The organism is Rhodococcus sp. AB351, assembly GCF_049538275.1.
GTDB lineage: Bacteria > Actinomycetota > Actinomycetes > Mycobacteriales > Mycobacteriaceae > Rhodococcus.
This window is the reverse complement of record NZ_JBMVFW010000002.1, coordinates 401,490-459,160: the sequence shown is the minus strand read 5'-3', so window position 1 is coordinate 459,160 and position 57,671 is coordinate 401,490. Positions and strand designations below refer to the sequence as shown.

51 protein-coding genes and 2 tRNA genes (2 of these 53 cut by a window edge) are annotated in these 57,671 nt (G+C 68.7%); 34 read left to right on the top strand and 19 right to left on the bottom strand.

The features are described 5' to 3' along the window. The 3 genes from ACPCXD_RS08195 to ACPCXD_RS08185 form a co-directional block, all read right to left on the bottom strand. A protein-coding gene (locus tag ACPCXD_RS08195; RefSeq protein ID WP_229567887.1) for a zinc-dependent alcohol dehydrogenase crosses the window boundary here: on the bottom strand, positions 1-672 show its 5' portion. 477 nt of this gene lie to the left of the window's left edge; 672 of the gene's 1,149 nt are visible here — the first part of the coding sequence; the start codon lies at positions 670-672; its stop codon lies beyond the left edge, outside the window. Positions 673-745: 73 nt separating this feature from the next. Then, a complete protein-coding gene (locus ACPCXD_RS08190; RefSeq protein WP_423659149.1) occupies positions 746-1,903 on the bottom strand; it encodes a carboxylate-amine ligase in 1,158 nt (385 codons plus the stop codon). 608 nt (positions 1,904-2,511) lie between these two features. Next, positions 2,512-2,585, bottom strand: a tRNA-Gly gene (locus ACPCXD_RS08185). A gap of 140 nt (positions 2,586-2,725) precedes the next feature. Between ACPCXD_RS08185 and ACPCXD_RS08180 the strand changes: the two genes are divergently transcribed. From ACPCXD_RS08180 to ACPCXD_RS08155, 6 genes are all read left to right on the top strand, one after another. Further along, a tRNA-Pro gene (locus ACPCXD_RS08180) sits at positions 2,726-2,802 on the top strand. A 73-nt stretch (positions 2,803-2,875) separates the two neighbouring features. Beyond that, on the top strand, positions 2,876-4,264 hold the full coding sequence (gene tig / locus ACPCXD_RS08175) for a trigger factor (RefSeq protein WP_419957098.1): 1,389 nt from the start codon (positions 2,876-2,878) through the stop codon (positions 4,262-4,264). A 142-nt stretch (positions 4,265-4,406) separates the two neighbouring features. Further along, positions 4,407-5,033, top strand: coding sequence for an ATP-dependent Clp protease proteolytic subunit (locus ACPCXD_RS08170; RefSeq protein WP_016691866.1), 627 nt, complete (start codon positions 4,407-4,409; stop codon positions 5,031-5,033). Positions 5,034-5,079: 46 nt separating this feature from the next. Continuing rightward, positions 5,080-5,742, top strand: a complete 663-nt coding sequence (locus ACPCXD_RS08165) for an ATP-dependent Clp protease proteolytic subunit (RefSeq protein WP_016691867.1) — start codon at positions 5,080-5,082, stop codon at positions 5,740-5,742. 230 nt (positions 5,743-5,972) lie between these two features. Further along, positions 5,973-7,250 carry an ATP-dependent Clp protease ATP-binding subunit ClpX gene (gene clpX, locus ACPCXD_RS08160; RefSeq protein ID WP_016691868.1) on the top strand — a complete coding sequence of 426 codons (1,278 nt, stop codon included), beginning with the start codon at positions 5,973-5,975 and terminating at the stop codon, positions 7,248-7,250. Positions 7,251-7,430: 180 nt separating this feature from the next. Then, complete coding sequence (locus ACPCXD_RS08155) at positions 7,431-9,023, top strand: acyl-CoA synthetase (protein ID WP_423659212.1); 1,593 nt, start codon at positions 7,431-7,433, stop codon at positions 9,021-9,023. Here the strand turns inward: ACPCXD_RS08155 and ACPCXD_RS08150 are convergent. Then, complete coding sequence (locus tag ACPCXD_RS08150; protein ID WP_064063323.1) at positions 9,020-9,289, bottom strand: hypothetical protein; 270 nt, start codon at positions 9,287-9,289, stop codon at positions 9,020-9,022. The genes ACPCXD_RS08155 and ACPCXD_RS08150 overlap by 4 nt on opposite strands. Before the next feature lie 112 nt (positions 9,290-9,401). On the opposite strand from ACPCXD_RS08150, the gene ACPCXD_RS08145 reads away from it, so the two are divergent. Then, positions 9,402-10,547, top strand: a complete 1,146-nt coding sequence (locus ACPCXD_RS08145) for a phosphotransferase family protein (protein ID WP_106200085.1) — start codon at positions 9,402-9,404, stop codon at positions 10,545-10,547. 4 nt (positions 10,548-10,551) lie between these two features. Further along, positions 10,552-11,652: an Rv3169 family protein gene (locus tag ACPCXD_RS08140; protein ID WP_064063325.1), complete on the top strand. Its 1,101-nt coding sequence runs from the start codon at positions 10,552-10,554 to the stop codon at positions 11,650-11,652. A gap of 75 nt (positions 11,653-11,727) precedes the next feature. Here ACPCXD_RS08140 and ACPCXD_RS08135 read toward each other — a convergent pair whose 3' ends face one another. Both ACPCXD_RS08135 and ACPCXD_RS08130 read right to left on the bottom strand, forming a co-directional pair. Continuing rightward, entirely contained in the window at positions 11,728-12,471 is a 744-nt protein-coding gene (locus ACPCXD_RS08135) for an SDR family NAD(P)-dependent oxidoreductase (RefSeq protein ID WP_106200081.1), read from the bottom strand. 33 nt (positions 12,472-12,504) lie between these two features. Next, complete coding sequence (locus ACPCXD_RS08130) at positions 12,505-13,425, bottom strand: 3-oxoacyl-ACP reductase (protein ID WP_016934638.1); 921 nt, start codon at positions 13,423-13,425, stop codon at positions 12,505-12,507. A 202-nt stretch (positions 13,426-13,627) separates the two neighbouring features. Here ACPCXD_RS08130 and ACPCXD_RS08125 point away from each other — a divergent pair, with 202 nt between their 5' ends. From ACPCXD_RS08125 to ACPCXD_RS08095, 7 genes are all read left to right on the top strand, one after another. Next, positions 13,628-14,245 (top strand): TetR/AcrR family transcriptional regulator, encoded by a 618-nt coding sequence (locus tag ACPCXD_RS08125; RefSeq protein WP_423659144.1) that lies wholly within the window; start codon positions 13,628-13,630, stop codon positions 14,243-14,245. Positions 14,246-14,362: 117 nt separating this feature from the next. After that, positions 14,363-15,526: a steroid 3-ketoacyl-CoA thiolase gene (locus ACPCXD_RS08120; RefSeq protein ID WP_423659142.1), complete on the top strand. Its 1,164-nt coding sequence runs from the start codon at positions 14,363-14,365 to the stop codon at positions 15,524-15,526. Positions 15,527-15,558: 32 nt separating this feature from the next. Further along, positions 15,559-17,748 carry an acyl-CoA dehydrogenase family protein gene (locus ACPCXD_RS08115; RefSeq protein WP_301848658.1) on the top strand — a complete coding sequence of 730 codons (2,190 nt, stop codon included), beginning with the start codon at positions 15,559-15,561 and terminating at the stop codon, positions 17,746-17,748. Between the two features lie 6 nt (positions 17,749-17,754). Further along, positions 17,755-18,624 (top strand): enoyl-CoA hydratase ChsH3, encoded by an 870-nt coding sequence (chsH3, locus tag ACPCXD_RS08110; protein WP_106200073.1) that lies wholly within the window; start codon positions 17,755-17,757, stop codon positions 18,622-18,624. Next, a complete protein-coding gene (locus tag ACPCXD_RS08105) occupies positions 18,621-19,277 on the top strand; it encodes a PaaI family thioesterase (RefSeq protein WP_106200071.1) in 657 nt (218 codons plus the stop codon). Before chsH3 ends, ACPCXD_RS08105 begins: the two co-directional genes overlap by 4 nt. Before the next feature lie 41 nt (positions 19,278-19,318). After that, the gene (locus ACPCXD_RS08100) at positions 19,319-20,107 is read left to right on the top strand and encodes an SDR family NAD(P)-dependent oxidoreductase (protein ID WP_106200070.1); all 789 of its coding nucleotides are present in this window, start codon (positions 19,319-19,321) and stop codon (positions 20,105-20,107) included. A gap of 18 nt (positions 20,108-20,125) precedes the next feature. Then, positions 20,126-21,310 (top strand): alpha/beta hydrolase family protein, encoded by a 1,185-nt coding sequence (locus ACPCXD_RS08095; protein ID WP_229567896.1) that lies wholly within the window; start codon positions 20,126-20,128, stop codon positions 21,308-21,310. A 9-nt stretch (positions 21,311-21,319) separates the two neighbouring features. On the opposite strand, the gene fdhD is transcribed toward ACPCXD_RS08095, so the two are convergent. After that, positions 21,320-22,150 carry a formate dehydrogenase accessory sulfurtransferase FdhD gene (fdhD, locus tag ACPCXD_RS08090; RefSeq protein ID WP_229567898.1) on the bottom strand — a complete coding sequence of 277 codons (831 nt, stop codon included), beginning with the start codon at positions 22,148-22,150 and terminating at the stop codon, positions 21,320-21,322. A 341-nt stretch (positions 22,151-22,491) separates the two neighbouring features. Here fdhD and ACPCXD_RS08085 point away from each other — a divergent pair, with 341 nt between their 5' ends. Beyond that, positions 22,492-23,709 carry a winged helix DNA-binding domain-containing protein gene (locus ACPCXD_RS08085; protein WP_423659139.1) on the top strand — a complete coding sequence of 406 codons (1,218 nt, stop codon included), beginning with the start codon at positions 22,492-22,494 and terminating at the stop codon, positions 23,707-23,709. Positions 23,710-23,718: 9 nt separating this feature from the next. Continuing rightward, positions 23,719-24,324 carry a GNAT family N-acetyltransferase gene (locus ACPCXD_RS08080; RefSeq protein ID WP_423659137.1) on the top strand — a complete coding sequence of 202 codons (606 nt, stop codon included), beginning with the start codon at positions 23,719-23,721 and terminating at the stop codon, positions 24,322-24,324. 22 nt (positions 24,325-24,346) lie between these two features. Here ACPCXD_RS08080 and thiD read toward each other — a convergent pair whose 3' ends face one another. After that, positions 24,347-25,138, bottom strand: coding sequence for a bifunctional hydroxymethylpyrimidine kinase/phosphomethylpyrimidine kinase (gene thiD / locus ACPCXD_RS08075; protein ID WP_423659135.1), 792 nt, complete (start codon positions 25,136-25,138; stop codon positions 24,347-24,349). Positions 25,139-25,262: 124 nt separating this feature from the next. Between thiD and ACPCXD_RS08070 the strand changes: the two genes are divergently transcribed. Further along, entirely contained in the window at positions 25,263-27,257 is a 1,995-nt protein-coding gene (locus ACPCXD_RS08070; protein WP_423659133.1) for a S9 family peptidase, read from the top strand. A gap of 32 nt (positions 27,258-27,289) precedes the next feature. Here the strand turns inward: ACPCXD_RS08070 and ACPCXD_RS08065 are convergent, their stop codons facing one another. Then, complete coding sequence (locus ACPCXD_RS08065) at positions 27,290-27,664, bottom strand: hypothetical protein (RefSeq protein WP_088897351.1); 375 nt, start codon at positions 27,662-27,664, stop codon at positions 27,290-27,292. Positions 27,665-27,820: 156 nt separating this feature from the next. Between ACPCXD_RS08065 and ACPCXD_RS08060 the strand changes: the two genes are divergently transcribed. The 9 genes from ACPCXD_RS08060 (at position 27,821) to proB (ending at position 40,088) form a co-directional block, all read left to right on the top strand. Next, positions 27,821-30,481 carry a valine--tRNA ligase gene (locus tag ACPCXD_RS08060; protein WP_160876544.1) on the top strand — a complete coding sequence of 887 codons (2,661 nt, stop codon included), beginning with the start codon at positions 27,821-27,823 and terminating at the stop codon, positions 30,479-30,481. Further along, complete coding sequence (gene folC, locus ACPCXD_RS08055; RefSeq protein WP_026061075.1) at positions 30,478-31,899, top strand: bifunctional tetrahydrofolate synthase/dihydrofolate synthase; 1,422 nt, start codon at positions 30,478-30,480, stop codon at positions 31,897-31,899. Before ACPCXD_RS08060 ends, folC begins: the two co-directional genes overlap by 4 nt. Beyond that, positions 31,896-32,300, top strand: coding sequence for a DUF4233 domain-containing protein (locus ACPCXD_RS08050; RefSeq protein ID WP_016691887.1), 405 nt, complete (start codon positions 31,896-31,898; stop codon positions 32,298-32,300). The genes folC and ACPCXD_RS08050 overlap by 4 nt, the downstream gene beginning before the upstream one ends. A 16-nt stretch (positions 32,301-32,316) precedes the next feature. Beyond that, positions 32,317-32,736: a nucleoside-diphosphate kinase gene (gene ndk, locus ACPCXD_RS08045; RefSeq protein ID WP_160876542.1), complete on the top strand. Its 420-nt coding sequence runs from the start codon at positions 32,317-32,319 to the stop codon at positions 32,734-32,736. 444 nt (positions 32,737-33,180) lie between these two features. Beyond that, positions 33,181-36,492 (top strand): translation initiation factor IF-2 N-terminal domain-containing protein, encoded by a 3,312-nt coding sequence (locus ACPCXD_RS08040; protein ID WP_423659129.1) that lies wholly within the window; start codon positions 33,181-33,183, stop codon positions 36,490-36,492. Between the two features lie 234 nt (positions 36,493-36,726). Further along, the gene (rplU, locus tag ACPCXD_RS08035) at positions 36,727-37,038 is read left to right on the top strand and encodes a 50S ribosomal protein L21 (protein WP_006551183.1); all 312 of its coding nucleotides are present in this window, start codon (positions 36,727-36,729) and stop codon (positions 37,036-37,038) included. Between the two features lie 36 nt (positions 37,039-37,074). Beyond that, positions 37,075-37,338: a 50S ribosomal protein L27 gene (gene rpmA / locus ACPCXD_RS08030; protein ID WP_006551184.1), complete on the top strand. Its 264-nt coding sequence runs from the start codon at positions 37,075-37,077 to the stop codon at positions 37,336-37,338. Positions 37,339-37,475: 137 nt separating this feature from the next. After that, a complete protein-coding gene (gene obgE, locus ACPCXD_RS08025) occupies positions 37,476-38,933 on the top strand; it encodes a GTPase ObgE (RefSeq protein ID WP_016691889.1) in 1,458 nt (485 codons plus the stop codon). A gap of 51 nt (positions 38,934-38,984) precedes the next feature. Next, positions 38,985-40,088 carry a glutamate 5-kinase gene (gene proB / locus ACPCXD_RS08020; RefSeq protein WP_016691890.1) on the top strand — a complete coding sequence of 368 codons (1,104 nt, stop codon included), beginning with the start codon at positions 38,985-38,987 and terminating at the stop codon, positions 40,086-40,088. Between the two features lie 32 nt (positions 40,089-40,120). Here the strand turns inward: proB and ACPCXD_RS08015 are convergent, their stop codons facing one another. Together ACPCXD_RS08015 and ACPCXD_RS08010 are read right to left on the bottom strand one after the other, a co-directional pair. Further along, positions 40,121-40,966, bottom strand: a complete 846-nt coding sequence (locus ACPCXD_RS08015) for an NAD-dependent protein deacetylase (protein WP_016691891.1) — start codon at positions 40,964-40,966, stop codon at positions 40,121-40,123. 5 nt (positions 40,967-40,971) lie between these two features. Beyond that, complete coding sequence (locus ACPCXD_RS08010; protein WP_026061077.1) at positions 40,972-42,510, bottom strand: ATP-dependent DNA ligase; 1,539 nt, start codon at positions 42,508-42,510, stop codon at positions 40,972-40,974. A gap of 136 nt (positions 42,511-42,646) precedes the next feature. On the opposite strand from ACPCXD_RS08010, the gene ligD reads away from it, so the two are divergent. Further along, the gene (ligD, locus tag ACPCXD_RS08005; protein WP_026061078.1) at positions 42,647-43,594 is read left to right on the top strand and encodes a non-homologous end-joining DNA ligase; all 948 of its coding nucleotides are present in this window, start codon (positions 42,647-42,649) and stop codon (positions 43,592-43,594) included. 38 nt (positions 43,595-43,632) lie between these two features. On the opposite strand, the gene ACPCXD_RS08000 is transcribed toward ligD, so the two are convergent. From ACPCXD_RS08000 to ACPCXD_RS07980, 5 genes are all read right to left on the bottom strand, one after another. Continuing rightward, entirely contained in the window at positions 43,633-44,568 is a 936-nt protein-coding gene (locus ACPCXD_RS08000; RefSeq protein WP_229567909.1) for a D-isomer specific 2-hydroxyacid dehydrogenase family protein, read from the bottom strand. Positions 44,569-44,617: 49 nt separating this feature from the next. Then, positions 44,618-45,016 (bottom strand): ectoine synthase, encoded by a 399-nt coding sequence (locus ACPCXD_RS07995; RefSeq protein ID WP_016691895.1) that lies wholly within the window; start codon positions 45,014-45,016, stop codon positions 44,618-44,620. A gap of 58 nt (positions 45,017-45,074) precedes the next feature. Beyond that, positions 45,075-46,364 carry a diaminobutyrate--2-oxoglutarate transaminase gene (gene ectB / locus ACPCXD_RS07990; RefSeq protein WP_016691896.1) on the bottom strand — a complete coding sequence of 430 codons (1,290 nt, stop codon included), beginning with the start codon at positions 46,362-46,364 and terminating at the stop codon, positions 45,075-45,077. Positions 46,365-46,425: 61 nt separating this feature from the next. Beyond that, the gene (gene ectA / locus ACPCXD_RS07985) at positions 46,426-46,932 is read right to left on the bottom strand and encodes a diaminobutyrate acetyltransferase (RefSeq protein WP_088897347.1); all 507 of its coding nucleotides are present in this window, start codon (positions 46,930-46,932) and stop codon (positions 46,426-46,428) included. 216 nt (positions 46,933-47,148) lie between these two features. Then, positions 47,149-49,263 carry a RecQ family ATP-dependent DNA helicase gene (locus ACPCXD_RS07980; protein WP_145691826.1) on the bottom strand — a complete coding sequence of 705 codons (2,115 nt, stop codon included), beginning with the start codon at positions 49,261-49,263 and terminating at the stop codon, positions 47,149-47,151. 350 nt (positions 49,264-49,613) lie between these two features. Here ACPCXD_RS07980 and scpC point away from each other — a divergent pair, with 350 nt between their 5' ends. Beyond that, positions 49,614-51,155: a succinyl-CoA:acetate CoA-transferase ScpC gene (gene scpC, locus ACPCXD_RS07975; RefSeq protein ID WP_016691899.1), complete on the top strand. Its 1,542-nt coding sequence runs from the start codon at positions 49,614-49,616 to the stop codon at positions 51,153-51,155. Between the two features lie 75 nt (positions 51,156-51,230). Here the strand turns inward: scpC and ACPCXD_RS07970 are convergent, their stop codons facing one another. Beyond that, entirely contained in the window at positions 51,231-51,845 is a 615-nt protein-coding gene (locus ACPCXD_RS07970) for a DUF3515 domain-containing protein (protein WP_145691825.1), read from the bottom strand. A 129-nt stretch (positions 51,846-51,974) separates the two neighbouring features. Between ACPCXD_RS07970 and ACPCXD_RS07965 the strand changes: the two genes are divergently transcribed. From ACPCXD_RS07965 to ACPCXD_RS07955, 3 genes are read left to right on the top strand one after another with little or no spacing between them, the layout of a single operon-like run. Beyond that, positions 51,975-52,913, top strand: coding sequence for a thiamine-phosphate kinase (locus tag ACPCXD_RS07965; protein ID WP_202400166.1), 939 nt, complete (start codon positions 51,975-51,977; stop codon positions 52,911-52,913). A gap of 45 nt (positions 52,914-52,958) precedes the next feature. Further along, positions 52,959-53,486: a gamma carbonic anhydrase family protein gene (locus tag ACPCXD_RS07960; protein ID WP_088897343.1), complete on the top strand. Its 528-nt coding sequence runs from the start codon at positions 52,959-52,961 to the stop codon at positions 53,484-53,486. Positions 53,487-53,489: 3 nt separating this feature from the next. Beyond that, positions 53,490-54,218: a uracil-DNA glycosylase gene (locus ACPCXD_RS07955; protein WP_145691823.1), complete on the top strand. Its 729-nt coding sequence runs from the start codon at positions 53,490-53,492 to the stop codon at positions 54,216-54,218. 22 nt (positions 54,219-54,240) lie between these two features. On the opposite strand, the gene ACPCXD_RS07950 is transcribed toward ACPCXD_RS07955, so the two are convergent. Together ACPCXD_RS07950 and rpmB are read right to left on the bottom strand one after the other, a co-directional pair. Continuing rightward, positions 54,241-55,056, bottom strand: a complete 816-nt coding sequence (locus ACPCXD_RS07950; RefSeq protein ID WP_088897341.1) for an enoyl-CoA hydratase/isomerase family protein — start codon at positions 55,054-55,056, stop codon at positions 54,241-54,243. A gap of 88 nt (positions 55,057-55,144) precedes the next feature. Further along, complete coding sequence (gene rpmB, locus ACPCXD_RS07945) at positions 55,145-55,336, bottom strand: 50S ribosomal protein L28 (protein ID WP_006551201.1); 192 nt, start codon at positions 55,334-55,336, stop codon at positions 55,145-55,147. Between the two features lie 233 nt (positions 55,337-55,569). Here rpmB and fakA point away from each other — a divergent pair, with 233 nt between their 5' ends. After that, a complete protein-coding gene (fakA, locus tag ACPCXD_RS07940; protein ID WP_016691905.1) occupies positions 55,570-57,258 on the top strand; it encodes a fatty acid kinase ATP-binding subunit FakA in 1,689 nt (562 codons plus the stop codon). 45 nt (positions 57,259-57,303) lie between these two features. Beyond that, positions 57,304-57,671, top strand: the 5' portion of a protein-coding gene (recG, locus tag ACPCXD_RS07935; protein ID WP_016691906.1) for an ATP-dependent DNA helicase RecG. Its footprint extends 1,924 nt past the window's final position; only the first 368 of its 2,292 coding nucleotides appear in the window; it begins with the start codon at positions 57,304-57,306; its stop codon lies off the right edge, out of view.

The following is a 57,671-nucleotide window of genomic DNA, read 5'->3' as shown; positions in this document are numbered from 1 at the left end:
GGCGTGTGCGAAGGTGCGGGCCTTCTCCAGCCGGTACTCGAGATGGTCGATCACGATGACCCGGCCGGCCCCCATGAACCAGGCGGACTTCGCCGCGTACAGGCCCACCGGGCCGGCGCCGAAGACCACGACCGTGTCGCCCTCGACGATGTCGCCCAGTTGGGCACCGAAGTAGCCGGTCGCCAGGGCGTCGGTGAGCATCAGAGCGTCCTCGCCGTCCATCCAGTCGGGCACGACGGTGGGACCGACGTCGGCGAACGGCACCCGCACGAACTCGGCCTGGCCACCGTCGTAGCCGCCGCAGGTGTGCGAGTAGCCGTAGATGCCACCGACCGCGGTGGCGTTGGGGTTGACGTTGTGGCAGTTCGAATACAGGCCGCGCGCGCAGAAGAAGCACGACCCGCAGAAGACGTTGAACGGGACCATGACGCGGTCGCCGGGTTTCAGGCTCTGCACCGACGGACCGACCTCGTGGACCACCCCGACGAACTCGTGGCCGAAGGTCGTACCGACGCGGGTGTCGGGCATCATCCCGTGGTAGAGGTGCAGGTCGGAACCGCAGATCGCCGCCAACTCGACGCGCACGATGGCGTCGTTGGGATGCTCGATCCGGGGAATGTCCTTCTCTTCGACGCGGACCCGATACGGGCCGCGATAGACCATCGCGCGCATACGTGCTCCCTCGTCGTGGCTCGTGTGGTCGCGAATACCCGAGGGAAGGACCTCCACACGGCAGGTCGCGGGATCAGAGCGCCGGAACGTCCGGGGCGGGGTGGGCGCCGCCGGACAGGGGAGGAGTCTGCGGTCCGTCGACGAACGCGCGGTGCAGTGCGTCGACGACGTCGGCGACGGCGTGACGGCGGGCGAACGCGCGTCGCTGCAGCATCGCCCCGGTGCCGCGGGCGAGGATCGTCTCCCACATCGCCGCCGCGCACCGGTGGTCGCCGGTCGCCTCGAGTTGTGGGCGGATGTATCGGAGGAAAGCGCGGAACGACTGTTGCGCGGTGGCGGGCCGTCCGGTGAACACGTCGACGGCACGTCCGGTCGGCCCCTCGCGAGCAGCGCACAGGTACGCGGCGTGGACGACCTCGTCGGCGACCGGAGGAGCAGTGATGCCCGCCCGGACCTCTCGTTCGGCGGTGGCGACGAGCGCGCGGACGAGCATCGCCAGGAGAACAGTCTCGTCGACCGTCGCCGGCACGTCGCTCACCCGGATCTCGACGGTAGGCAGATGCGCCGAGGGACGCACGTCCCAATAGACCATGCCCGGATCGAGGATGTTGCCGCTCTCGATCATCATGGCGACGATCGCGTCGTAGTGCTCCGCCGACGTGAACCGCGGGGGAGGACCCGCGCACGGCCAGCGGGAGGCCATGATCGCCCGCCAACTGGCGTACCCGGTGTCGCGGCCCCGATGGATGGGCGAGTTGGCCGTCGCGGCCAGCAGGGTGGGCAACCACACCCGGACGTGATTGCACACCAGGACGGCGGTTTCGCGGTCCGCAACACCGACGTGGACGTGGCAGCCGCAGACCTCCTGCTCCTCGACGAGACGTCCGTACCGCTCGGCCATCGTCCGGTAGCGCGGCACATCCGTCACGGACGCGAGCTGTTGGAGCGTGGGCGACACACCCGACGCGAGCAGACCCACGTGCGCCTCCCGCGCGGCCGCGGCTGCGCTGGTCCGGCCCTCGACGACACGCGCACGCAACTCGGCCGAGCTGCGGCAGACCGGTGTGTTCACCTCGACCTGGATGCGTTTGAGCTCGTAGTCCATGTCGAGTCCGAGCCGGGCGGCTGCGGCCACGACGAGGTCGTTGCTCGCGGTGAGCCGTTCGGAGGTCGGGTCGACGAGGAAGAACTCCTCCTCGACGCCGACGGTCGGAGCGGAGGTCGGGGGCATGTCCGGAGTCGGTCTGTGGCGCCGAGGCATCGTTGCCTCCCTGCATAGCGAGGCGCCGTCGGTACAGCCGGCGCCGTCGGTGACGCCGGCGCCTTCTCGACCGACCGCTGACCTACGGGGGTGAGACGACGATACTCGGATTTCACACCGGAGAACGGCATTCGATGGGGGAGAGGGACCGACCGGAGTCGTTCCCGACTCCGGCCGGCCGGAGGTGGGGCGAGGCCGGTCCCTCGACACCCCCCCTGCGGTGTCATCCGACGACGCCCCACCCGTTCGCGGTCGCGTCCACGGGAGGGACGCGACGAGGAATCACGACGCGGTGGTTCGTGCGGTCGTCGGAATGCGGATGGGCGGGCCGGACGAGACGGGGCCGGACGAGAAGGGCGAGGACCGAGGCCGACGCGAGTCGAACCGAAGTGGACTGCAGCCGAGGTCGCATTCGGACGACCTGTGGTGGGGCTGCTTCTCAACCTCGACGGCATGATGACACCCCTCGGGACCATGTGTCCAGGAATGTGCATGTCACCTGCCGGAAACCGGACGTCGGCGACGGTCCGGAACGACGAAGCCCGCCGGTGCTGTGTGCACCCGGCGGGCTTCCTCCGTGGAGGGGATGACGGGAATCGAACCCGCGTAGCCAGTTTGGAAGACTGGGGCTCTACCATTGAGCTACATCCCCGTTGCGGCTGCGGCGCCGGTGTCGACCGGTGCTGCGGCTTGCGAGATGTGACTGTACCGGACCTCGCTTTGGATTTCATAATCGGGGGGCCGTAGGATTCTGCGATGGGTCCCGCGGGTCGGATGCGGTGCCTTCACGACCGGGATGTGGCGCAGCTTGGTAGCGCATCCGCTTTGGGAGCGGAGGGTCGCAGGTTCGAATCCTGTCATCCCGACCAGATCGAACAGCGTCAGCGCGCTCAGTAGTGACACGAACGACCGACAAGAGAGCACGACAGAAGGAGCATGTCCGTGAAGAGCACCGTCGAGCAGCTGAGCCCGACGCGAGTCCGTATCAATGTTGAGGTGCCCTTCGAGGAGCTCCAGCCTGATTTCGACCGCGCTTTCAAGGCCCTCGCCGGCCAGGTCCGCATCCCGGGCTTCCGCCCCGGTAAGGCTCCTCGCAAGATCCTCGAGGCCCGCGTCGGCCGCGGCGCCGTTCTGGACCAGGTCATCAACGAGGCCATCCAGAGCCGCTACAGCGAAGCCGTGACCGCGAACGACGTCAAGGTCATCAGCCAGCCCGAGATCGACGTCACCAAGCTCGAGGACAACGTCGAGCTGGCGTTCACCGCCGAGGTCGACGTCCGTCCCGAGATCACCCTCCCCGATTTCTCCGAGATCGCCGTCACCGTCGATCCCGTCGAGATCACCGACGAGGACATCGCCGAGCAGCTGCTGTCGCTGCGTCAGCGCTTCGGCACCCTCACGGGCGTCGAGCGTCCGGTGCAGGACGGCGACTTCGTCTCCATCGACCTCTCCGCGACGGTCGACGGCAACGAGGTTCCCGAGGCCGCCACCGAGGGCCTGTCGCACGAGGTCGGCTCCGGCCAGCTCATCGACGGACTCGACGAGGCGATCATCGGTCTGTCCGCCGGCGAGTCGAAGGAGTTCACCTCCACGCTGGTCGCCGGTGAGTACGCCGGTAAGGAAGCCGTCGTCACCGTCAAGGTCAACACCGTCAAGCAGCGCGAGCTGCCCGAGGCCGACGACGAGTTCGCGCAGCTCGCGAGCGAGTTCGACACCATCGGCGAGCTCGAGGCCGACCTCCGCGAGCGCGTCCAGCGCGTCAAGCAGGTCGAGCAGGCCGGCCAGATCCGCGACAAGGTCCTCGAAGTTCTCCTCGAGACCGTCGAGATCCCGGTCCCCGAGGCCGCCGTCCAGGCCGAGGTCGACAGCGCGCTGCACGACGCGATCCACGAGCTCGATCACGACGAGACCAAGCTGAACGAGCTGCTCGAGGCCCAGGGTACGAGCCGCGAGGAGTTCGACAAGGAAGCACGCGAGTCCGCCGAGCGTTCGGTGAAGACCCAGCTGCTCCTCGACGCGATCGCCGAGGCGGAGAACACCACGGTCGAGCAGCAGGAGCTGACCGAGCGCATCTTCTTCCAGGCGCAGCGCTACGGCATCCCGCCGGAGCAGTTCATCCAGCAGATCAGCCAGGCCAACCAGCTCGGCGCCGTCTTCGCCGACGTCCGCCGCGGCAAGGCGCTCGGCACCGTCGTCGATCGCGCCACCGTGACCGACACCACGGGTGCGACCGTCGACACCAGCGAGCTGTTCGGCACCAAGAACGACGACGACGACGCCGAGGGCGAGAACGCCGAGGCGGAGACCACCGAGGACTCGGCTTCCGAGTAGTCGGACGACCCATGGAGATTCGAAACCCCAGGGGCACGAATTTCCGCTTTCAGCGAAGAGGGGCGGCACCGGGCATCCGGTGCCGCCCCGTTTCGTTAGTGTCAGTGTCAGCAACCCACGATCGACGAGAAGGCAGGTACCCGTGACTCCTCAGAATCCGGCGACATCCATCGGTCCCGCGATGACCTCGGCCACCGCTGGGCTGAACCTCAGCGACTCGGTGTACGAACGCCTGCTCCGCGAGCGCATCATCTTCCTGGGCACCCAGGTCGACGACGACATCGCGAACAAGCTGTGCGCGCAGATCCTTCTGCTGTCGGCCGAGGACCCCACCCGCGACATCTCCCTGTACATCAACTCGCCGGGCGGTTCGGTCACCGCCGGTATGGCGATCTACGACACGATGAAGTTCGTCGAGTGCGATGTCGCGACCTTCGCGATGGGCCTTGCCGCCTCGATGGGTCAGTTCCTGCTCTCCGCCGGCACCAAGGGCAAGCGTTACGCACTCCCGCACGCGCGGATCATGATGCACCAGCCGTCCGCAGGCATCGGTGGTACGGCGAGCGACATCGCGATCATGGCGGAGCAGTTCGCACACACCAAGCGCGAGATGGCCGAGCTCATCGCGGAGCACACGGGCCAGTCGGTGGAGCAGATCACCAAGGACTCCGACCGCGACCGCTGGTTCACGGCGCAGCAGGCGCTCGAATACGGCTTCGTCGACCACGTCGTCTCCCGGGCGCAGCAGGCCGGCGGCACCGCCAACTAGGTCCCGGCCCGATCTGCCCTCACACCACCGAATTCTTGGAGAAGCGATGACCAACATGTTCGATCCGCGTCAGCTCGGCGGCGCCGCTCCTGCCTCGCCCGCGAGCCGCTACATCCTCCCGTCGTTCATCGAGCACTCGAGCTACGGCGTCAAGGAATCCAACCCGTACAACAAGCTGTTCGAAGAGCGCATCATCTTCCTCGGCGTCCAGGTCGACGACGCGTCCGCCAACGACGTGATGGCCCAGCTGCTGGTGCTCGAGTCGCTCGATCCCGACCGCGACATCACCATGTACATCAACTCGCCGGGTGGTTCGTTCACCTCGCTCATGGCGATCTACGACACCATGCAGTACGTCCGCGCCGACATCACCACGGTGTGCCTCGGCCAGGCGGCGTCCGCCGCGGCCGTCCTGCTCGCCGCCGGCACCCCGGGCAAGCGTCTGGCGCTGCCCAACGCTCGCGTGCTCATCCACCAGCCCGCGACGGGTGGCATCCAGGGTCAGGTCTCCGACCTCGAGATCCAGGCCGCCGAGATCGAGCGCATGCGTACCCTCATGGAGAACACGCTCTCGAAGCACACCGGCAAGGATCCCGAGCAGATCCGCAAGGACACCGATCGGGACAAGATCCTCACGGCGGAGCAGGCCGTCGAATACGGTCTGATCGACCGGGTCCTCGAGTACCGCAAGCTCTCGGCCCAGAAGTAGAACGTCGCAGGCGGTTCCGGAAGGCACGGTGCCTTCCGGAACCGCCGACGCCGGGACTGTGATCGCCGACACATGTTGTGCTGTACAAATATGACCGGAAACGCGCAGAACCGGTCGACCTGCGCGCCGACATCCGGGTACGGTCGATCAAAGGGCCCGCTCCCCGGGACCGCCCCGTGTGGTGGTTGCGGGACCGGTTGCACGCACACGAGGAAGTAGGGACCTGACTGATGGCACGTATCGGTGACGGCGGAGATCTGCTCAAGTGCTCCTTCTGCGGAAAGAGCCAGAAGCAGGTCAAGAAGCTCATTGCGGGCCCCGGTGTCTACATCTGCGACGAGTGCATCGATCTCTGCAACGAGATCATCGAGGAGGAGCTGGCCGAGACCAGCGAGGTCAAGCTCGACGAGCTGCCCAAGCCCGCCGAGATCCGCGACTTCCTCGACAATTACGTGATCGGCCAGGATGCCGCCAAGCGCACGCTGGCCGTCGCGGTCTACAACCACTACAAGCGCATCCAGGCCGGCGACAAGGGCCGCGACTCCCGCGGTGAGACGGTCGAACTCGCGAAGTCCAACATCCTGCTCCTCGGTCCCACCGGCTGCGGCAAGACCTATCTCGCGCAGACGCTCGCGAAGATGCTCAACGTGCCGTTCGCCATCGCCGACGCCACGGCACTGACGGAGGCCGGCTACGTCGGCGAGGACGTCGAGAACATCCTCCTCAAGCTCATCCAGGCCGCCGACTACGACGTCAAGCGCGCCGAGACCGGCATCATCTACATCGACGAGGTCGACAAGATCGCCCGCAAGAGCGAGAACCCGTCGATCACCCGCGACGTGTCGGGCGAGGGTGTGCAGCAGGCGCTGTTGAAGATCCTCGAAGGCACCCAGGCATCCGTCCCGCCGCAGGGTGGCCGCAAGCATCCGCACCAGGAATTCATCCAGATCGACACCACGAACGTGCTGTTCATCGTGGCGGGTGCGTTCGCGGGTCTCGAGAAGATCGTCTCCGACCGCGTCGGCAAGCGCGGCATCGGCTTCGGCGCCGAGGTGCGGTCGAAGGCAGAGATCGACACCACCGACCACTTCGCCGACGTCATGCCCGAGGACCTCATCAAGTTCGGTCTGATCCCCGAGTTCATCGGCCGCCTGCCGATCCTCGCGTCGGTGACCAATCTCGACAAGGAATCGCTCGTCCAGATCCTGTCGGAGCCGAAGAACGCTCTGGTCAAGCAGTACGTGCGCCTCTTCGAGATGGACGGCGTCGAACTCGAGTTCTCCCAGGACGGACTCGAAGCAGTCGCTGACCAGGCGATCCTCCGTGGCACCGGCGCCCGCGGTCTCCGCGCCATCATGGAGGAGGTGCTCCTGCCCGTGATGTACGACATCCCCAGCCGCGACGACGTCGCCAAGGTCGTGGTCACCGCCGAGACCGTGAACGACAACGTGCTCCCGACGATCGTTCCGCGCAAGGCCGATCGGGAGCGCCGCGACAAGAGCGCCTGATCACGCGACACCCACGATTCCACGAACGCCCCGGCACGGACAGTGTCGGGGCGTTCGTCGTTCTCCCACACAGTAGGTGTGATCTTCGCTGTTCCCACTGACCGGGAGTGGCGGACATCACTCGGCTCGGGAGGTGGCACCTTGACCGCACCTCGAGTCACTGTGTCGGAAGGAATCCCGTTGTCGCTCAACCTCGCGGACCTGTTCGAAGCGATCGTCGACGCCGTCCCCGATCGCACGGCGATCGTGTGCGGGGACGAACGGCTCACCTATCGAGAACTCGACGCCGGTGCGAACCGGCTCGCCCACCACCTCGCCGGTGCAGGGGTGGGCACGGGCGATCACGTCGGCCTGTACATGCGCAACAGCACGGAGTTCGTCGAGTCGCTCCTGGCCTGCCTCAAGATCCGCGCCGTACCGATCAACATCAACTTCCGGTACGTCGACGCCGAGCTGGCCTATCTGTTCGACAACGCGGAACTCGTCGCCGTGATCGCCGACGGCGAGTTCGCCGGCACCACCACTGCGGTGCTGCCGCGAACACCCACGGTGCGGCACGTCGTCACCGTCGGATCGGTCGCCGACGTGGAATGGGGCGAGGCCACCGCCGTCGACTTCGGCAAGGCGACGGCCGGAGAGTCCGCCGAGCGCGACTTCCCGGCGCGTAGCGGCGACGATCTGTTCATCATCTACACCGGGGGGACGACGGGGCTGCCGAAGGGCGTGATGTGGCGGCACGAGGACTTCTTCCACGCGGCGCTGTCGGGCGGGAATCCGTTCGGCGAGCCTCACGCCGATGCCGCCGCAGTGGCGGCCGCGGCCGCACAGATGCCGGAGATGACCTGGATGCTCACCGCGCCCCTCATCCACGGTGCTGCCGTGTACAGCATGTTCAGTGGCTTCTGTCTCGGGACGGCGCAGGTGCTGATGCGGGGCTTCGACCCCGTGGAGGTGCTCGGTCTCATTCAACGCGAGCGGGTGATGACGATGACCATCGTCGGCGACGCCATGGCCCGCCCCCTCGCCGACGCGATCTCCGAGCACGGATCCGAGTACGACCTCACCTCGCTGTTCGTGGTGGGCTCCGGTGGTGCGCTGTTCTCTCGCAGCGTTCGCGAACAGTTGTCCTCGTTGCTCCCGAACGTCATGGTGCGCGACAATTTCGGTTCGTCGGAGTCCGGTACGGACGGCGAACTCGCCATCGGGGGCGACGGGACGATGCGTATCGCCCCGAAACCCACCGTGCGTGTCGTCGACGAACGGATGCGCCCGCTCGAGTCGGGTTCCGGCGAGATCGGCTACATCGCCCGCGCGGGGCACGTGCCGCTCGGCTACTGGGGCGATCCCGCGAAGACCGCAGCCACTTTCCCGGTCGTCGACGGCGTGCGCATGTCGGTTCTCGGTGACATGGCCCGGGTCGAGGAGGACGGCACGATCGTCCTGCTGGGCCGCGGATCGATGTGTATCAACACGGGAGGGGAGAAGGTGTTCCCCGAAGAGGTGGAGATGGCCGTGAAGAGTCATCCCGACGTCATGGATGTGCTCGTCGCCGGTGTCGACGACGAGCGTTACGGCCAGAGGGTCGGGGCCGTGATCCAGCCGCGCGAAGGGCACGATGTGCCGTCGCTCGACGAGCTGGCCGAGCACGTCGCCGGACTCATCGCTCGTTACAAGGTTCCGCGGGTGGTCGTCGGCGTGGATCACATCGTGCGTTCTCCTGCCGGCAAGGCCGACTACCGTTGGGCGAAGACGACACTCGAGTCGTCCCGTTAGCGGCACCCCTCGTCCGGATGACGGTCGGGGCCAATCGACTCGGTGGCGAAACGCGCTGCGCGGACGAACATCTCGGTCACGTCGTCGTTCGGGTCGGATCTCCGGCGTCGAACGGTCGAGAGGTGCATCGCACCGATCGTTGCGGCGAGAAACTGCGGCGGGTGGTCGGTGCGTACCTCGTCGCGGGGCACACCGGCCTGCAGGATGCGGAGCAGTTCGCCGTCCGGCCGCTGCGTGCGCGCATCGCTGAGTTCCGTTGTCGCCATATCCTTCTCGAGCTCTCCGGGGGGAGAGATGATCGAGACATCGCTCACCGGAACGGATGTCCGAAATCCGGGGACGATCGGGCTCGTTTCGTAGAGAGAACTGGAGGCATGGATGGCTACGGACGGTGTGGTACCGGAAGGCGCGGAACAGGAGATCAAGACCACCGAGACCGATCTCGATGCGCTGCGCGAGCAGTTGCAGGACTGGCTCGGCGAGCGTGTCGGGGCGACGGAAGCCCCGCGGGTGTACAACGTGACCCGCCCGACCCACTCCGGCATGTCCAGCATCTCCGTCCTGTTCGATCTCGACTGGAGCCGTAACGGGCAGCAGCAGACGGAACACCTGGTCGTCCGGCTCGCGCCCGAGGAGACGGCGTTCCCGGTGTTTCCCGGCTACGACCTGCAGCGTCAGTTCGACGTCATGGCCGCGGTGCGCGATCACGGCGCGGTGCCGGTGCCCGCGGTGCGGTGGGTGGAGTCCTCCTCGGGTCCGCTCGGCCGTCCCTTTCTCGTCATGGAACGTGCCGAAGGCGATGTGCCGGTGGACAATCCGCCGTACGTCTTCGGCGGCTGGCTCTACGAGACGAACGACGACGAGCGCGCGGCACTGGAGAAGGCCAGCGTGCGAGTGCTGGCGGCGATCCACGCCGTCGACGATCCGGCCTCGCGGATTCCGTCGCTCGCCGGGACGAACGGACTGTCGGGACTGCGACGGCACTTCGAGAACGAACGCGCCTACTACGAATGGACGCGTCGCGAAGACGGTCTGCGCATCCCGGTGCTGGAGAGGGCATTCGACTGGCTCGACGCCCACTGGCCTGCCGAACCGTCGTCCGACGTGCTGTGCTGGGGCGACGCCCGGATCGGGAACATCATGTACGACGGCACGACTCCCGTAGCGGTGCTGGACTGGGAGTCGGCTGCGCTCGCGCCCCGGGAGCTGGACCTCGGCTGGTTCATCTGTTTCCACCGCATCTTCCAGGACATCGCCGAACAGTTCTCGTTCCCCGGCCTCCCGAATTTCCTCCGACGTTCCGACGTGGTGGCGGAATACGAGAAGGCCGCCGGAGTCGAGGTGCGCGACCTCGACTTCTACCTCGTGTACGCCGCGCTGCGCCACGGCATCGTGATGTCGCAGATCGAGCGCCGGCGTATCCACTTCGGTGAGGTGGAACCACACGACGACCCGGACGCGTACGTCCTCCACCGCGACATGCTCGCGCGCTTGCTCGACGAATCCTACGAGTGGGAGAAGTGACCCGATGAAACCAGCTCCGCTCGACGAATTTCCGGTGCACCAGTCACCGCTGTCGATGGGACGGGTGGCGTCCACCGACCGGAACTTCTACGACCGCAACTATTTCAACGCCCATGACCGTACGGGCTCGATCTACCTCATCACCGGTTTCGGCGTCTACCCGAATCTGGGTGTGGTCGACGCCTTCGTCACGGTTCGGCACGGGGATTCCCAGGTAGCGGTCCGGTTCTCCGGCGCTCTCGGGGAGCGGTCCATGGAGAGCGCGGTCGGTGGGTACCGGCTCGAGGTGATCGAACCCTTGCAGAGGATTCGCGTCGTCTGCGAACACGACGAGCTGTCCTGTGACCTCACCTGGGACGGGTCGTTCCCCGCGGTACTCGAAGAGGCGCACATCCTGATGTCGGGTCCGCGCCCCATCCTGGACGCCTCCCGATTCGCTCAGGTCGGGAGCTGGTCGGGCAGCATCTGCGTGCAGGGCAAGGACTTCACGGTCGACCCGGACACCTGGATGGGTACGCGCGATCGCTCGTGGGGCATCCGCCCGGTGGGGGAGCCGGATCCGCAGGGACGCTGGACATACGAGAACCGCGGTGGGCACTACTGGACGTACGCCCCTCTGCGATTCGACGACTTCGCACTCATGGTGATCGTCCAGGAATCGTCCGACGGCCATCGCACGCTCAATCACGCCACACGCGTCTTCCCCGACGGTCGCGTCGAGCAGCTCGGGTGGCCGCGCCTCGAGGTGAACTACCGCAGCGGCACGCGGCACCCCGAATCCGCGCGCATCCACCTCACCACGCCGGAGGGGAAGCCCCTGGTCGTCGAGGTGGAGAACCTCGGGTTCATCTCTCTGAGCCACGGTGCCGGATACGGCGGCGACCCCGAATGGACGCACGGTGAGTGGCGCGGAGAGAACTGGTCGTCCGCGTCGGTGGTGGATACCACCACTGCGGAGTTCCACGGCCGGTTGCCGTATTCGACGATCGATCACATCGCACGAGCGACGATCGACGGGCAGGTCGGTTGGGGGATGTTCGAGCACGCGGTCATGGGACGGCACGACCCGTCCGGTTTCGTCGGCTGGACGGACATGGCGCCGTAGCGGCTGTCGGCCACGAGCACCTCCGACCGAGCAGGCTGCGGTCGGAGGTGCTGTCGTCCTCAGGCGGATGTCCGGTCAACGCAGCTTGATGGTCCCACCGTCGACCATGAGCGTCTGACCGGTCATGTAGGACGCGTCGTCGCTGGCCAGGAAGACTGCGACCCGGCCGACGTCGGCCTGCGGGTCGCCGAAACGGTGCATCGGCGTCTTCGCCAGGAGTGCCTGCTCGACGCCGGGGTGGGCCGCGATGTACGCCTCGATGCCCTCGGTCAACGCCAGAGGAGAGACGACGTTGACGTTGATGCCGTCCGCGGCCCACTCGTTTGCCGCGACCCGGCTGATCGCCCGGATCGCTTCCTTGGCGGCCGCGTACGAACTCTGCGTCACGCTTCCTTCGATGCCGGCTCCTGATGCGAAGTTGATCACCGAGCCCTTGTTCGCGGCGAGCTGGGCGTGTGCTGCTTTCATCAACCGGAATGTCGGGTAGAAGCCCGTGCCGAACGACAGGTCGAGCATGTCCTGCGTGGTTTCCAGCAGGGGCGCCTGCCTCGAGACGTGCGCATTGTTGACGAGTACGTCGACCTTGCCGAACTGTTCGACGGCGGTGGCGACGATCGTCTCGGCGGCCGACTCCTCGGAGATGTCCGCGTACGAGAACTTCCCGGCTCCGCCGAGTTCGGCTTCGAGTGCCTCGCCCGCGGACCGGTCGATGTCGACGAACAGGACCCGTGCGCCCTCTTCCGCGAACGCCCGGACGATGCCGCGCCCGATTCCTCCGGCGCCGCCGGTGACGATCGCAACCTTGCCTGCAAGCCTCATGCCGTGTTCCCTTCGTCGTGCGGTGCCGGGTGGTCAGTCGACGGCCAGTGCGACCTTCTCGAGTTCCGCGATGCTGTATGCAGCGTAGGTCTCGTACGGGCCACGACCGGCGAAATACGAGGAAAGCTGCTCGTCGAGTTCCTCGACCGTGAAAGCCGAACCGGCCGCGTCGAAACGGTTCTCGACCTTCGGCGAGGCCATGAGCGCGACCATCTTGCCGTAGACGACGAACACCTGCCCGGTGATCTCCGCGGAGGCCGGGGAGGCGAGATAACTCACCAGAGTGCCGACACGCTCGGGGGCCAGCGGATCGAGTCCGGTCGTGCCGTCGGCTTCACCGAATGCCTCGGCGGTCATCGCGGTGCGTGCGCGGGGGCAGATCGCGTTCGCGGTGACTCCGTAGCGGGCCAGCCCTTGAGCCGTGGACAGGGTGAGCGCCGTGATTCCGGCCTTCGCGGCGGAATAGTTCGGCTGCCCGGCCGAACCGAACAGGAAGGCCTCCGACGAGGTGTTGACGATACGACCGTAGACCGGTCCGCCGGCTGCCTTGCTCGCCTGGCGCCAGTGCACCGCGGCGGCGTGCGATGTGGCGGCGTGACCCTTGAGGTGGACCCGGATCACGTCGTCCCAGTCGGACTCGGTCAGGTTGAAGATCATCTTGTCGCGGATGATGCCCGCATTGTTGACGAGGATGTCGAAGGATCCGAAGGCCTTGACGGACTCCTCGACGAGACGGCTTCCGAGAGACCAGTCGGACACATCGCCGGTCACCGCGATGGCCCGGCCGCCGGTGGCGACGATCTCCTCTGCGACCTCGTGTGCCGCGTCGCCCATGTCGTTGACGACGACGGCGGCACCCGCTGCGGCGAGGGCGAGGGCCTCGGCCCGCCCCAGGCCCGCTCCGGCACCGGTCACGACCGCGGCACGCCCGGTCAGGCTCACAGATTCACCCATGCTTCGTCTCCTGTTCGGTCGCCGTGGTCCGTCATCATTCCGCGGCTGAATTAGTATTCATTCTAGTTTGCGGGTGTGTGCGATTCGACTGTCGACACGGTCCCGCTGGATGGGATCGGGTGGACCCCGACCTGTTCCACCTGGAACGTTCGTCGCCGACGACGGGTGGGTGCCGACCGATCACGAAGGGGAGGAGTCGAGCATGCCGAGACTTGCGGAAGTGCGGGATGCGGCCGAGCCGAACTCGGCCGAGCAGCACGCGCGGTACGGCAGGATCCTCGATGCCGCAGCGCAACTGGGTGCCGAGAAGGAGCTCGAGCGGGTTCGGATGCAGGAGGTCGCCGAACTTGCCGGGGTCGCCATCGGCACCCTCTATCGGTACTTCCCGTCCAAGACGCATCTGTTCGTCGCGGTCATGGTGGACCAGATCGACCGCATGGGTATTCATCTCTCCAGACGTTCGCGTCCGTCCGCTGCGCCCGCGGACGCGGTCTACGACGCGTTGCTGCAGGCCACTCGGGCGCTGGTGCGAGCACCGCTGCTGGCCAACGCGATGATCCAGTCCGCCGCCTCGTCGAACGCCGCCACCATTCCCGATGTGGCGAAGATCGATCGGCACTTCGACGGACGGCTCCTGGCCGCCGCGGGTATCGACGAGCCGACCGTTCGTGACGTGACCGTCGTGCGATTGCTGGTGGCGCTGTGGTTCGGGCTCGTCCGATCGGCGCTCAACGGCCGGATGTCGATCCCCGAGGTCGAATCCGACCTGCGTGTCGCGTGCGACCTTCTGCTCGTGGATCTGTCCGCCGGCGTGCGCTGACGGGCAGGCCCGGGAATCGAATCCGCAAGGGCTGTCCCGCTCGGTGGGACGGCTCGGAAATCTGCGGTCTGCGTCACTAGAATAAATTTCAATATCCTCGAAGAGCTGGGAGTGGGCATGAGCAACGTCGTCATCGTGGAGGCCGCGCGGACACCGATCGGTCGTCGCCGCGGACAGCTGGCCGGGGTGCATCCCGCGGTGTTGCTCGGTGCCGCCCAGAAGGCCGTTCTCGACCGCACCGGACTGCCCGCCGATCAGGTCGGCCAGATCGTCGGAGGCGCGGTCACGCAGGCGGGGGAGCAGTCCAACAACGTGACCCGCCAGGCGTGGCTCCACGCGGGACTTCCGTACACGACCGCTGCGACGACCATCGACTGCGCGTGCAGTTCGTCGCAGCAGGCCGTCCATATGGTCGCCGGACTGATCGCGTCCGGTCAGATCGATGCCGGAATCGGGTGCGGCGTCGAGGTCATGAGCCGGGTATTCCTCGGTCAGGCCAACGCACCGGGCACCGGAAACCCTTATCCGGACGACTGGTCCATCGACATGGGTGACCAGTTCACCTCCGCCGAGCGGATCGCCGCGAAGCGCGGGATCAAGCGCGACGACGTCGACGCCCTCGGGCTCGAGTCGCAGCGGCGCGCCGCGGCCGCCTGGGCGGAAGGCCGCTTCGACCGCGAGATCGTCCCGGTGCAGGCGCCCGTCGTGGCGAAGGAAGGCGAGCCCACCGGTGAGATCGCGACCGTGACCCGCGACGGTGGGCTCCGCGAGACCACCGCAGAAGGGCTTGCCGGCCTCCGTCCGGTGATCGAGAACGGAATCCACACCGCGGGCAACTCCTCCCAGGTCAGCGACGGTGCCGCCGCGGTGCTGCTGATGAGCGAGGACAAGGCACGCGAAGCCGGTCTGCGGCCGCGTGCGCGCATCCTCGCGTCGACCCTGATCGGTTCCGACCCGTACTACCACCTCGACGGCCCCGTCGACGCGACCCGCGCGGTGCTCGATCGAACCGGAATGTCGTTGTCGGACATCGACATCGTCGAGATCAACGAAGCTTTCGCCTCCGTCGTGCTGTCCTGGGCCCAGGTCCACGGAGCCGACATGAGCAAGGTCAACGTCAACGGCGGTGCCATCGCGCTCGGACATCCCGTCGGTTCCACGGGATCCCGGCTGATCACCACTGCCCTGCACGAACTCGAGCGTTCGAACCGTTCCACGGCGCTGGTCACGATGTGTGCGGGTGGCGCCATGGCCACCGCCACCATCATCGAGCGCATCTGACGTCGGACATTCTTCTATCCAAAGGACCGTTCATGACTCTGGGATTGAGTGACGAGGACCGCGAAATCCGCGATTCCGTACGCGGCTGGGCGGCTCGGCACGCGACAGCCGACGTGATCCGCACGGCTGTCGAAGCGAAAACCGAAGCGCGCCCGCCCTACTGGAGTTCGCTCGCCGAACTCGGCATGCTCGGACTGCACCTACCGGAAGAGGTGGGAGGTGCCGGATTCGGCCTGCTCGGAACCGCGATCGTCGCCGAGGAACTCGGGCGATCGATGGTGCCCGGCCCGTTTCTTCCGACCGTGATCGTCTCGGCGGTCCTGAACGAGGCGGGGCGTCGTACCGAACTCGACGGACTCGCGGACGGATCGCTGTTCGGTGCGGTGTCCCTGCAGCCGGGGGACATGCGAGTCGTGCGAGAGGGCGACTCCGTCACCCTCTCGGGCACCTCGGGTGTCGTGCTCGGCGGCCAGGTCGCCGATGTGTTCCTGCTCGCGGCCGACGACGACGGCGAGACGGCGTTCGTCGTCGTCACGCGTGATCGGGTCGACGTCGCGCACCTGCCCAGCTACGACGTGGTCCGACGGAACGCCGAGATCACCGTGGACGGCCTGGACCTGTCCGACGGCGATGTGCTGCGACTGGACTCGCAGCGGGTCGTGGATATCGCCGCCACGCTGTTCGCCGCCGAGTCGGCCGGCCTCGCGGACCGGGCCACCACCACCGCGGCGGACTACGCACGGGTCCGCAAGCAGTTCGGACGGGTCATCGGCCAGTTCCAGGGCGTCAAGCACACCGTCGCCCGAATGCTCTGCCTCACCGAGCAGGCGCGCGTCGTGGCATGGGATGCCGCGCGAGCACTCGACGAGAAGGCACCCGAGGACGAGGCGTCGCTCGCCGTCGCCGTGGCGGCGTCCATCGCCCCGGAAGCGGCCTTCCAGGTCACCAAGAACTGCATCCAGGTGCTCGGCGGCATCGGCTACACCTGGGAGCACGACGCCCATCTGTACATGCGACGCGCTCAGTCGCTTCGCCTGCTGCTCGGCTCCACGGCATCCTGGCGCCGCCGGGTCGCCCGTCTCACGCTCGGCGGTGCCCGCCGTGTGCTGAGTGTCGACCTGCCGGCCGAGGCCGAAGAGATCCGTGCCGACATCCGCGCAGAGCTCGAGCCGGCCACCTCGCTCGAGGGGGCGGCACGCAAGGCATATCTGGCCGAGAAGGGATACACTGCTCCGCATCTGCCCGCACCGTGGGGCAAGGCCGCCGACGCCGTCACGCAGCTCGTCGTCGCCGAGGAACTGCGGACCGCCGGCCTCGAACCGCACGACATGATCATCGGCAACTGGGTGGTGCCGACCCTGATCGCACACGGCAGCACCGACCAGATCGAGCGCTTCGTCCCGCAGTCGCTGCGCGGGGATCTCGTGTGGTGCCAGCTGTTCTCCGAGCCCGGCGCCGGATCGGACCTCGCGGGTCTGTCCACGAAGGCCGTCAAGGTCGACGGTGGATGGAAACTCGACGGCCAGAAGGTGTGGACGTCGATGGCGCGCGTTGCGGATTGGGGCATCTGCCTCGCCCGCACCGACATGGACGTACCCAAGCACAAGGGCCTGTCCTACTTCCTGATCGACATCAAGAACACCGAGGGTCTCGATATCCGGCCACTGCGGGAGATCACCGGCGAGGCATTGTTCAACGAGGTGTTCCTCGACGGTGTGTTCGTGCCCGACGAGTGCCTCGTCGGTGAGCCGGGCGACGGGTGGAAGCTCGCCCGCACCACCCTCGCCAACGAACGTGTCTCCCTCTCCCACGACTCCTCCTTCGGAGCCGGCTGCGAGGCTCTGGCGACGCTGGCGGAGAACACCCCCGGCGGGCCGGACGACGAACAGCTCACCGTCCTCGGCAAGGTGCTCGGCGATGCCGCGTCCGGTGGCCTCATGGGTCTGCGCACCGCGCTGCGCTCCCTGGCCGGTGCGCAGCCCGGTCCCGAGTCCTCCGTCGCCAAGCTGCTCGGTGTCGAGCACCTCCAGCAGGTCTGGGAGACCGCGATGGACTGGGCCGGCCCGGCCTCTCTGCTCGACGACCAGGACCGCGCCTCGGCCACCCACATGTTCCTCAACGTGCAGTGCATGTCCATCGCCGGCGGGACGACCAATGTCCAGCTCAACATCATCGGTGAGCGGCTTCTCGGCCTGCCCCGCGATCCCGAACCCGGAAAGTGAGTGCCCATGCCCATCGACAGGGATGTCGCACTGTCCGCCGCCCCCACCACCCGTGAGGCCGCCTGGACCGACCGCGACGTGATCCTCTACCACCTCGGGCTGGGGGCGGGCGCCGACTCGCTCGACCCCGCCGAACTGCGGTGGGTCTACGAGAAAGGCCTGCAGGTCCTGCCGACCTTCGCAATGGTTGCGGGGCAAGGGGTCTCCGCCGGACAGGTGTCGCCGACCGGAATGAACCTGCCGGGAATCGACATCGATCTGCGCAAGATTCTCCACGGTGGGCAATCCGTCACCGTGCACGCCCCGATCCCGACCTCGGGTTCCGCGACGATCTCGTCGCGTATCGCGGATGTCTGGGACAAGGGCAAGGCCGCGGTGATCGTGCTCGAACAGTCCGCCACGGACGGCGACGGAAACCCGCTGTGGACCAGTGCGATGCAGATCTGGGCGCGCGGTGAGGGCGGCTTCGGCGGCAATCCTGGACCCGACACGTCGACCACCGTCCCGGAACGGGAGGCCGACAAGACCCTCGTGTCGCCCACGAGCACACAGCAGGCGCTGGTGTACCGGCTCAGCGGCGACCTCAACCCGCTGCACGCCGACCCCGACTTCGCGAAGATGGCGGGGTTCGACCGGCCGATCCTGCACGGCCTCGCGTCGTACGGTGTCGTGTGCAAGGCCGTCGTCGACGGTGTGCTGGACGGCGATCCCACCCGTGTCCGGTCGTTCTCGGTCCGCTTCGCCGGCTCGCTGTACCCGGGGGAGACGATCGAGACGGCGGTGTGGCGCGACGGCGACACCCTGACCCTGCTCGCCACCTGCCCCGAGCGCGACGGACAACCGGTGCTCACCCACGCCACGATGGAGATCCGATGAGAGTCGACCCCGATACCCACCCCATCGTCGGGCACGCGCCCGCCGGCACGGTGCTGACCTCGGCGCCGCAGGACACCGCCGTCGACCGCGCCACCGCTGCCGCGCGGCGCGTGGTGGACGCGCTGCTGCGCACCGACCGCGCCAACGCGAATCTCGAGCGGGTCGCGGAAGAACTCGACAGCATCGCCGAGCACCTCGAGGAACATGCCCCCGAGGTGCAGGAGCGACTGGTCGACATGTGGCACGGGGAGGGTGTCACCCGGCACGACCCCGTCACCGGACCCGAGAACGCGCTCGCGCCGCCGCTGGTTCTCTCCGGGCGCGAGGACGGTTCGGTGGAAGGCGTCGTCGAACTGACCTTCCCGTACCAGGGTCCGCCCGGGCACGTGCACGGCGGAGTCTCGGCGCTTCTGCTCGATCACACGCTGGGTGTGGCGAACGCATGGGCCGGACGCAGCGGTGCCACCGCCCAGCTGAACGTGCGGTACCACCGTCCGACGCCCTTGTTCGAACCGCTGACGGTCACCGGTCGTCTGGTCGAGCAGGACGGCCGCAAGATCAGCACGGCCGGGGAGATCAGGACCGCGGACGGCACGGTGTGCGTGTCCGTCGAGGCACTGTTCATCGACAAGACGGTTCCCCGTCCTCGCTGACGGTCGCCATCACTCACCTCACCGGATCGGAGAGAACCGACATGGGAAAGCTGGACGGACGGGTGGCGATCGTCACCGGAGCCGGTATGGGGATCGGCCGAGGGGTGTCCGGTGCCCTGGCCCGCGAGGGCGCGCACGTCGTGGTCGCCGAAGTGGACCGGGCGGCAGGGACCGATACCGCGCGGTGGCTCACCGACCGGTGGGGCGTGCGTGCGCACTTCGTGCCGACCGATGTCACCGACCGCGAGCAGGTGCACGCGATGGTGGACTCGGCCGTGCGCGAATTCGGACGTCTGGACATCCTGGTCAACAACGCCTGGCGGTCACTGGGATTCGCGCGCATGGAGAAGACGCCCGAAGAGAGTATGCAGGCAGGCTTCGACATGGCCGTGATGGCGACCTTCTGGGCGATGCAACGCGCGTACCCGGAACTCGCCCGCCACGGAACCGGCCGAGTGATCAACATGTGCAGTCTCAACGGCGTCAATGCCCACATGTACTCGGTGTCGTACAACGCCGCGAAAGAGGCGTTGCGCAGCATGACCCGCACCGCGGCCCGGGAATGGGCCCCGAAACAGGTGTGCTGCAACGTGATCTGCCCCGGCGCGCAGAGCGCGGCGTACCGGCGGGTCGCGGAGGCCGATCCGCAGATGGCGGCGACACAGGCCGCGGCCAACCCCATGGGCCGTATCGGTGACCCTCTCGACGACATCGGTACCGTCGCGGCTTTCCTCGCGAGCGACGACTCGCGTTATCTCACCGGCAACACGCTGTTCGTCGACGGCGGTAGCCACATCAACGGCGTGCAATGGGCGCCGGCGGTCGACTGAAATCCCGACGGAGGGTTCATGATCTCTCGTACTGCTCGGAGCGCGGTATCGGTACTCGCCGCGGTCTCGATGCTCGGCCTCACCTCCTGCTCCGACACCGGCGGTGACGACACCGAGGAGGCAGCAGGAGGACCCGGCTCCCTGGTCACCGACCGCCCTCTCACCGGTGCGGCGGCGCTTCCCAGCGCGTCACGAACCGACCTGATCACCTATCTGTCCGAGGGGGCCGACGGGCGTCCCGTCCTCGTCTCCGGGACTGTCGCGATCCCCGAAGGAGAGGCACCGGAGGGAGGCTGGCCCGTGCTCAGCTGGGCCCACGGGACCACGGGGGTCGGCGATGCCTGTGCGCCCTCCGCCGACACTCCCGGCGGCCCGGCCCACTCCTATGTCGCAAGGACGACCGCCATGCTCGACCGGTGGGTCGCCGACGGCTACGCCGTGGTCCAGACCGACTACGAGGGGCTCGGCACTCCGGGTGGACATCCCTATATGAACGGTGACAGTGCCGCGGCCGCCGTCGTCGACATCGTGCGCGCGGCCCGGGAACTCGATCCGGGCATCGGCACCCGGTGGGTCGCGATGGGCCACAGTCAGGGTGGCCACGCCGCGCTGTACGCGGCGGCGCGCGGGCAGGAACACGCCCCCGAGCTCGACCTGCAGGGAGCGATCGCCTTCGCCCCGGGCAGCCGCACGAGTGAGACGGCCGAGTACTACGCGACCGCGGGCCCCGCGATCGGTCCGGCGCTCGGGTTCCTGCCGGTGCTGCTGCTCGGAGCGCAGGCGGCGGACCCGAGCATCGATGCCGACGCGATGCTCACCGACGCCTCGCGCCCCTTGCTCGACGCCGCGCGCACCGGGTGCATGGACGACATCCGCGAGGTGGCGAGCACGGTACCGGTGGATCGGGTGTTCGCTCCGGATGCGGACCTCGAGTCGCTCCGTGAGTACTACGCCGGTCAGGAGGTCGAACCGCTCACCCTGACGGTGCCGACGCTCGTTGTGCAGGGAAGCGACGACGCGCTGGTATTGCGTCCGGTCACCGATCAGGTGACCGCGGCGCTGTGCAGCAACGGAGCCGATCTGACCTATCGGGTGTACGACGGAGCCGATCACCGAGCGGTACTCGAGGAGTCCGTCGACGACGTACGGGCGTTCGTCGACGGAGTACGCGCGGGCGAGGCCCAGGACGGCACGTGCGGTTGATGCCGCCGATCAGTCGGTCTTGATGCGTTCGGGGACGGTGTAGACGTTCATCGTCTCGCCGCGGAGGAAACCCACCAGCGTGAGGTCGGACTCCGCGGCGAGGTCGACGGCCAGCGACGACGGCGCGGAGACCGCCGCGAGCACGGGGATCCCGGCCATGACCGCCTTCTGCACGAGTTCGAACGAGGCGCGTCCGCTCACCATGAGCACGGTGTGCGAGAGCGGAACCCGGTTGTCGGTCAGGGCCCAGCCGATCACCTTGTCGACGGCGTTGTGCCGGCCGACGTCCTCACGCAGGGCCAGCAGCGCCCCGTCGGGGGTGAACAGCGCGGCCGCGTGCAGACCACCGGTCGACTCGAAGACCTGCTGGTGTCGGCGCAGCGTGTCGGGCAGTTCGGCGAGAGTGTGCGTACCGATCGAGGTGGTGCCGGCGTCCTTCAGCGGATAGCGTGTGCGCGTGCGCACCTCGTCGAGCGAGTTCTTCCCGCACACCCCGCACGCGGAGGTCGTCGTGAACGCGCGTCGCCCGGTCCCTTCGGGAATGGTGACGCCGGGCGCGAGAGCGACGTCGAGAACGTTGTAGGTGTTGGCGCCGCTCTCGTCCACCCCGTCGCAGTAGCGGACGGCGGCGATGTCCTCGCGGCCGCCGATCATCCCCTCGGCCAGGAGGAATCCGTGGACGAGGTCGACGTCGTGCCCGGGGGTGCGCATCGTGATCGTCAGTGATTCGCCGCCGATCCTGATCTCGAGCGGTTCCTCGACGGCGAGGGTGTCGGGACGTCGCGTCACCCTGTCCGCCGTGATGCGCAGTACCGATCGACGTGTCGTGACCCGTCCCATCCTCTACCTCCCAGATACGTGCAGCGGGTCGAGCCCTTGTCACTACGCAACTCGACAGGGCAGGGGTACCCGGTCGTGCGGCACGTCATCCTCCGTACTGTCCGCCACTGCCCGCCCGTTCACGACTGCGCTCGGCTGCGCCCCGAGGCGGTGTGGACCGCGGGTGGCACCACACGAAACCCCCTCGCTCCTCGTAGGGACACTACAGACTCGGTCTCCTCTCGGGGGACGGTGATGAATGCGGGCCACCGGTCGGCTTCGGATCGCGGATACCAGGGTCGAACAGGGTGGACTCGTGTGGTCGCTCTGCCGAGTCGGACATCGCATCTACGATGTCGGCCATGGCTGTGCGCAGGATCGACGCAACCGAACGCCGAGCACGACTCGCCACCCGGCACCGCCTGCATCCCGGGCACCGCGCCGCCGATGCGGTCGACGCCGCGACCGGCATGGTGTGCCTGCACGGCACCGATCCCGCCAGCGTCTACCTGTCGGCATGGGCCCGGGTCGACGACTTCGTCACGACCGACCTCGATCGGGCCCTCTACACGGATCGGTCGCTGGTGAAACACATGGCCATGCGGCGCACCGTCTTCGTCTTCCCGCGCGAGATCCTGCCGGTCGTGCAGGCGGGCGCGAGCGCGCGAGTCGCAGCGGCGCAACGCCGTCAGGTGGTCAAGGACGTCGAGAAGGCCGGTCTGCACGGCGACGGCGAGCAGTGGCTCGACGAGGTGAGCGGCCACGTGCTGCAGGCGTTGTCCGGCGGACGCGAAGCGACGTCCAGCGAATTGCGTGCCGAGATCCCGCTTCTCGACGCGAGTATCGACTACGGGATCGGGAAGTCGTGGGGCGGCAGGGTCCCGTTCGCTCCGCGCGTGCTCACCGTGCTCTCCGCCGAAGGAAAAGTGGTGCGGGCGTCCAACAACGGGTCGTGGCGCGTGTCGCGGCCCGCCTGGACGTCGACGGAGTCGTGGCTCGGCGCCGGGATCGCGCCGTGCGACGAAGCCGACGGTTTACGCGCCCTCGTGGAATCATGGCTGCGGGTCTTCGGGCCGGGTACCGAGGCCGACATCAAGTGGTGGCTCGGCTCCACCCTCACCGCCGTACGCGCGGCTCTCGCCGACCTCGACGTGGTGGAGGTGGATCTCGACGGCCGTTCCGGATACCTCCTGGCCGACGACGTGGAGGAACCTGCTCCCGCCGACCCGTGGGGGGTATTGCTGCCTTCCCTGGACCCCACGGTGATGGGGTGGGCCGAACGAGACTGGTATCTGGGGTCGTACAAGGGCGACCTGTTCGATTCGAACGGCAATGCCGGGCCCACGGCGTGGTGGGACGGACGGATCGTCGGCACGTGGTGGCAGAGCGATTCCGGATCCGTCGAACTGCATCTGCTCGAGGACATCGGGGTCGACGGCCGGGCGGTGCTCGAACAGGAGGCCGCGCGCCTCGACGAGTGGCTCGGGGGAGTGAAGGTGACGGCCAGATTCCCGACACCTCTCGCGAAGGAACTCGCGGCGGCGACGGACGGCGCGCCGTCGGGCAGGTCCTCGTCGTAGGCTGCGCTCATGGCCATCGAACCGAGAACCGCCACGCGCCGCGACATTCCGGCCTTCGCTCCGGTGGTCGCCGAAGCCTTCGTCGACGATCCGGTCTTCACGTGGATGTTCCCGGACGAACACCACCGCATCCGGCGCATGACCCGTTTCTTCGCGGCCGACGCCCGGCACCACATGGTGCCGTTGGGAGCCACCGACATCGCCGAGTCCGACGGGGTCGTCGGAGGCGCGGCGATGTGGTCGCCGCCCGGACGATGGCGCACCGATGCGTGGACCTCCCTCCGCCTCCTGCCCGGCTTCTACGCCGCGCTCGGCCGCTACATGAAGCGGGGAGGGCAGGTCAACGTCACCCTCGACGCGGCGCATCCGGACGAACCGCACTGGTACCTGTCGACGATCGGCACCTCACCTGATGCGCGGGGGACCGGCCTCGGCAAAGCCCTGATGAAGGCCGGCCTCGACCGCGCCGACGCCGAACACGCCCCCGCCTACCTCGAGTCGAGCAAGGAATCGAACGTTCCCTACTACGAGCGGTTCGGGTTCGAGGTCACCCGCGCCATCGTCATCCCCGGTGGTGGGCCGACCCTGTGGGGGATGTGGCGGCAGCCGCGCTGACGGGATGCTTCCCGCCTTCGGATCAGGCGCCCTGCCACACGGTGTCGAACGGGGTGTTGGCGGACACGCGGCCCTTGATCCCGGTCGTGACGAAATCCTTCGCGCGGGCCGCGGCGTCGGCGACCGACGCGCCCTTCGCGAGTTCGGCGGTGATCGCGGCGGCGAGGGTGCAGCCGGCGCCGGAGACACGCTCGTTGCCGACCTTCGGTGCCGTCAGGAGGGTGACCTCGGAGCCGTCGAACAGCACGTCCACGGCGTCCTCGCCGTCGAGTTCGACGCCGCCCTTCGCGACGACGTACTTCGGGCCGAGGTCGTGGATGCGACGCGCCGCCTCGATGAGCTGGTCGACCGAGGTGATCTCGTCCATCCCGGACAGCGTCCGTGCCTCGAACAGGTTCGGGGTGACGACCGTGGCGTGGGGGAGCACCTGCGCGCGCAGGGCGTTGTCGGTGTCGAGGGCCGCGCCGGCCTCCTGGCCCTTGCAGATCAGGACCGGGTCGAGCACGACGTGCCGCCAGTCCTGCTTCTCGAGTCCCTCGGCGACGACGTCGATCGTCGCGGGCGTGCCCAGCATGCCGATCTTCACCACGTCGAGGTCGTGAGCGGCGGTTGCTGCCTCGATCTGGTCGGCGATCACCTCGGCCGGGACGGGGAAGAAGCGGTGGCCCCAGTCGTTCTTCGGATCGAACGAGACGATGCACGTCGTGGTGCCCACGCCGTACACACCCAGCTGCTGGAACGTCTTGAGGTCGACCTGCAGACCGGCGCCACCGGTCGCTTCCGAGCCGGCGATGACGTATGCGAGGTCGACCATGTGAGTGCTCCGTTCGGACGGGGAGACGGCGTTTCCGCGGGATGTACCCGCCGGACGACCAGGTTACAGACGAACCCGGTGCCACCTGCGGACCGCCCACCGCCGCTCCCGATATCGTCCAGGCATGACGGCCTTCGACGAGCTCGACGACTACCTGGCGCTACCCCGCGTCACCTCCCTCACGATGTCTCCGGACGGGAACCGCCTGGTGATCACGCAGTCGACGCTCGACGACAAGGCCACCTCGTGCACGGGCGCGTTGTGGGAGGTGGATCCCGAAGGCAACGCCCCGGCGCGACGCCTGACCCACGGCACCACGGGTGAATCGAGCCCGACCTTCACCGCGACCGGCGACCTGCTCTTCACCGCCGCCCGCGGTACGGACGACCCGCCGGTGTCGCTGTGGCGACTGCCCGTGGCCGGCGGGGAGGCCGAGCAGATCGGATCCCGGAAGGGTGGGTTCGCGTCGGTGTGTGCGGCGTCGCACGCCGACAGGACGGTCCTGCTCGCGTCCGTTCTCGGCCACAGCGAGTCCGACGACGAACGGATCCGGGACGCCCGCAAGGACGGTGCGGTCACCGCCGTGCTGCATGCCGGCTATCCGGTGCGCTACTGGGATCACGATCTCGGACCCGACCAGCCGCATCTGCTCCTCCCGGACAACAGCGGCGACGGGTTCACCGATCTCACCCCGGGGATCCGCGGGTCGCTGCGCGACGCCCACCTCGATGTCGCTGCGGACGGTTCGTTCGCCGCGGCCACCTGGGTGGTCCCCGGTCCGCTCGCTTCGCGCCGCGTCACCGTCGTGCGGATCGATCTCGGCACCGGCCTGCGCACCCCGCTCGTCGACGACGAGACCGGCGACGCGACGCACCCGGTGATCTCGTGCGACGGGACGAGGCTCGCCTACCTGCACGAGTCGATCGGCGACGCGGAGAACCCGCCGCAGATCACCGTCCGCGTCCTCGACATCGCGACCGGGACCACGACCGTCGAGGCCCCGGAGTGGGACAGGCGTCCCACTTCCGTCACCTGGTTGCCCGACGGTTCGGGTCTCGTGCTCACCGCCGACGATCACGGTCGCGCGCCGGTGTTCGTGCAGAGGCTCGGGTCCGCACAGCCCGACCGCCTCACCCCGGACGACGCCGCCTACACGGACGTCCGTATCGCGCCCGACGGCAACAGGGCATACGCGCTGCGGGCCTCCTACGAAGCGCCGCCGCACCCCGTGCGCATCGACCTCACCGGACCGGACGCCGGCACCGTCACGCCGCTACGTGCTCCCGCTGCGCTTCCGGAACTCCCGGGACGTCTCGAGGAACTGACCACCCAGGCCCCCGACGGCACGCCGGTGCGGGCGTGGTTCGCGATTCCGCACACCGCGTCCGCCGACGACCCCGCGCCGATGCTGCTGTGGGTGCACGGTGGCCCGTTGAGCAGCTGGAACACCTGGTCGTGGCGCTGGAACCCGTGGCTCCTCGTCGCCCGCGGCTATGCGGTGCTGCTGCCCGATCCCGCACTGTCCACCGGCTACGGCGACGACTTCGTGCGGCGTGGCTGGGGGCGGTGGGGGAGCGAACCGTACACCGATCTGATGGCCGTCACGGATGCCGCGGTCGCGCGTGAGGACATCGACGAGGAGCGGACCGCGGTGATGGGCGGATCGTTCGGTGGATATCTCGCCAATTGGATCGCCGGGCACACCGACCGATTCCGCGCGGTCGTCACCCACGCGGGTCTGTGGGCGCTGGACCAGTTCACCCCGACCACCGACGTGGCCTGGTACTGGCAGCGGGAGATGACCCCGGAGATGGCGGTCGAGAACTCACCGCACCTGTTCGTCGCCGACATCGTCACGCCCATGCTCGTGATCCACGGCGACAAGGACTATCGCGTCCCGATCGGCGAGGCCCTGCGCCTGTGGTACGAGCTGCTCAACGAATCGGGGCGGCCCGCCGAGGACGACGGCACCACCGTCCACCGCTTCCTGTACTTCCCGTCCGAGAACCACTGGGTGCTGAAGCCGCGGCACTCGAAGATCTGGTACCGGACCGTCGAGGCGTTCCTGTCCGAGCACGTGCTCGGCCGCCCGCTCGACCTACCGGACGAGCTGGGCTGACCGCGCACGTCTGCTCGGGGTTCGCCGCCCCGCTATTCGGGTGGGCGCGGCTGGTCGCCCGGCGAGGCCGGCGGACGGGTGGGCTCATCGGTGGCCGGTGTCGACTCGCTCGTCGCTGAACCGGAACCGGAGCCGGTCGACGAGTGCTGACCTGATCCGCCGCGATGGGTGACCTTCTCTGCGAGACCACCGACCGTCTCCTGGAGGTGCGGCGCCTTCTCCTTCACGACGCCGGCCGCTTCCGTCACCTTGTCCTGTACCGCAGGAATGACCTTTTCCTGGACCGCCGGGTTGTGCCACAGCTCGTTCGAACGTCCCAGCAACTTGTCGTACGTCTCGCGTCCCGCCCGGGTCCCCGCGACGAATCCCGCGGCTGCACCTGCAGCGAAGATCAATGCCCGCATCATGACGGTGTCCTCCGTCCTGTCGTTCGGCGTCCGCGCATTCGGCCGCTCGGCACTGCGATACCCCGTCGGGGGTCGGGCCACACTCTGTCCTGGCCCCTGTCCGGCTCTGTCGTGGCCCCTGTCCAGGAGGTTCGCCGCGACGCTTACGATTGACGGGTGACCAGTGCGCCAGAGAACTCGCAGAACCCCGCCGACGCCCTTCCCAAGAGCTGGGACCCCAGCGCCGTCGAAGCGGAGCTCTACCAGCAGTGGGTCGACGCCGGCTACTTCGAGGCCGACCCCACGAGCGACAAGCCCGGGTACTCGATCGTCCTGCCGCCGCCGAATGTCACCGGCAGCCTGCACATGGGTCACGCTCTCGACCACACCCTCATGGATGTGCTCTCCCGCCGTAAGCGCATGCAGGGCTACGAGGTGCTGTGGCTACCCGGCATGGACCACGCCGGCATCGCCACCCAGACCGTCGTCGAAAAGCAGCTCGCTGCCGACGGCAAGAAGAAGGAGGACCTCGGTCGCGAGGCCTTCATCGACAAGGTCTGGCAGTGGAAGGCCGAGTCCGGCGGCATGATCCAGGGCCAGATGCGTCGCATCGGCGACGGCGTGGACTGGTCGCGCGACCGCTTCACCATGGACGAGGGCCTGTCCCGCGCCGTGCAGACGATGTTCAAGCGCCTCTACGACGAGGGCCTGATCTACCGCGCCGAGCGTCTGGTCAACTGGTCGCCCGTGCTGCAGACCGCGATCTCCGACATCGAGGTGAAGTTCGAGGAGGTCGAGGGTGAGCTCGTCTCCCTGCGCTACGGCTCCCTGAACGACGACGAGCCGCACGTCGTCGTCGCCACCACCCGTGTGGAGACGATGCTCGGCGACACCGCCGTCGCGGTCCACCCCGAGGACGAGCGCTACAAGGACATCATCGGCACCACGCTCGAGCATCCGATCACCGGGCGGCAGATCCCGATCATCGCCGACGAATACGTCGACCCCGAATTCGGCACGGGCGCAGTGAAGATCACGCCTGCGCACGACCCCAACGACTTCGAGATGGGTCTGCGGCACGACCTGCCGATGCCCACGATCATGGACAAGGCCGGCCGCATCGCCGATTCCGACACCCGCTTCGACGGCATGGACCGTTTCGAGGCGCGCGTCGCGATCCGCGAGGAACTCGCCGCGCAGGGCCGTGTCGTCGCCGAGAAGCGCCCCTACCTGCACAGCGTCGGCCACTCCGAGCGGTCCGGCGAGACCATCGAGCCGCGCCTGTCGATGCAGTGGTGGGTCAAGGTCGACAAGCTCGCCAAGGCCGCCGGCGACGCAGTGCGCAACGGCCACACCGTCATCCACCCCGCGAGCCAGGAACCGCGCTGGTTCGACTGGGTCGACAACATGCACGACTGGTGCATCTCGCGTCAGCTGTGGTGGGGTCACCGCATCCCGATCTGGTACGGCCCGAACGGCGAGGTCGAGTGCTTCGGCCCCGACGAGACCGCACCCGAGGGCTGGGAGCAGGACCCGGACGTGCTCGACACGTGGTTCTCGTCCGGTCTGTGGCCGTTCTCCACGATGGGCTGGCCGGAGAAGACCCCCGAGCTCGACAAGTTCTATCCCACCAGCGTTCTCGTCACCGGCTACGACATCCTGTTCTTCTGGGTCGCCCGCATGATGATGTTCGGCACCTACGTGTCGGGCGACGACGCGGTGCACCAGGCGCAGGTGCCGTTCCGGGATCTGTTCCTGCACGGCCTCGTCCGTGACCAGTTCGGCAAGAAGATGTCGAAGTCGCGCGGCAACGGCATCGACCCGCTGGACTGGGTCGAGCGTTTCGGCGCCGACGCCCTGCGCTTCACGCTGGCGCGCGGCGCGAACCCGGGTGGCGACCTCGCCGTCGGTGAGGACCACGCCCAGTCGTCGCGCAACTTCGCGAACAAGCTGTTCAACGCGACCAAGTTCGCGCTGATGAACGGCGCGGTGATCGGCGAGCTCCCGGCCCGCGACCAGCTCACCGATGCCGATCGGTGGATCCTCGATCGCCTCGAGCAGGTGCGCACCGAGGTCGACGCGGCCTTCGATCACTACGAGTTCTCGAAGGCGTGCGAGGCGCTCTACCACTTCGCGTGGGACGAGGTCTGCGACTGGTATCTCGAGCTCGCCAAGGTCCAGCTCGCCGAGGGCAGCGCCTACGCCGACGGCACCAAGGTCGTGCTCGGCACCGTCCTCGACCAGTTGCTGCGCCTGCTGCACCCGGTCATCCCGTTCGTCACCGAGACGCTGTGGAAGGTGCTCACCGGCGGCGAGTCCGTCGTGATCGCGGCCTGGCCCGAGGCGTCCGGCGTCGCCACCGACGAGACCGCGGCGCAGCGTGTCGCCGACCTGCAGAAGCTCGTCACCGAGGTCCGCAGGTTCCGCAGCGATCAGGGCCTCAAGCCGTCGCAGAAGGTTGCGGCCCGGCTCGTCGGTGTCGAGGACGCCGATCTCGTCGCGCAGGTGCCGGCCGCGCAGTCGCTCGCGCGCCTGACCGCGCCGGAGGACTCGTTCTCGGCCACCGCGTCGATCGAGGTCCGGCTGAGCCGCGCGACGGTCACCGTCGAGCTCGACACCTCCGGCAGCATCGACGTCGGCGCCGAGATCGCCCGCCTGCGCAAGGATCTCGCCGCCGCGGAGAAGGAGCTGACGGGCACCTCCGCGAAGTTGTCGAACGAGGCCTTCCTTGCGAAGGCACCCGACCAGGTGGTCGAGAAGATCCGCGGTCGCAAGCAGATCGCCGAAGAGGAAATCGCACGGATCACCGCACGACTGAAGGAGCTGGGCGCGGCGTGAGCACCGACACCCCGGGGGCGCCGTCCCCGGTGGACCTGGCCGAACTGACGCTCGTCGAAGCCGAGCTCGACAAGCGCTGGCCGGAGACGAAGATCGAGCCGTCCCTGGCGCGGATCGCCGCGCTCATGGACATCCTCGGGTCGCCGCAGAACAGCTACCCGTCGATCCACGTGGCCGGCACGAACGGCAAGACGTCGACGACCCGGATGATCGACGCGTTGCTCACCCGCATGCACCACCGCGTCGGCCGGACGACGAGCCCGCACCTGCAGCTCGCCACCGAGCGGATCAGCATCGACGGCGCGCCGGTCTCGCCGCGGACCTACGTCGACACCTACCGCGACATCGAACCGTATGTCCGGATGATCGACGAGCAGTCCGAGGCGGCCGGTGGCCCGAAGATGAGCAAGTTCGAGGTCACCACGGCCATGGCGTTCGCGGCGTTCGCCGACGCGCCCGTCGACGTGGCGGTCGTCGAGGTGGGTCTCGGCGGACGGTGGGACGCCACCAACGTCGTCACCGGGCAGGTCGCGGTGATCACGCCCGTCGGGATCGACCACACCGGTTATCTGGGCGACACCCTCACGGAGATCGCGGGGGAGAAGGCCGGGATCATCAAGAAGGCACCCGACGACGGTCTCGTGCCCCGCGACACCGTGGCGATCATCGCGCAGCAGGAACCCGAGGCGATGGACGTGCTGCTGCGGCAGGCCGTCGAGGCCGACGCGGCCGTGGCCCGCCAGGGTTCCGAGTTCGCGGTGGTGCGGCGCGCGGTCGCCGTCGGTGGACAGCAGATCGACCTGCAGGGTCTCGGCGGTCTCTACACCGACATCTTCCTGCCGCTCCACGGCGAGCACCAGGCGCACAACGCGTCGGTCGCGCTGGCCGCGGTCGAGGCGTTCTTCGGGGCGGGCCCCGACAAGCAGCTCGATGTCGAGGCGGTGCGCGACGCGTTCGCGTCGGTGACCACGCCGGGCCGGCTCGAACGGGTGCGCAATGCGCCCACCGTCTTCCTCGACGCCGCGCACAACCCGCACGGTGCGAAGGCCCTCGCGGCCGCGCTCGCCCAGGAATTCGACTTCCGCAAGCTCGTGGGTGTCGTGAGCGTGATGGCCGACAAGGACGTCGCGGGTCTGATCGAGGCGCTCGAACCGGTCTTCGACGAGATCGTCGTCACCCACAACGGGTCGCCGCGGGCGATGGACGTCGACGATCTGGCGAACATCGCCGTCGCCCGATTCGGTGACGAACGGGTCGTCACCGCGGCGACGCTCCCGGATGCGATCGAGACCGCGATCGCGATCGCGGAGGAGGTCGGCGAGCCCGGCGAAGCGGTGTCGGGCGCCGGGGTCGTGGTCACCGGTTCGGTGGTGACCGCAGGTGCGGCCCGCAGTCTGTTCGGAAAGGATCCCGCGTGAGCAACGACAAGCCGGAGGAACAGAAGTTCCGGCCGCCGACGACGGACCCCTGGAAGGGCTTCCGCGGCGTGATGGCGGGAACGCTCGTGCTCGAGGCGATCGTGGTGCTGCTGGTGCTGCCGGTGATCGCGACCGTCGGCGGGGGACTGAGCGCGTGGTCGACGACCTACGTCGTGGGCCTCGCCGTTCTCATGTTCCTCGGAGCCGGGATACAGAAGAAGTCGTGGGCGATCCCGTTCAACATCACGCTGCAGGTGCTGGCCGTGCTGGGCTTCTTCGTCGACCTCGCGTTCGGTGCGGTGGGTGTGCTCTTCGCCGTGGTGTGGGCGTACATCTTCTACCTGCGCAAGGACATCAGGGATCGCGAATCCAGGGGTCTGCTCCCGGGCCAGCGGGACTGACCTCTAGGCTTGTCGCGTGACTGAGCGGACCCTGGTACTGATCAAGCCCGACGGCGTCGCACGCCGTCACGTCGGAGAGATCCTCTCGCGCATCGAGCGCAAGGGGCTGGACATCATGGCTCTCGAGCTGCGCACCGCGACCGAGGAGGTCGCCGGAGCGCACTACGCCGAGCACGAGGGCAAGCCCTTCTACCCCTCGCTGATCGAGTTCATCACCGGCGGCCCCCTCGTGGCCGCGGTCCTCGAAGGCCCCCGCGCGATCGCGGCGTTCCGGCAGCTCGCCGGTGGCACCGATCCGGTCGAGAAGGCCGTGCCCGGTTCGATCCGTGGCGATCTCGGCCTGGATCCGGGCGAGAACCTGGTCCACGGCTCCGACTCGGTGGAGTCCGCCGAGCGCGAGATCGCTCTCTGGTTCCCCGCCCTGGCTGCGAAGTAACAGCCCCGCACGAGCGGCGCCTGGCGTGTCGCTCACGAAACCTCTCGGGCGTCGCGCTTCGCGCCTCCCGACACCGCCGACGGCGCCCTCCGGGGCGCCGTTGGCGTATCCGTGCATCTCCGTGTGGGATACTGGCAGAGGTTGCCCCGCACACACCGCGTGCGGAGCAGCCGAACGACATCACGGATCGATGCCCGACATCGCTGTGGCCGAGGACGAAGGAGACACCTCGCTCGGCGGCACGCTGGATGTTCCGGCGCTCGACCCGCGATCAAGCCAGGCATTGCTCGGCCGTGCAGTGAAAACGGGCACCGGACGACCGCGCGATGCGAGACCGGAAGGACTCGCGCCCACCCGGCGCGAGTACACAAGCTGCGCCCCCGCGTGGCCGCTCACATCGCTGTTGTCGGTGGTGGACGCGCCCGGGGGCCTTAGGAGACCTACGTGGCCGATCAAGAGCCGCCGGAGAACAACTCGATCGAAGCGTCGGACGCAGGGGGACGGAACCTCCTCGGTCTGCCTGCCAAGATCCGCGTCCATGCCCTCGCCAAGCTGCTGGGGCTGACCAGTAAGCAGGTGATTGCGAAAGCCGCCGAGCGCGGCACCGAGCTGCGCAGTGCGCACTCGACCCTCCCACGCGACGTCGCGGAGGACCTGCACGCCGCGTTGAGCGACGACACGGGCACGCCCGAACCCACCGTGCAGGAAGCCGGGACGGCTCCCGAACCTGCAGCACAGACGGCTCCCGAGGCCGAGACTGCTCCCGAGCCCGTCGCCGAGGCGACTCCCGAGCCTGCGGCCGAGGTGGCGGAGATCGCCGAGGCGGTGCCGGTCGAGAGCGACGAGCTGCGACCCGCCGAGAAGACTGCGGACGAGACCGCGCCGCAGGCCGTCGACATCCCCTCCGTCGGAGGACCCACCGGGCTGTTCACGTCGGTGGAGCAGAGCACTCCGCTGTTCGAGATGCCCGAGCCGTCGACGACGGCCGAGCCGATCGTCGCCGCACCGCTGTTCCTCCAGCCCGAGGTGCCCTCGCCGGCCGAGGAGGAGGAGACCCGCCCGCGTCGCCGACGCGCACGCCGCGGCAAGGACACCGTGCAGGCGCCGGCCGAGGACGAGCAGCAGACCGCCGAGCCGGCCGCTGCCGAGTCCACCGAGGAAGCGCCGTCGCAGCAGGCCGAGGAAGACCAGGACGACCAGCCGCGTCGCCGCCGCCGCGGACGTCGCGGTCGTGGACGTGGCCGCGGGGACGGCACCGACACCGACCAGCAGGACGAGACCACCGCGACCGGCGAGGACACCGAGTCCGCCGCCGCGGAGACGGAGAAGCCCGCTGCAGCGGAGTCCACCGCAGCGGAGACTCCTGCAGAGGAGACCGCCGGCACCGAGGAGAGCACCTCCGACGAGGCCGCCTCGGGCGACGAGCAGAGCAGCGACGAGCACGACACCGACGACGAGCAGGGCGGGGGGACGTCCCGCCGCCGCCGCCGTCGCCGTCGTCGTCGCGGTTCCGACACCGACACCGCGAGCACCGACGACGACTCGGTTCCCACGGTCGTCCACGAGCGGGAGCCGCGTCCGAAGAACCGCGCCAAGGACGAGGTCCAGGGCATCAGCGGCTCCACGCGTCTCGAGGCGAAGCGTCAGCGTCGGCGCGACGGCCGCGAGGCCGGTCGCCGCCGGCCCCCGATCCTCACCGAATCCGAGTTCCTCGCCCGCCGCGAGGCCGTCGACCGGGTCATGGTCGTGCGCGAACGCACGGGCGGTTCCCACGCGGGCATGACGCAGGTCGCGGTGCTCGAGGACGGCATCCTCGTCGAGCACTTCGTCACGACCTCCGGGTCGGCGTCGATGGTCGGCAACATCTACCTCGGCCGCGTGCAGAACGTCCTTCCGTCCATGGAGGCGGCGTTCATCGACATCGGCCGTGGCCGCAACGGCGTGCTCTACGCCGGTGAGGTGAACTGGGAGGCCGCGGGCCTCGGAGGCAATTCCCGCAAGATCGAGCAGGCCCTCAAGCCCGGCGACCAGGTGGTCGTGCAGGTCAGCAAGGACCCGGTCGGTCACAAGGGTGCACGTCTGACCACCCAGATCAGCCTCGCCGGACGCTTCCTGGTGTACGTGCCGGGCGGTTCGTCGACGGGCATCAGCCGCAAGCTGCCCGACACCGAACGCAAGCGTCTCAAGGACATCCTCCGCGAGATCGTCCCCTCCGAGGCGGGCGTGATCATCCGTACCGCCGCCGAGGGCGTGAGCGAGGAGGAACTCTCGCGCGACGTCACCCGTCTGCAGACGCAGTGGGAGGCGATCCGGGAGCAGTCCGAGAAGCTGCAGGCCGACGCATCGGGACAGCCGAAGACCCTCTACGAGGAGCCGGATCTGCTCGTGAAGGTCGTGCGCGACCTGTTCAACGAGGACTTCTCCAAGCTCGTCATCGAGGGCGACTCGGCGTGGAACACCGTGGAGAGCTACATCCGGACGGTCGCACCCGACCTGCTGCCGCGTGTCGAGCGCTACCGCTCGGAGAACTCGGTGGACGTCTTCGGCGCGCACCGCATCGACGAGCAGCTCGCGAAGGCTCTCGACCGCAAGGTGTGGCTGCCCTCCGGCGGCACGCTCGTCATCGACCGCACCGAAGCGATGACCGTCATCGACGTCAACACCGGCAAGTTCACCGGGTCCGGCGGCAACCTCGAGGAGACGGTCACCCGTAACAACCTCGAGGCGGCCGAGGAGATCGTCCGCCAGATGCGCCTGCGCGACATCGGCGGCATGATCGTCGTCGACTTCATCGACATGGTGCTCGAGTCCAACCGCGATCTCGTGCTGCGGCGCCTGACCGAGGCTCTCGGCCGGGACCGCACCCGCCACCAGGTCTCGGAGGTCACCTCGCTCGGCCTGGTCCAGATGACGCGCAAGCGGCTCGGGACCGGTCTCGTCGAGGCGTTCTCCACCACCTGTGAGCACTGCAGCGGCCGCGGCCTCATCGTGCACTCGGAGCCGATCGAGTCGAAGTCCTCGGACGACTCCGGTCGTTCGTCCGGCGGTGGTTCGCGGCGCAAGCGTGGACGCGACAAGAGCTCGCAGGAGCCCGCCGCCGAGACGCACGCGACGCCGTCGCCCGAAGAGGTCGTCAAGCGTGCCGCGCACCCCGTGGCGCTCGCCATGGCCGCGCACAACTCGACACCGGCCGCGGACGCTCCGGAGGCAGAGTCGGCAGCAGCGGCCGAGGCCGCATCCGAGACGGCGGCCGACGTCGACCCGGTCAAGGTCACCGAGCCGCTGCGGGCCGTCGAGCCCGAGAAGGTCGCCGCACCGACGAAGGAGCCCGTCGCAGGGGAGGACGCCACCACGGTGACGACCGCCTCCGACGAGCCCGCCGAGATCGAAGCCGAGGTCGCAGCGGCCGAATCCGCGGTCGCAGAGACCGCTGTTCCCGAGGCTGCCGTGTCCGGGACGGCCGTCTCCGGCGCGGGGGAGAGCACCGACGGTGCGGCTTCCGTCGAGGCCGCAGAACCGGCTCCGCGTCGTCGTCGGGCCCGCAGGGTCGCACGGGCGGCCGCAGCGCCCGCCGGTGACGGTGGACCTGCAGCCAAGGTGTTCGTCGTCCCCGCGACGACCGACACGTCGACGGGGGCCGAGTCGGACTCCCGGCCGAGCACACCGGTCGAGACGCCGGTGGAGATCGTGCGGCGGCCGCGTTCGCGGCGTGCCGCAGGGCGCCCCGCCGGACCTCCGGTGGACGCCGAAGCGTGACCCTCCGCTTCCGGGCCGGTCACGACCGGCCCGGAAGCAGGCACTACCGTGCCACCCGGTTTGACCCTGGGAGTCACCTTCCCGTAATCTTGTTCAGTCGCTACTCGGCGATAGTGCCCAGCCGCGTCCGGATTCAGGATGCCGGCGGGACCCGAGTCAGCAACCACACCAGACCAGTCGCGTCCGCAGCACTGTGGCGCGAGCACGTTCGAAGAAGCAAGGGGTAGCCGTCCGATGGCAACGTACGCGATCGTCAAGACCGGCGGTAAGCAGTACAAGGTCGCTGAAGGCGACCTCGTCAAGGTCGAGAAGATCGAGGGTGAGCCCGGCGCTGCTGTCTCGCTTGCCCCGGTCCTCGTCGTCGACGGATCCGAACTGACCACCGACGCCGACAAGCTGGCCAAGGTCTCGGTCACCGGCGAGATCGTCGAGCACACCAAGGGCCCGAAGATCCGCATCCACAAGTTCAAGAACAAGACCGGGTACCACAAGCGCCAGGGCCACCGTCAGAAGCTGACGGTCGTCAAGGTCACCGGCATCAAGTAAACCGAGCTTCGAGCTTCAACCCCAGGAGGGTTCGTCATGGCACACAAGAAGGGCGCATCCAGCTCCCGTAACGGTCGCGATTCGAACGCACAGCGCCTCGGCGTCAAGCGCTTCGGTGGCCAGGCCGTCAACGCCGGCGAGATCATCGTGCGCCAGCGCGGCACCCACTTCCACCCCGGCGTGAACGTGGGACGCGGCGGCGACGACACGCTGTTCGCCCTCGCGGCCGGTGCCGTCGAGTTCGGTACCAAGCGCGGTCGCAAGACCGTCAACATCGTTCCGGCTGCGGCAGACGCCTGATCTGCCGTCCGGTAACGGACACCGCGGGACCAGCTCCCGCGACATACTCCCAATAGGGGCGGGCCAGGGTCGCACACCCTGACCCGCCCTTGTTGCGTTGATCACCAGGTTTGTTTAGGACGAGAGAAGGTCCACCCATGTCCCGCTTCATCGACCGGGTGGTGCTGCACGTCAGCGCCGGCAAGGGCGGCAACGGCTGCGCCTCCGTCCACCGCGAGAAGTTCAAGCCGCTCGGCGGCCCCGACGGCGGTAACGGAGGAAACGGCGGCGACGTCGTCCTCGAAGTCGACCGCAACGTCCACACCCTGCTCGACTTCCACTTCCACCAGCACGCCAAGGCGACCAACGGTGCCCAGGGCGCCGGCGGCCACCGCAACGGTGCCAACGGCGGCGACCTCGTCCTGAAGGTTCCCGACGGCACCGTCGTGCTCGACCGCGACGGCCGGATCCTCGCCGACCTCGTGGGCACCGGCACACGTTTCGTCGCCGCGCACGGCGGTCGCGGTGGTCTCGGCAATGCCGCACTCGCGTCGAAGGCACGCAAGGCCCCCGGCTTCGCGCTGCTCGGCGAGGAAGGCGAGGAACTCGACCTCGTCCTCGAACTGAAGTCCGTCGCCGACGTCGGCCTCGTGGGCTTCCCCTCGGCCGGCAAGTCGTCGCTCGTGTCGGTGCTGTCGGCCGCCAAGCCGAAGATCGCCGACTACCCGTTCACCACCCTCGTGCCGAACCTCGGTGTGGTGCAGTCGGGCGACACGACCTTCACCGTCGCCGACGTGCCCGGCCTGATCCCCGGCGCCAGTGAGGGACGTGGCCTCGGCCTCGACTTCCTCCGGCATCTCGAGCGCTGCGCCGTGCTCGCGCACGTCGTCGACTGCGCGACCCTCGAACCCGGCCGCGACCCGATCTCCGACATCGACGCGCTCGAGGCCGAACTCGCCGCCTACCAGCCCGCGCTGTCGGGCGACAGCGGACTCGGCGACCTCGCCGAGCGCCCCCGCATCGTGATCCTCAACAAGGCCGACGTGCCCGACGCGAAGGAACTCGCCGAGTTCGTCACCCCCGAACTCGAGGCCCGCGGCTGGCCGGTCTTCACGATCTCGGCCGTGAGCCGCGACGGCCTGCGTCCGCTGACGTTCGCCCTCGCGAAGATGGTCGACGAGTACCGCGAGGCACATCCGCCGGCCGCGCCGACCCGCCCGGTGATCCGTCCCGTCGCCCGCGACGAGGAGGCCTTCACCGTGGTCCGCGATCCCGAGGTGCCCGGCGGATTCATCGTGCGGGGCACCCGTCCCGAGCGGTGGGTGCGCCAGACGGCCTTCGACAACGACGAGGCCGTGGGCTATCTCGCCGATCGCCTCGCACGTCTCGGCGTCGAGGACAAGCTCGTCAAGCTCGGCGCGGAACCCGGATGCTGGGTCACCATCGGCGAGGTCGGCTTCGAGTGGGAACCGCAGACGCAGGCCGGCGTGGACGTCGTGCCCACCGGTCGCGGCACGGACGCCCGTCTCGACCAGGTCGACCGCGTCGGCGCCGCCGAGCGTCGCCACGCGAAGAAGGTGCGCCGCGGTCTGGCCACCGACGACGAGTTCGAGTAACCGGCCCCGCGTTCCCACCGTTCAGGAAGCCCGAAGCGTACCGAGGAGAACATGAGCGACACCCGGGAGGTCGTCTCCCACGCCCGCAGCGTAGTGGTCAAGATCGGCTCGTCGGCGATCACGAGCCTGGTGGGCGGGCTCGACCGCGGCCGGCTCGATCGGCTCGTCGACGCCATCGAGTCCCGGATCCGCACGGGCTCGAGTGTCGTCGTGGTCTCCTCGGGTGCGGTCGGTGCCGGGCTCGCACCGCTCGGCCTCACGAGCAGGCCGCGTGATCTCGCGACGAAGCAGGCCGCGGCGAGCGTCGGGCAGCTCACCCTCGCCCACGCCTGGGGCACCTCCTTCGCCCGCTACGACCGCACCGTGGGCCAGGTGCTCCTCACCGCCGACGACATCGGCCGGCGCACCCAGCACCGCAACGCGCAACGCACCCTCGACCGGCTGCGCTCGCTCGGTGCGGTGCCGGTGGTCAACGAGAACGACACCGTCGCGACCGTCGAACTGCGCTTCGGCGACAACGACCGGCTCGCCGCGCTCGTCGCGCATCTCATCGGCGCCGAGGCGCTGATCCTGCTGTCCGACGTCGACGGTCTGTACGACGGGGATCCGCGCAAGGGCTCCGCGAACCTCATCCCCGAGGTCCGCACCCCCGAGGATCTCGACGGTGTGGTCGCCGGGTCTGGTGGCGCGCTGGGCACCGGTGGCATGGCGTCGAAACTGTCCGCAGCCCGTCTCGCGGCGGACTCCGGCGTGCCGGTGCTGCTCGCCGCCGCCTCCCAGGCCGATCGTGCGCTGGGTGCCGCCGACGTCGGCACGGCCTTCGCGGCCCGCCCGCAGCGTCTGTCGGCGCGGCGCTTCTGGGTGCGGCACGCCGCCGACGTCCACGGCTCGCTGTATCTCGACGAGGGTGCCGTGCGGGCCGTGGTGGAGCGGCGGCGCTCGCTGCTCGCCGCTGGAATCACCGGCACCAGTGGCGGTTTCCACGCAGGCGACGTGGTCGGCATCGTCGCACCCGACGGCCGCACGGTCGCGCGCGGTGTGGTGGCCTACGACGCGTCCGAACTCGATTTCATGATCGGCTTCTCGACCGGTCAGCTGCCGCCGGATCTCCAGCGGCCCGTCGTGCACGCCGATGACCTCGTCCGGGTGGTCTGAGAGCCGTCACCCGCTCGGTGCGGTCGTCGCCGTCACCGGCTCGGTGCAGTCACTGCGTCGGCCAGGAAGGCGAGGGTCTCCGAGGTGCCCGCCTCGAGCTTGAGGGTCGCCAGCACATCCCCGCGCGTGGGGCCACGATTGATCACCACCACCGGGATGTTCCGCTGTGCGGCGCGGCGCACGAAACGCAGCCCCGACTGCACCGTCAGCGAACTTCCGGCGACCAGCAGGGCGTCGGAGCCGTCGACCACCGAGAAGGCGAGTTCGACCCGCGGGCGCGGCACCGTCTCGCCGAAGTACACGATGTCGGGTTTGAGCATCCCGCCGCAGCGGTCGCAGTCCACTACGACGAAGTCCTCGGTGTCGGTGACCACTGCGTCCGCGTCGGGGGCGACCTCGAGACCTGTCGTCGCGCGCATCCGGTCGTCGAATCCCGGATTGGCCGCGCACAGCCGCTCGTGCAGCGTGAACCGCGAGATGCGGTGCTCGCACGACAGGCACCGGACCTGCGCGTAGGTGCCGTGCAGGTCGACGACCCGCCGGCTGCCTGCCTTCGTGTGCAGCAGGTCGACGTTCTGGGTGATCACACCGACGACGGAACCGGCGCGTTCGAGGGCCGCGAGCGCCCGGTGCCCGGCGTTGGGGCGGGCGGCGTCCATGTGTTTCCAGCCGACGTGGTTGCGCGCCCAGTAGCGTTGCCGGAACTCCGCATCGCCGACGAACTGCTGGTAGGTCATCGGGTTGCGCGGGGGCGAGTCGGGTCCGCGATAGTCGGGGATACCGGAGTCCGTCGACAGCCCGGCGCCGGTGAGAACCGCGATCCGACGGCTGTGCAGGAGAGCGGGCAGGTCGTCGGAACGGAGTGGAACGTCGATCACCCCATCTACGGTAGGCCGCTTCCGGGCACCGGCGCTGCGGGCAGGAGCGCGCGCACCGCGTCGATGGTGTCGGCGTCGGCAGCGGACTTGTCGGGCCGGTACCGCAGCACCCGTGCGAAGCGCAGCGCCACCCCGCCCGGATAGCGGCTGCTGGTCTGCACTCCGTCGAGCTCGATCTCGACGACGATCGCGGGTCGCAGGTGGACGGTGTGCTCGTCGCGGTGTGTCTCGTAGCGCGGGAATTCCTCTGTCTGCCACTGCAGCAGCGCGTCGGTGAGTCCCTTGAACGTCTTCCCGACCATGATCGGCGGACCACCGTCCGGGTCGCGGGCACCGAGGTGCAGATTGGACAGGAAGCCGGTGCGGCGCCCGTAACCCCACTCGGCGGCGAGCACCACGAGGTCCAGGGTGTGCTCGGGCTTGACCTTCTGCCACGCTCGGCCCCGGCGTCCGGCGGTGTAGGTCGACGTGAGGGACTTCACCATCACACCCTCGTGACCGTTGCCGAGCGAGTCACCGAGATGCGCCTCGGCGCTGTCGGCGTGCGGGGCGACCAGCGTCGGGATGCGGTGCTCACCCGCGACATGGGCGAGACGGTCGAGACGCACCGACAGCGGCTCGTCGAGCAGGTCGTCGCCGTCGAGGTGCAGGCAGTCGAAGAAGTACGGGTGGAGGAGCAGTTCGCGTTCGGAGCGGGCGCCGAACCGGCTCATGGTCTCCTGGAACGGTCGGGGACGGCCGGAATCGGTGAGCGCGAGCGTCTCGCCGTCGAGCACGACACTGCGGCACGGCAGCGCCCGGACGAGTTCGACCAGTTCGGGAACCGACGCGGTGATGTCGCGCAGTGTGCGGGTGAAGATCCACACGGCGTCCTCGTGGCGGTGCACCTGGATGCGTGCGCCGTCGAGTTTGTACTCCACGCTCACCGCCCCGTCGAACTCGGTCAGGGCCGCCTCGAGCGACTCGGCGGGCGAGGCGAGCATCGGCCGGACCGGTCGGCCGAGTTCCAGGCCGAACTCCGCCAGCGCGTCCACACCACCGTCGAAGGCCGCCGCTGCGGCCTGGGCGAGGCGACCCGACAACATCACCGCCCGGCGGACCGGTTCGACGGGGAGACCGGCTGCCGCTGCGACCGCATCGGTCATCACCCCTTCGAGCGCACCCTGCCGCAGCTCACCGCCGAGGAGCGCGACGAGGAAACGCTGCTCGCCCTCGGTGGCCCGGCCGAACAGGTCCAGGAGCAGTTGCTGCCGCGCGGCGGTGGATCCCGGACCTGAGATGTCGGCGAGCCGGTCGAGGAAACCGGACACCTCGTCGACGGAGAGCGTCGGATCGTCGGCGACCGGTGCGGAGAGACCGGCAAGGGTGCGGAAGCCGACACCCAGGCGGCCCTGGGTCATCTCTCCGGACAACCACGAGACCACCGCTTCGACCTCGTGGGATTCGGCGCGCTCCAGTAATTCCCGCAGCAGATCGATCTTGGTGCGTCGTGACCGCGTGGCGGCGACGGCGACGGACGTGTCGACAACCGAGTGCAGCAGCATCGCTTCGACGTTAGCGCCCGGCCGTGCCACGCGGAGGAAATCGTGCGCCGGGGTGTATTTCCGCACGCAGACGGGAATCGAGAGGCCAGGATGGTGCACGGGACGCGTGCATGAGCGGGAGGGACGGGAGACGCGGATGAGCAAGGACTCCGAGGCGGTCGAGCTCGACGTGGACGGTCGCCCGGTGCGTATCACGCATCCCGACCGCGTGTACTTCCCCGAGATCGGGGCGACCAAGCTCGATCTCGCGAACTACTACCTGAGCGTGGGGGAGGGGATCGTCCGGGCGCTCCGTGAGCGGCCCTGCATGCTGCACCGGTTCCCCGACGGACTCGAAGGGCAGAAGGTGCACCAGAAGCGGCTGCCCCGCGGGGCGCCGGACTGGGTCGAGACCGTGCGGGTGCACTTCCCGCGTTACGACCGCGACGCCGACGAACTGTGCGTCACCCACCTCGCCGATGTGGTGTGGGCCGTGCAGATGTCCACCGTGGAGTTCCATCCGTGGAACTCGCGGCGCAGCGACGTGGAGCGGCCCGACGAATGGCGGATCGACCTCGACCCGATGCCCGACTGCGATTTCGACCGGGTGCGGCGCGTGGCGTCGGTGGCGCACGAGGTGCTCGACGAGCTCGGTGCCGTGGGCTGGCCGAAGACCTCGGGCGGCGACGGCCTGCACGTCTACGTCCGGATCGCACCGGAGTGGGAGTTCGACGATGTCCGAAGGGCCGCATGGGCTTTCGCGCGGGAGGTGGAGCGACGCGCGCCGGGGGACGTGACGACGGCGTGGTGGCGCAAGGAACGTGATCCGTCGGCGGTCTTCGTCGACTACAACCAGAACTCGCGCGACCACACGATCGCCAGTGCCTATTCGGTCCGCGGTGTACCGGAGGCAACGGTCTCCACGCCGGTGCGGTGGGACGAGATCGACGACCTCGATCCGCGGGATTTCACGATCCGGACCGTGCCGAAGCGGTTCGAGGAACTGGGCGACCTGCACGCGGGGATCGACGACGCGGTCTTCGCCCTCGATCCGCTGCTGGAATGGGCGGAACGCGACGAGAAGCAGGACAAGGGGTCGGAGTGAGCGCTGTGGTCGGACAACTGTGGTCCGGTAGATGTGGCCTAGTAGCCGGCGCTGGGATCGACGACCCCGATCGGCACGAGGCCGGACGCGAACCGCGTGACGTTCTCGGTCACGTGCTCGAGATAGGCCGGGATGCGCAATGGGGGCGGATTGGCGTCGTGGGGCGTGATCACGGCGTTGGGGAGCGTCCACAACGGATGATCGTCGGGGAGCGGTTCGGGGTCGGTGACGTCGAGCCCTGCACCGCCGATCGCGCCGGATCGTAGGGCGGCGACGAGGGCGTCGGTGTCGACGAGATCACCCCGGGCGACGTTGACGACCCACGCCGTGGATTTCATCGCTGCGAGTTCGGTTGCGCCGACGAGGCGTTCGACGTCGAGGGTGGCAGTCGCGGAGATGACGAAATGATCTGCCAGAGTCCATATCTCGTCGATGCGTTCGACGGGGAACGTCTCGACGGCCCCGGGCACGGGACGACCGCTGCGGGTGACGGCGAGCGCATGTGCGCCCAGCGTGGCCAGCATCGGGATCAGTGCACGACCGACACCACCGGCACCGATGATCCCGACCGTCGCGCCGCGGAGGGTGCCGACGGCGGGCGCGAGGCTCTCGGGTGCCCACGAGGTGGCCGCCAGATGCGCGGGTAGGGCCCGGACCCCGGCGAGCAGGAGCAGGAGCGCGTGCTCGGCGACGGTCGTGGAGTAGGCGGCGGCCGCCGACGTCCAGGTGACGCGAGGATGAGCCTTGACGACGCCCTGCGACAGCCAGTACTCGACACCGGCGGACGGAAGCTGCACCCAGCGGACGGAGGCGGGGAGGACCTCGGGGAAGTCCTGCGGCCCGGCCGCCCAGACGAGCGCGTCCGGGGTGTCCTCGAGTCCGCAGGGCACGCCGCCCCCGCCCGAGACCGCCCGTTCGAAACGGGGGTCGCGCTCGGGGCCGACAGCGATGCGGGGCGCACGCTCGGGAGTCATGGTCTCGACTCTAAGCGTCCGCCCCGCATCGGTCACGTGGTTACCGCACTCAGGCGGGTTCGACGATCAACGGGTACACACCGTTCTCGTCGTGCACCTCACGGCCGGTGACCGGGGGATTGAAGACGCACAGCATGCGCATGCGCGTCTCGGGGAGCACGCGGTGACGCTCGTGTCCGTTGAGCAGGTACATCGTGCCCGGAGCGAGGTCGTACTCCACGTCGTTGTCGAGGTCCTGGAGCTTGCCGGTGCCCTCGACGAGCCACACGGCCTCGACGTGGTTGGCGTAGTGGAACTCGTTGACGGTGCCGGGCTCGATGGTGGTCTCGTGGAACGAGAAGCCCACCTTGTCGCCGGCGAGGATGATGCGCTTGCTGCGCCACTGGCCGTCCTCCGAGACGACGTCGCGCTCGGTGCCGGTGATCTCTTCTGTCGTACGAACGATCATGGGTGTCGAAAGTCCTTCTTCTGCAAGTAGTTTCGGAACGGGCGGAGCGGGGGACCGCTCAGGAACGGACCTTGGCGGTCGCTTCCGCCAGGATGTTCAGCCCGAACTCGAGTTCGTCGTCGGTGATGGTCAGCGGCGGCAGCAGCTTGACGACCTCGTCCGACGGGCCGGAGGTCTCGGCGAGCAGGCCCTCCTCGAAGGCCAGGGCGCAGACCTTGTCGGCGTCCTCCGGCTTGTCGAAGACCAGGCCCTGGACCAGACCGCGGCCGCGGGTCGAGACGCCGTCGAACATGTCCGACAGGTTCATGAAGGTCTGGCGGATGCGCTCGCCCTTGCGCAGGGTGTCGCGCTCGAGCTTGTCGTCGGCCCAGTAGTGCTCGAGGGCGGCAGCCGCCGTCACGAAGGCCGGGTTGTTGCCGCGGAAGGTGCCGTTGTGCTCGCCCGGACCCCACACGTCGAGCTCACGCTTGAACAGGGTGAGCGCCAGCGGCATTCCGTATCCGCCGATCGACTTCGACAGGGTCACGATGTCGGGCGTGATGCCGGCGATCTCGAACGAGAAGAACGGGCCGGTGCGGCCGCAACCCATCTGCACGTCGTCGACGATCAGCAGGATGTCGCGTTCCTTGCACAGGTCGGCCAGAGCGCGAAGCCACTCGGGGCGAGCAACATTCACGCCGCCCTCACCCTGCACGGTCTCGACGATGACCGCGGCCGGACGGTTCAGGCCACTGCCCGCGTCGTCGAGCACGCGCGAGAACCACTGGAAGTCCTCGGTGACGCCGTTGAAGTAGTTGTCGAACGGCATCGGCGTGGCGTGGACGAGGGGGACACCCGCGCCGGCGCGCTTCATCGAGTTACCGGTCACCGAGAGCGCACCCAGGGTCATGCCGTGGAAAGCGTTGGTGAAGTTGATGATCGACTCGCGGCCGGTCACCTTGCGGGCGAGCTTGAGCGCTGCCTCGACGGCGTTCGTGCCGGTCGGGCCGGGGAACTGGACCTTGTAGTCCAGGCCGCGCGGCGCGAGCACGTGCGACTCGAAGGTCTCGAGCAGCTTGCGCTTGGCGACGGTGTGCATGTCGAGGCCGTGGGTGACGCCGTCGCTCATGATGTAGTCGACCAGGGCCGACTTGAGAACCGGATTGTTGTGGCCGTAGTTCAGGGCTCCGGCGCCGGCGAAGAAGTCGAGGTAGTCCTTGCCGTCCTCGCTGCGCAGCCAGGATCCCGATGCCTTGTCGAAAACGGCGGGCCAGCCGCGGCTGTAACTCCGAACCTCGGATTCGAGGTGCGAGAAAATCGCAGTATCGGGCTTACCGGTGGTCTCGGGCTTGTTTTCCAGGATGGTCATGTCGTGGTCCTCCTGTGATTATTCGAGAATTATGAAGATGTCGCGCGCACATGCGCTGCGATCATTCGCCGATGGTGTAGAGATCCTCGGCCAGATGTGAATCGGGGAAATCGTCGGGCGCGAACAACTCGGTGCGAGTGATATGCGTTCCGCGGCGACGTGCGAGAGCGGTGAACATTGCGATCGACGCTTCGTTGTCGGGACTCACCGTCGTTTCCAGACGGGTCACGCCGAGCGGCTCGAGTCGGTCGAGCAGTGCGTTGAGCATACGGCCGGCCACTCCACGTCCACGCTGGTCTGCGTCGACTGCCACCTGCCAGACGAACAAGGTGTTCGGGGAGTCGGGGCGGCGGTAGCCGGTCACGAATCCCACGGGGCGATCGGTGTCGTCCGTTGCGACGACCGATGTGTCTGCGAAATCGCGACACCACAGCACATATGCGTAACCGGAATTGACGTCGAGAACCTGCGAATCACGCGCGATCTGCCAGAGTCGTCTACCGTCGGCGATACGCGGACGCCGGAATTCGATTGCAGCCGGCTCACTACCGGACTCGGTGGCGGCCACGTCCGAAGAAGTGGTCGCGGTATTCGATTCAGCCGAGTCGGGGGTCGGGGTACTTCTTTCCTTGACGGGCCTCATATGTCCTTTCAACCTAACAACTTCCGGTGTCGAGATCACGCCCGTCTCCGGAATCGGGATCGGAACCCTGTGGTCCGTGCAGGTCGAGCGCATGTTGTGATGCCGGTCACAAACATGTTACGTCGGTCCTCCTCGTGGCGATTACTTCGGGCTCGCGAGTGCGTACGGCAACACCGCGTCGGCTCCCGCGGCGACGAGGGTTCTCGCCGCCATCGTGAACGTCCAGCCGGTGTCGGTCACCGCATCGACGAGCAGGATCGGACCAACCGACCCGACGTCGTCGGGTCGCTCCCACCCATCGATCAGTGCGGCGACCCGGTATGCCGAGTTCGCTGCCGTGGGCTCCGTATTCCCGCTTCGGCGTCGCAATACACCTAGATCTCGCAATCGTCCGATTTGTGCCAATCGGGACGCGAGTGACTCGACGAGCAGGGGGTGCGTGGGGGAGTCCATGGCCATGACGGCGGTGGGCCGCTCCTCCCAGTCCCACGCCGCGAGCACCGCGATCGACGCGTCGACCACCGCCTTCGGCACTTCGCGGTCCGGCCCGTCGAGCAGCTCGCGCAGTCGCGGTCCCCACCCCAGATCCGACAACCGGCCCAATACACGCCCCGGACGCGGACCGTCCGTGATCCGGCCCGACAGCGCGATCCCGAGGGTCGACATCCCCGTAGGCCACTGCCGTCGCGGTGGCAGATCGACGCCGGGGCGTTCGAGGCGGGCGCGGGTCCGGGCGACCTCGTCGTCGCCGACGGACGTCTCCCACCGGGAGCCGATGCAGTTGTCGCACCGGCCGCAGCCGGTGCCTGCAGCGTCGAGATCGGGGTCGTCGAGTTGACGGCGGAGGAAGACCATGCGGCATTCGGTGGTGCGCTCGTATTCGAGCATCGCCTCCTGTTCCGCGGTGCGCGCCTCCTCGAGGCGCCCGTAGCGCTCCTCGTCGTACACCCAGGGCTGCCCGGTGGCGAGCCAGCCGCCCTTGACCCTCTTCACTGCTCCGTCGACGTCGAGGACCTTGAGGACCATCTCCAGGCGGGAGCGCGTGAGGTCGACCCGCGGTTCGAGGGCGGGCGTCGATACCGGCCGTTCGGTATCGAGTGCTGCGATCACACGTCGGACGAGCTCCTCGTCCGGGAAGGCGACCGAGGCGAACCACTGCCAGATCCGGCGGTCCTCCGGGCCGGGGAGCAGAACCACCTCGGCGCGGTCGGTGGAGCGACCCGCACGCCCGACCTGCTGGTAGTAGGAGATCGGGGACGAGGGAGCGCCGAGGTGCACCACGAAGCCGAGGTCGGGTTTGTCGAAACCCATGCCGAGCGCCGAGGTCGCGACGAGCGCCTTGACCTTGTTGTCGAGGAGATCGGCTTCGAGCTGTTCGCGCTCGGTCGGTTCGGTCTGCCCGGTGTACGCCGCCACCGCGTAACCGTGGTCTGCGAGCAGCGCCGCGAGGTCGCGGGCGGCGGAGACCGTCAGCGCGTACACGATGCCCGAGCCCGGCAGATCCTTCAGATGCTGCGCGAGCCACGCTGCGCGTCGTGCCGGCTCGTCGATCCGCACCACCGACAGGTGCAGCGATGGACGGTCGAGGCCGCCGCGCAGCACGAGCGTGTCACCCGGGCCGTCGCTGCTGTTCCCACCGACACCGAGCTGGGCGGCGATGTCGGCGACGACGCGGTCGTTGGCAGTCGCCGTCGTCGCCAGCACGGGGATGTCGTCGCCGAGCTCGGCGACGAGGGTGCGGATGCGGCGGTAGTCGGGCCGGAAGTCGTGACCCCAGTCCGACACGCAGTGCGCCTCGTCGACGACCACCAGTCCGGCGTCGCGGGCGAGGGACGGCAGCACCTGGTCGCGGAAGTCGGGGTTGTTCAGGCGTTCGGGGCTGACGAGGAGGACGTCGACCTCGCCCGCCGCGATCCGCTCGTGGATCGCCGACCATTCCGTGACGTTGCCGGAGTTGATGGTCGCGGCGTGGACACCGGCCCGTTCGGCGGCCGCGACCTGGTTGCGCATCAGGGCGAGCAGCGGCGAGACGATCACCGTGGGACCCCGGCCCTGTCGACGCAGCAGCTTGGCGGAGATGAAGTAGACGGCCGACTTCCCCCAGCCCGTGCGCTGGACGACGAGGGCTCGGCGACGGTGCACCACGAGCGCTTCGATGGCGACCCATTGGTCGTCGCGGAGCCGGGCATCGGGGCCCGCCAACTCGCGGAGAAGGTGCTCGGCATCGTCGCGCAACAGGTCGGTGGAGTTCGTCATGTTGCAATCGTGCCCGACGGCGTTCCGTCACGGCGGCGGTGAACGGTTCTCCGGGGGCGGCGAACGGTACTGATGCGGCGGCGAACGGGGGATACCGTAGAGATGGCGGCGGAGCGGCTCGCGCGAAAGGTGGTGGCACCCAGTGTCAGTCAGCGTGGCGGAAATCATCGTGTAAAATCTTGCGGAACAACAACTTCCGATTACATCGATCTTGGAGTGCGACTCGTGACACTCTGTGTCCAAATTGGTGACGGCGATCGCCGGTCCGGCCCGAGTGTGACGAGCGGATCATCCGCGCCGCTATGGTCGTCGTCATGTACGCAGCCCTTTCATCGCCCGCAGCACCGTCTGTGGAGTCGGTCGTCGTGACCCCGGCCGAGGCTCGGGTACGTCATGAGACCTACCGCAAGAAGATCGTGTCGGCGCAGGACGCCGTCCAGTGGATCCGCCCCGGCGACACCGTTGCCATCAGCGGCTTCGCCAGCGCAGGTACCCCGAAGGCCGTGACCCCGGCCCTCGCCGAACACATCCGCCGCACGCGGGCGACCGGCGGCGACTTCCGGATCAACCTGCTCACCGGAGCATCGGTGGCCTCCGACACCGAGCGCATGCTCGCCGACGTCGACGGAATCGCGCTGCGTATGCCGTACCAGGCGGAGCCCACCGCCCGCGGACGGATCAACGAAGGCCGCATGGACTACGTCGACATCCACCTGTCGCACGTCGCCCAGCAGGTCTGGGAGGGCTACTACGGACACGTCGACGTCGCCGTCGTCGAGATCTCCGGCATCACCGAGACGGGCGAGCTGATCCCCGCCACCTCCATCGGCAACAACAAGACCTGGCTCGACGTCGCCGAGAAGGTGATCCTCGAGGTCAACTCGTGGATCCCCGCCGCCATGGACGGCGTGCACGACGTCTACTACGGCACCGCGCTTCCCCCCAACCGCCGCCCGATCGACCTCACCGACGTCGAGGACCGCATCGGCCAGCCCTACTTCCGGATCGATCCGGAACGTGTCGTCGCGGTGGTCGAGACCGATCGCCCCGACAGCGCGACCGCGCTCACGGCGCCCGACGCCACCAGCCGGGCCATCGCCGACCACGTCCTGGACTTCTTCGCGCACGAGGTCGCTGCCGGCCGGCTGCCCGCCGACACTCTGCTCCCGCTGCAGTCGGGTGTCGGCAACGTCGCCAACGCCGTGCTCGCCGGTCTCGACAGCGGACCGTACCGGGGGCTGACCTGCTACTCGGAGGTCATCCAGGACGGCATGCTCGACCTCGTCAAGCACGGCACCGTCCGGTTCGCCTCGGCCACCGCCCTCGCGCTGTCCGAAACGGGACTCAACGACTTCGTCGAGAACATCGACTTCTACCGCGACCACATCATGTTGCGGCCGCAGGAGATCAGCAACCACCCCGAGATCGTGCGCCGACTCGGCATCATCGCCATGAACGGCATGCTCGAGGCCGACGTCTACGGCAACGTCAACTCCACCCACGTGATGGGCACCCGCATCATGAACGGCATCGGGGGCTCCGGCGACTTCGCGCGCAACGGCTACCTGTCGATGTTCCTGAGCCCGTCGACGGCTCGCGACGGTGCGATCTCGTCGATCGTCCCGATGGTGCCGCACGTCGACCACACCGAGCACGACGTGCAGGTCATCGTGACCGAACAAGGTCTTGCCGATCTGCGCGCCCTGTCTCCCCGCCGTCGATCGCGGGTCGTCGTGGAGCGCTGCGCGCATCCCGACTACCGCGCCGAACTGCTCGACTACATCGAGCGCGCAGAAGCTGCCCCCGGCGCAGGTCACACCCCGCACCTGCTCGGTGAGGCATTCTCCTTCCACGAGCGCTACCAGCGCACGGGGACCATGCACGCGTCCTGATCGACGCGGCGGCGAACACGGTCGGCCCCGGCACCACACCACGGTGCCGGGGCCGACCTTTCTCGTTCGTCCGACTCAGCGGATCGGCGCCGGATCGATCTCCTGCTGCGGGAGCGTCGCGGAGATCGTCGCCGTGATGTCCTGCAGCGGGGTCGGCCCGGATCCGTCGGGCACGGTCAACGCCACGTAGACCGGACGGTCGACGGCGAACCACGTACTCGCCGGGATGCCCTGCTCGGCTCCCGACACCTCGAACCACTGCACGTCGTCGATCACCTGCAGCGCCGCCGCCTGGTCGAACTGGTCGGGCCGGTCGAGACCGCAGCGCAGGACGACCTCCTCGCCGTCGTCCGACTGCCAGGCCGCCGCACCCACCGGTGCCGGATCGGCCAATTCGGCGCGCGTGTAGTCGCCGAGCTCCTCCGGCAGCGCGTCGAGCAACTGTGAGCAGGATTCGGACTCCGCTTCCGGAGCCGGCACGGGACCGAGACCGACAGGCGTGTTCACCGGTGACTGCGACACGATCACGGCCGCGACCACCACACCGACCAGCAGGGCGACGGGCAGTGCGATCGCCGTGGCGATCAGCGCGGGACTGCGTCGCGTCCCGTCCGATCCGGGCGCCTCGACGGGGGCGTCGTCGGAGGGTTCGCGATCGGAAGCAGAGGTGTCGTTCATCGTGTCCAGCATCCGGGCTCGGGGACAGGGGGCGGTAGCGTGATCGAACGTAGCAGGGCACGTGCCGGCTCTCTCCCACCGCCGACCCAGAAAGAGGCGACCGTCACCGTGACGAACCCGACCGGACCCACCGTCGCCGACATGGGCGAATTCCCCGTGATCGAACGCGCGGTGAGGGCACGACGGCAACCCGACAGCACACTCGTCGGGCCGGGCCACGACGCGGCGGTCGTGTCGGCCGCCGACGGTCGCATCGCGATCTCGACCGACATGCTCGTCGAAGGACGTCACTTCCGGTTCGACTGGTCGAGCCCGGAGGAGGTCGGACGCAAGGCGGTCGCCCAGAACGGAGCCGATGTCGCCGCGGTCGGTGCGCGTCCCACCGCCTTCGTCGTCGGCCTCGGATGCCCACCCGAGACACCCGTCGCCGTGCTCGACGGCATCTCGGCGGGCATCGGGGAGGCTGCGGAGGAGATCGGCGCCGGAGTCGTGGGAGGTGATCTCGTGCAGGCGGGTCAGGTGATCGTCTCGGTCACCGTGCTCGGCGAACTCGACGGACGGCCACCGCTCCTCCGCTCCACTGCGCGCCCCGGCGACGTCGTCGCCCTCGCCGGTCGCACCGGTCGCTCCGCGGCGGGCCTGGCCCTGCTGCTGGCCGGCAACCGGGACTTCCCCGAACTCGTCGCGGCGCATCGTGTGCCCACACCGCCCTACGCCGCAGGTCCTGCCGCGGCCGCGGCAGGCGCCCACGCATGTACCGACATCTCCGACGGTCTCGTCGCCGATCTCGGGCACATCTGCACCGCATCGGAGGTCGCGATCGATCTCGACCCGGGTGCACTCGCTCCCGACACGCAACTCCGGGACGCCGGGGAGGCACTGTCGGTCGACCCGCAGGAATGGATCCTCACCGGCGGCGAGGACCACGCCCTCGCGGCGTGCTTCCCTCGCGAGGTCACCCTGCCGGACGGATGGCGGCCCATCGGCGTGGTCCTGGAAGGCTCCGGCGTCACCGTCGACGGGCGACACCACAACGGATCCGGGGGCTGGCAGAGCTTCGCGGCGGGCGCTGATCGCTAGGGCGACCACTCCGGGTGGGGTTCGCTCGAGATAGGTTCTGCAGTCATGGCTGTCTACGCACTCGGCGAGCGTGTCCCCGATATCCATCCCGACGCGTGGGTTCATCCCGACGCGGTCGTGATCGGCAACGTCACCCTCGGTGCCGGCGCCTCCGTGTGGCCCTCGGCGGTGCTGCGCGGCGACTACGGCACGATCACCGTGGGGGAGAAGACCAACATCCAGGACGGCACGATCATCCACTGCACCGCGATCGAGGCCACGGTCATCGGCGCTCGCTGCGTCGTCGGGCACAACGCGCACATCGAGGGCGCCACGATCGGTGACGGTGCGCTGATCGGCTCGGGTTCGCTCGTCCTCAACGGCTCGGTCGTCGGTGCCGGCGCGCAGGTCGCCGCCGGCGCCCTGATCCCGCCGCGCTTCGAACTGCCGCCCCGCCGCATGGCGATGGGTATCCCCGCGAAGGTCCGCGAGGGCTACGAGGTCCCCGAGAACAACTTCGACGCCAACGCCGAGATGTACGCGGCGAACGCCGCCTACTACCGGACCGCCCTCCGCCGCATCGATCAGGAGTGACAGGTGGCCGACACCGTCGACACACAGTCCGCGGCCGGGGGAGCGGACGAGCCCCGTTCCGGTCGGCCCCTGTCCGAACTCGTCGACCCGGGCTGGGCGCGAGCACTCGAACCCGTCGCCGGTGACATCACCGCGATGGGGCAGTTCCTCCGCGCCGAACTCGCCGCGGGCCGCAGTTACCTGCCGTCCGGTCCGAACGTGCTGCGTGCCTTCACGCAGCCCTTCGAATCCGTCCGCGTCCTGATCGTCGGTCAGGATCCCTATCCCACTCCGGGTCACGCTGTGGGACTGAGCTTCTCGGTGGCCCCGGACGTCCGGCCGATCCCGCGCAGTCTCGCCAACATCTACCGCGAGTACACCGACGATCTCGGGTTGCCGCAGCCCTCCACGGGCGACCTGTCGCCGTGGACCGAGCACGGCGTCCTGTTGCTCAACCGGGTCCTCACCGTCGCACCGGGCCAGCCGGCCTCCCACCGCGGCAAGGGCTGGGAGGCGGTCACCGAGCAGGCGATCCGCGCGCTGGTCGCACGCGGGACCCCGCTCGTCGCGATCCTGTGGGGTCGCGACGCCGCGACCCTCGAACCCATGCTCGGTGGTGTGCCCACCGTGAAGTCGGCGCACCCGTCCCCGCTGTCGGCCTCACGCGGTTTCTTCGGGTCGCGTCCGTTCAGCCGCGCGAACGCTCTGCTCGTCGAGCAGGGCGGCGAACCGGTGGACTGGCGACTGTCCTGAGCACCGATCCGCCGCCCGGAGATCAGGCGCGGACCGAATCCCAGTCCGGGCGCCGCTTGGCGACGAAGGCGTCGACACCCTCGATACCCGTGGGCGACGTCGCGGCCGCGGAGATCGAGGCGGCTTCCGCATCGAGGTGCTCGGACAGCGATCGCTCCGCCGAGCCCGCCACGAGCGAGCGGATGGCGGCGTAGGACTGCGTGGGGCCGTGCGCGAGGGTCCGTGCGAGTCGCAACCCCTCGCTCTGGATCTCGCCGTCGGCGACGAGCCGGCTCAGCAGACCCAGACGCACGGCTTCGTCGGCGCCGATCACGGCGTCGGTCATGATGATCTCCCGTGCCCGCGACGGACCGACGATCCGCGGCAGGGTCCACGACATGCCGCCGTCGGGGGAGAAACCGATCGACGGGTACGCGGCGCGCATCTTCGTGCCGGGGCCGGCGAGCGCGATGTCGGCGAGCAGCGCCAGGCTCATCCCGGCGCCGGCAGCCCAGCCGTGCACGGCGGCGACGACCGGCACGGCCGCCTTGTCCAGCTCGCGCACGAAGTCGTGGAAGAGGTTCGCGATGTCGAGCAGGTGGGCGCCGCGGTCCTCGGCCGCGGCGAATCCGTGGACGTTTCCGCCCGCGCAGAAGTTCGCACCCTCACCGACGAGCAGCACGGCGCCGATCTCGGGGCCTGCCGCGCGCAGGGCCGCGATGCCCTGCTCCATCCCTGCGGGGGACAGGGAGGTGCCGTACTCGGAGGTCGCCACGGCGATCCGCAGGACGCGGTCCTCCACGCTCACCAGTGAGCGGAGAGAGTCGCTGTCGGGGAAGGAAACTTGATTCTCGGTCATTCCCGCACGATATCCGGCCGGGGGATCGAACGGCGAAGGCCCCCTGCGCAATCAGCGCAGGGGGCCTTCGCTACGACTCGACCGGGAATCAGCCGCGGACGACCTTGCCGGCCTTGAGGCAGGAGGTGCACACGTTCATCTTGCGGGTGTTGCCCGGTGCAACCTGAGCGCGCACGCTCTGGATGTTCGGGTTCCAGCGACGGTTGGTACGCCGGTGCGAGTGCGAGACCGACTTCCCGAAGCCGGGGCCCTTGGCGCATACGTCGCAGACGGCAGCCATGTCGCGAACTCCTTGTGTCTAGTGGATAGATCTTCTGTCTGTTGTTTCGCCTTGCGAACACGGGGAACGAGCCGCCCGTGCGAGGCAACCCGGCAAGCTTAGCGAACTCGAGGGCGGTTGGCCAAACCGGACGGTGCGCCGGGTCGCGGCTAACCTGTTCGCCAGGGCTCGGCACCGTGTTCGACGGTACCGATCGTAGAGGTGGACGATGCCCGCAGGACGAGGCGAAGGGGGTGGAATCGTTGCTCGGAGCCGAGGACACGGTGGACGGGCGGGCGCTGCGCCGGTGGGTCGAGTTCGGTGTGGAAGCGCTCGAACAGCGCCGAGCGGAGATCAACTCGCTCAACGTCTTCCCGGTGCCCGACGGGGACACCGGCAACAATCTGCTGATCACCCTGCAGGCCGCGGCGGCCCGGATCGGCGGGCCCGTGGACGGCGCGCTCACCGCATCCGACGTCGCCGAAGGGCTCGCGCGCGGCGCCTTCGCCGGGGCGCGGGGCAACTCGGGGATCATCCTGGCGCAGGCGCTGCGCGGTGTCGCCGACGCGGTCGCGGGACTGACGACGGTCGGCGCCCGTGACCTGGCCGCGGCCCTCTCCAATGCCGCGACGCTCGTGACCGGAGCGCTCAGCGCGCCCGCGAAGGGCACCATCGTCAGCGTCCTCGAAGCCGCGGCCGACGGCGCGACCCGCGTCGCCTCGGAGACGGATGCGACCGTGTGCGATGTCGCCGTCGCGAGTGCCGACGCCGCCGCCGACGCGCTGCAGCGCACCACCACCCAGCTCGACGTCCTCGCCGAGGCCGGGGTGGTCGACGCCGGCGGTCTCGGCCTGCTCGTGCTGCTCGACTGCCTGGTGGAGGTCACCACCGGAACACGTCCCGACCGCCGGATGGTGCTCGCCGGCGCCTCGCGTCCCGTGGTCGAACCCGAGATCGTCGACGAACGTCCCGACAGCGACCAGCAGGAATACGAGGTGATGTATCTCGTCGGGAACTCCGACGACGCGCGTATGGACGCCCTGCGGTCCTCCCTCGACGCGCTCGGCGACTCGGTCGCGATCGTCGCCGGGGAAGCGGGGTGCTGGTCCGTGCATGTGCACTGCTGCGATCCCGGAGCTGCTGTGGAGGCCGGTCTCGCGGCGGGCTCGCTGAGCCGCATCGACATCACGTGCTTCGCGCTCGAGTCCGCGCGTCGCGGATGCGGCGACGGTCCCGTGGCGCTCGGCACGGCCACCGCCGCGGTCCGCGCCGAGTCGGCGGGGGAGCAGTCCCGGGCGGTCCTCGCGGTGGTGGGCGGCGAGGGCGCCGCCGAACTGTTCGAGGCGGAGGGCGCCCGGGTGCTGCGGGCCGAGGAGATCTCCGTCCCGGACGAACTGCTCGAGGCGATCCGGGCACTGCCGAGCCGGGACGTCCTCGTGCTGCCCAACGGTGCGCTCTCTGCACAGGACGTCGTCGCCGTGGGTGCGCGGGCGCGGCGGGACGACCGCGACGTGATGTTCCTGCCGTCCTCCTCCGTCGTTCAGGGACTGGCCTCGTTGGCCGTGCACGATCCGATGCGCGCCACCGTCGACGACGCCTTCGCGATGTCGGAGGCGGCGTCGTGTGTGCGGTGGGGGTCGCTGCGGTACGCGAACGAACGTGCGCTGACCTGGGTCGGAACGTGCGAACCCGGCGACAGTCTCGGACTGGCCGGCCATGATGTCGTAGTGATCGAGCATGATCTGGTGACAGCGGGAGCGTCACTGCTCGACAGGATTCTCGCCGCGGGCGGTGAGCTCGTGACGATGCTGGTCGGTGCCGACGCCCCCGACGGACTCGTCGAGCAGCTGGTCGCTCATCTCGATCACCGTCACCCGGAGATCGACGTGGCGGTCTACCAGGGCGGTCAGCGCAGCGACCTGCTGCAGCTCGGCGTCGAGTAGCCGGTGCGCCGCGAGGCCACCGCAGGAGTAGCGGAAGGGACGGCAGTGGCGACACTCGCGGACCGGCTCGATCATGTCCTCGGCCGCAAGACGGCGGACGCCTTGCACGACGCGTTCGGGATGACCACCGTCGAGGATCTGCTGAGGCACTATCCGCACCGCTACGCCACCCAGGGCGCCGAGCTCGGCGAGAGTCAGCCCACCGAGGGCCAGCACATCACGATCATCGCGCGGGTCGAGTCGGCGCAGGAGGTGCCGATGAAGTCCCGCGCCGGCAAACGCCTCGCGGTGCGGCTGCGCTCCGATCGTCACAGCATCGACGTCACCTTCTTCAACCCGCACCGGGTCAAGCACAACATCAAGCCCGGCGTGCGCGCGATGTTCTCCGGCACCGTGAAGTACTTCCGCGACAA

Bases quoted from the DNA above. Each gene is read 5' to 3' on its own strand.
- fdhD (WP_229567898.1), bottom strand. From the start codon at position 22,150: ATGGGACGGGTCACGACACGTCGATCGGTACTGCGCATCACGGCGGAC.
- ACPCXD_RS08125 (WP_423659144.1), top strand. From the start codon at position 13,628: ATGCCGAGACTTGCGGAAGTGCGGGATGCGGCCGAGCCGAACTCGGCC.
- ACPCXD_RS08190 (WP_423659149.1), bottom strand. From the start codon at position 1,903: ATGCCCCCGACCTCCGCTCCGACCGTCGGCGTCGAGGAGGAGTTCTTC.
- ACPCXD_RS08105 (WP_106200071.1), top strand. From the start codon at position 18,621: ATGAGAGTCGACCCCGATACCCACCCCATCGTCGGGCACGCGCCCGCC.
- ACPCXD_RS07980 (WP_145691826.1), bottom strand. From the start codon at position 49,263: ATGACGAACTCCACCGACCTGTTGCGCGACGATGCCGAGCACCTTCTC.
- thiD (WP_423659135.1), bottom strand. From the start codon at position 25,138: ATGGTCGACCTCGCATACGTCATCGCCGGCTCGGAAGCGACCGGTGGC.
- chsH3 (WP_106200073.1), top strand. From the start codon at position 17,755: ATGCCCATCGACAGGGATGTCGCACTGTCCGCCGCCCCCACCACCCGT.
- ACPCXD_RS08010 (WP_026061077.1), bottom strand. From the start codon at position 42,510: ATGCTGCTGCACTCGGTTGTCGACACGTCCGTCGCCGTCGCCGCCACG.
- rplU (WP_006551183.1), top strand. From the start codon at position 36,727: ATGGCAACGTACGCGATCGTCAAGACCGGCGGTAAGCAGTACAAGGTC.
- ACPCXD_RS08140 (WP_064063325.1), top strand. From the start codon at position 10,552: ATGAAACCAGCTCCGCTCGACGAATTTCCGGTGCACCAGTCACCGCTG.
- ACPCXD_RS08080 (WP_423659137.1), top strand. From the start codon at position 23,719: ATGGCCATCGAACCGAGAACCGCCACGCGCCGCGACATTCCGGCCTTC.
- ACPCXD_RS08100 (WP_106200070.1), top strand. From the start codon at position 19,319: ATGGGAAAGCTGGACGGACGGGTGGCGATCGTCACCGGAGCCGGTATG.
- rpmB (WP_006551201.1), bottom strand. From the start codon at position 55,336: ATGGCTGCCGTCTGCGACGTATGCGCCAAGGGCCCCGGCTTCGGGAAG.
- ACPCXD_RS08000 (WP_229567909.1), bottom strand. From the start codon at position 44,568: ATGACTCCCGAGCGTGCGCCCCGCATCGCTGTCGGCCCCGAGCGCGAC.
- clpX (WP_016691868.1), top strand. From the start codon at position 5,973: ATGGCACGTATCGGTGACGGCGGAGATCTGCTCAAGTGCTCCTTCTGC.
- ACPCXD_RS08135 (WP_106200081.1), bottom strand. From the start codon at position 12,471: ATGAGGCTTGCAGGCAAGGTTGCGATCGTCACCGGCGGCGCCGGAGGA.
- ACPCXD_RS07950 (WP_088897341.1), bottom strand. From the start codon at position 55,056: ATGACCGAGAATCAAGTTTCCTTCCCCGACAGCGACTCTCTCCGCTCA.
- proB (WP_016691890.1), top strand. From the start codon at position 38,985: ATGAGCGACACCCGGGAGGTCGTCTCCCACGCCCGCAGCGTAGTGGTC.
- ACPCXD_RS08115 (WP_301848658.1), top strand. From the start codon at position 15,559: ATGACTCTGGGATTGAGTGACGAGGACCGCGAAATCCGCGATTCCGTA.
- ACPCXD_RS08085 (WP_423659139.1), top strand. From the start codon at position 22,492: ATGGCTGTGCGCAGGATCGACGCAACCGAACGCCGAGCACGACTCGCC.
- obgE (WP_016691889.1), top strand. From the start codon at position 37,476: ATGTCCCGCTTCATCGACCGGGTGGTGCTGCACGTCAGCGCCGGCAAG.
- ACPCXD_RS07970 (WP_145691825.1), bottom strand. From the start codon at position 51,845: ATGCTGGACACGATGAACGACACCTCTGCTTCCGATCGCGAACCCTCC.
- ACPCXD_RS08130 (WP_016934638.1), bottom strand. From the start codon at position 13,425: ATGGGTGAATCTGTGAGCCTGACCGGGCGTGCCGCGGTCGTGACCGGT.
- ACPCXD_RS08095 (WP_229567896.1), top strand. From the start codon at position 20,126: ATGATCTCTCGTACTGCTCGGAGCGCGGTATCGGTACTCGCCGCGGTC.
- ACPCXD_RS08070 (WP_423659133.1), top strand. From the start codon at position 25,263: ATGACGGCCTTCGACGAGCTCGACGACTACCTGGCGCTACCCCGCGTC.
- ACPCXD_RS08145 (WP_106200085.1), top strand. From the start codon at position 9,402: ATGGCTACGGACGGTGTGGTACCGGAAGGCGCGGAACAGGAGATCAAG.
- ectB (WP_016691896.1), bottom strand. From the start codon at position 46,364: ATGACCATCCTGGAAAACAAGCCCGAGACCACCGGTAAGCCCGATACT.
- ACPCXD_RS08065 (WP_088897351.1), bottom strand. From the start codon at position 27,664: ATGATGCGGGCATTGATCTTCGCTGCAGGTGCAGCCGCGGGATTCGTC.
- ACPCXD_RS08165 (WP_016691867.1), top strand. From the start codon at position 5,080: ATGACCAACATGTTCGATCCGCGTCAGCTCGGCGGCGCCGCTCCTGCC.
- rpmA (WP_006551184.1), top strand. From the start codon at position 37,075: ATGGCACACAAGAAGGGCGCATCCAGCTCCCGTAACGGTCGCGATTCG.
- ACPCXD_RS07960 (WP_088897343.1), top strand. From the start codon at position 52,959: ATGGCTGTCTACGCACTCGGCGAGCGTGTCCCCGATATCCATCCCGAC.
- ACPCXD_RS07995 (WP_016691895.1), bottom strand. From the start codon at position 45,016: ATGATCGTTCGTACGACAGAAGAGATCACCGGCACCGAGCGCGACGTC.
- ACPCXD_RS08120 (WP_423659142.1), top strand. From the start codon at position 14,363: ATGAGCAACGTCGTCATCGTGGAGGCCGCGCGGACACCGATCGGTCGT.
- ACPCXD_RS08150 (WP_064063323.1), bottom strand. From the start codon at position 9,289: ATGGCGACAACGGAACTCAGCGATGCGCGCACGCAGCGGCCGGACGGC.
- ACPCXD_RS07965 (WP_202400166.1), top strand. From the start codon at position 51,975: ATGGGCGAATTCCCCGTGATCGAACGCGCGGTGAGGGCACGACGGCAA.
- ligD (WP_026061078.1), top strand. From the start codon at position 42,647: ATGAGCAAGGACTCCGAGGCGGTCGAGCTCGACGTGGACGGTCGCCCG.